Genomic DNA, 54,811 nt, shown 5'->3' on the forward strand with positions numbered 1-54,811 from the left:
CTGCCAGCAGTGCCACCTCGAGGGGCTCGCCGTGTTCAAGCCGGGCGAGGACCCGACGACGTTTCGCCCCGGCGAGCCGCTCGCCTCGCACCGCACCGTTTTCGCCCGGCTCGACAAAGTGGAGGACCCCGACGACTTCGGCATCGCCTCCCACGCGCTCCGCCTCGCTCTCAGCGCCTGCTTCGAGGAGAGCGCGATGACGTGCACGACGTGCCACGATCCGCACCAGCCGACGGCCGAACTCGGGGCCGATTGGTTCAACTCGGTCTGCCAGAGCTGCCACGGCGGCGACGGCGATCCGCCGGGTGGGGCCGTCGCGCACGAGGCGCTGTGCGAGCGGCCAGGCGTCGGCTCGCCCGCCGAGGCGATGACGGGCGACTGCGTGAGCTGCCACATGCAGACGGGCGGCACGTCGGACATCCCCCACGTCTCGTTCACCGACCACTGGATCCGCCGCGAGCTCCCGCCCGCCCGCGCCCCCGGCCTCATCGAGCGCGACATGAGCCGCGAGGAGCCGTTCGTCCTCGTCAATTTGCTGGACGGGGCGCAGCCGATGCCGCCCGGCGAGGCTGATCTCGAAGCTGCGCTCGCGTACTTCCACTTCTACGAGACGGTGCACCCGCAGGCGGCGTACCTGCCCGACGTGGCTGCCCGCATCCGGCGCGGGCTCGCCGCTGGCGCCGACCGCGTCGACGCGCGCGTGGCGCTCGGGCGAGCGCTCGCGGAGATGGACTCGCTCGCCGCCGCGGAGCGCGTGCTCGGCGAGGCCGTGGCGGCGTACCCCGGCGACGCATGGGCGCAGTACTGGCTCGGGACCGTGCGTGACCGGCGGGGGAAGGCCGAGGCGGCTGAGGCGCCGCTGCGCCGCGCCGTCGAGATCCAGCCGCTCCTCGTGGAAGCCCGCATCGCTCTCGCCGACGTGCTGAGCGAGATGGGGAGGACCGACGAGGCCGTGCAGCACCTCGAAGCGGCCGTCGCGGCGGACTCGCTCCACCACCCGGCGGCGTGGAACAACCTCGGCTTCCTCTACCTGCAAGCGGGCCGGATGGCGGCGGCCGAGCGGCCCCTCGCCACGGCCGTCCGGCTCGACCCCGACTTCGCCGAGGCCCGCGTCAACCTCGGCGCGATCTACCTCTCCGACGGGCGGCTCGACCCGGCCATCGAGCAGTTCGAGCAGGCCATCCGTGCCCGGCCCGATTACGCCCCCGCGTACGGAAACCTCGGCGTGGCCTACGTCCAACTCGGCCGCACCGCCGACGCGCGGCGGATGTTCGAGCGCCTGCTCACGCTCTCTCCCGGCGATCAGCGAGCCCGCGCCTACCTCGCCGAACTCGGCGCGGCCGGGTAATACCTCGCGTCCGTCCGGCGTTCGAGGCCCGGTTCCACATCCGATTCTCCCGTGACCCTCCACGTTTCCATCCCACGTTGCCTCCTCCTCGCCGTCGTGTGCGTCGTGCTCGGCGGCTGCGCCGAGCGTGGGGGAGCGGCCGAACGCGACGGGCTCCGGCTCGACCTCGAGAAGCGGGATCCCGAGCGACTGCTCCGCTATTACTTCGGCTCGTACCTCGGACCCGACGGCGGCGACGCCGTCGCTGCAGGCGTGCTCTCGGGCGAGGGCGACGCCTTCACGCTGCACCCCGATGCGCTCGCAGAGCCATGGCAGGAAGCGCTCGCCACGGCGAACGCGAACGGTGACGACTCGCTCGATTGGGACGAACTCGCCGCCTTCTTCGAGCAGACCTATGCCGAGGCCCGTGACCTTCCGCCGACGCTCGACGCCTTCCGTGCTGCCGCGCCCTACGCCCGGGCCGACTCGGCGTGGTTCACGGTCGAGATCGACGGGGTGATGACGAGCGCGCGGCGACACCTCTTCGTCCCCATGGCGGCGATCCGTTCGGCGCTGGCGAACTACCACGCGAACGGGGACCGGCTGCTCTACCCCGTCGGTACCGCGCTCGTCGGCGAGCACTGGCTCGATGGCGAGCGCGTGGAGACGACGGCGATGCTGAAGCGGCCTGACGGGTTCTGGGACTTCGTCGTCTACGGCCCGACCGGCGACCTCGCCGCCGCGACCGACACGCCGCCGCGCGCGCTCCGTAGTCCGACGCAGTGTGTGGGGTGCCACATCGGCAAGAAGGCGTTCGAGCCCGAGAAGAGCTTCCCCGCTGAAGCCCCGCCGGGACCGTTCGGGCCGCGCGCGATCCACGTTGGGCCAGCGATGCGCAACGCCGACGTCGTCGCGTTCTTCGACGAGCACGCGAAGCGCAGCGACACGGCGCTCGGTATCTACAACACGCTCTTCGTGTCCAAACTCCTCGCCGATCGCAACGCCGGCCGGATCGCGCCGGACGACGCGGCGCTCCTCGACGGACTCGACCTCCCGGAGGGGCTCTGATGCGCTGGCTCGACCGCATCCCGCTGTGGCTGCTCGCCGTCGGCGCCGTGTTCATGGCGCTCGCGCCGTTCGTGCCGGAGCCGCATCTCTGGCGCGATCTGAAGTGGCTCATCGCGGGCGAACTCACCCGGCCCGAGGACGTGTTCGACCTGTTCTGGCACGCCGCGCTGCCCGTGCTGCTCGTCGTCCGCCTCGTGCGAGCGGCGCGGCGGGAAGGCCCTGCGAATTGAGGGTGGAAGACGGGCCGGCCGGCCCCGCGCCGTGTCGTTCGCCGCTATCTTCTTCGTACGATTTATTTCCCCTCTGGTATGCCTCCTCCCACGCCCGACCGCACCGACGCGGCCACGACGGCCCGCTCGGCCGGGACGGTCCGCCTCATCAACGCCGTTTTCTACGCCCACCACGGCGTGATGCAGGAGGAGCACCGCATCGGCGGGCGCTACGAGGTGGACGTGGCGATGGACCTCGACTTCCGCGCCGCCGCAGAGCACGACGACCTCGACCGGACCGTGGACTACGAGCGGGTCTACAACCTCGTCCGCGACCTCGTCACCGGCAACAAGTTCTACCTCATCGAGAAGCTCGCGTACCGCATCGCCCACGCCGTCCTCGACGCGTTTGACATCGTGGCTCGGGCCGAGGTGACGGTGCGGAAGGCGAACCCGCCCGTCGGCGGCTCGGTGGACCGCGCCGAGGCCGTGTACCGCGCTGAGCGGGTGGCATGAACGAGCGACGTGAATCCGTACGGGCTTTCGTCGGGCTCGGCGCGAACCTCGGGGATCGCGCCGAGCAACTCGCTACGGCCCTGCAAGCCTTGAATCGCGAGGTGGGCATTCGCGTCGTGGCCGTCTCGCCCGTCTATGAAGGGCCCGCCCACACGCTCGACGACACGCCGCAGCCGCCGTACCTCAACGCCGTGGCCGAGGTGCGGACGACGCTGGAGCCCGACGCCCTCCTCGAGACGTTCAGCCAGCTCGAGCACGACGCCGGGCGCGAGCGCCGCGTCGCGTGGGCCCCGCGCCCGCTCGATCTCGACCTCCTGCTCTACGGCGAACACGTCGTGTGGGACGACGACCTCGCCGTGCCGCACCCTCGGATGGGCGAGCGCCGGTTCGTCCTCCAGCCCCTCGCCGACCTCGCACCGGACCTCGTGGTGCCCGGCGTCGGCCTCCCCGTCCGCGACCTCCTCGCGCAGTGCGCCGACCCGAGCGAGCTCCGCGTGCTGCCGCAACCGCTCGACTTCCAGAGCCCGGTGACGTCCGCCTCCGAGTTCGAGATCCCCGACGCGCTCCGCTACGTCGTGGTCGAGGGCGTGATCGGGGCGGGGAAGACGACGCTGGCGCGGCTCGTGGCCGAGCGGATGGGCGCGCGGCTCGTGCTCGAAGAGTTCGAAGAGAACCCGTTCCTGCCGGACTTCTACCGCGACCCCGTGCGGTGGGCGTTCCAGACGCAGCTCGCGTTCCTCGCCAGCCGGTTCCGGCAGCAGAAGGAGCTCGGCGCGCGCGACCTCTTCCACCACGCTACCGTCGCTGACTACACCTTCGACAAAGACCGCATCTTCGCCCACATCACCCTCGACGGCGACGAGCTCCAGCTTTACGAAAACCTCTACGGGCTGATGGAGCCCGCCACGCCGCAGCCCGACCTCGTCGTCTACCTCCAGAGTTCGGTGGACCGGCTGATGCAGAACATCGCGCACCGCGGCCGCCCGTACGAGCGGAACATGGAGCGGAGCTACATCACCGAGCTCGCCGAGGCGTACGACCGCTATTTCCGCACCTACACGAAGGGCCCGCTTCTCATCATCAACAGCACGACGATCGACTTCGTCAACGATCCGGCCGACTTCGAGCGCCTCGTCCGCCGCATCGCAGCGATGGCGGGGCAGACCGGGACTGTTCACTTCAACCCGGACTCGGACGGCCAACTCGGGTTGCTTTGAAAGGGTAAAGGGTGAGGGGTAAAGGGAGGTGGAAATGGAGAACCAGGCGCGAGATATTCTCAAGCGGTCGGAGGACTACGCGGTTCGAGCAGTGAAGCTGTTTCAGCATTTGCAAGCCGGCGCGGATCGGGCGGGGTGGGTCCTCGGCAAGCAGTACCTCCGCTCGGCGACCTCTATCGGAGCCAACATCGAGGAGGCACAGGATGCGGAGAGCCGGAAAGACTTCGTACACAAATACGGGATCGCACAGAAAGAGGCGCGGGAGAGCCGCTATTGGCTCCGCGTGATGGTTCGCTCGGGTCTCGTATCCGAAGAAAGAATCGCCCCCCTCTTGCAAGAAGCGAACGAGCTTTACGCCGTCATCACCGCCATCATCCGCAACGCGAAGAGGGTTTAGTAATTTACCCTTTACCCTTTACCCTTTACCCTTTAACCTTTCTCACACGCCGACGCCGAGCGTCATCGTGGTGTACGTCTCGACGGGGCGGCCCTCGTGGCGGCCGGGGCGGAAGCGCGTGCGGTTGACGGCGTCGAGGATGGCCTGCTCCACGCCGTATCCGATCTCGGCCACGCGCTCCTCGCGGTCGCGCTTGTCGAGGAGGAAGCGGTCGACGATCTCGACCTCTTTGAGCCGGCCGCGCTCGTCGATGCGGAGACGGAGGCGGACGCGGGCGCGGATGCCGCGCCGCTCGGCCTCGCGCGGGTAGTCCGGCAGCACGGGGCTGATCGTCTGCGGGCGCCGGTCGGCGCGCTCGACGAAGGTGGGGCGGGCGTCGGGTGAGCCTTCGGCTTCGACGGGGCCGGGCGGTGCGTCGGGCAGGGCGATGTCAGCGTTCGGGCTTGTGTCGAGCGGCTCGAAGTCGATCTCGAGGTCGGGGATCGGGACGTCGTCGGGGACTTCCACCGGGGGCAGGGTCGGCGGTGGGGGCGGGGCCGTGCGCGGCGACTGCGCCGTCGGCTCGATGAGTTCGAGCGGGATCTGCTCGTGAGGTGTGGCGACGTAGAGCGGGGGCGTAGCGCGCTCCTCGACAGGCCAGAGTCGGAACGCTAGAATTAAGAGCAGGAGGCTCGCCGCGAGCGTGGCGAGGATGCGCGGCCGGTAGAGCCGGTCGTGGCGCTCCGTGCGGAGGCGCGGCGGGGGGGAGGATGAGCGGGCGGAGGGCACGAAGAGAGAACGGGGAGGGTCGCGCCGCAAGTATAGCGAGCGTCCCGGTGTGAAAAGAGGCAGAAAGGAGGGGCGCGTCGGCCCGACACGTGGCGGTGCTCTTGATCCGGCTGGACCTGCACGGTAGTTTTGCCCCCGAGTCTTGCCATGAGCCTCCGTGAAACTCGCGCTCGACGGAACCGCCGTTTTCGCGGCCCCGTTCATCCGCGAACCGACCGATCTTCCCCCAACCCGTGCCCGGCGTCTTCCTCCTCCTGCCCGATCCTCACGGTGCCGAGCGCTCCGCTCCGCTGAGCCTTCCCGTTTCGGGAGGGCTTTTTTTGTATCAATCGGGCAACGACGCTCCCTGTTGACGCCGTCCATCACGCGGCGGAACGCCCTTTGATCTCGCACCCGACCTCTCCCTCTGCCTCCACTTCAGTCCCACTGCTCCATGAAGCCTGAGTCCACGCCTGCCCGCCGCCCCGCCAAACTCGCGCTCGAAGACGGCACCGTCGTCACCGGTCTCGCCGTCGGCTATGTCGGCGAGACGGCGGGGGAGCTGTGCTTCAACACGAGCATGGCTGGCTACCAGGAGATCATGACCGACCCGAGCTACGTCGGGCAGATCATGATGATGACGTACCCCCACATCGGCAACTACGGCGCGTCCGAGCAGGACCTCGAAGCCGACGGCCCGCGCGTCGCCGGCCTCGTCACGCGGGCGTTCGTCGATCACTACTCGAACGAGAACGCCGACGAGAGCTTTGAGGATTGGATGCATCGGCACGGGCTCGTCGGCATCACCGGCGTCGACACGCGGCGGCTCGTGCGGCACATTCGCGAAGGCGGCGTGCAGAACGCCGTCATCTCCGCGACCGACCTCGACGACGCCAGCCTCGTCGCGAAGGCGAAGGCGCACCCGAGCATGGCCGGGCTCGAACTCGCCAGCCGCGTCACCACACCCGAGCCCTACGACTTCCACCTCGACGGGAAGACCGACCCCGACGGCCCGCGCATCGCCGTCTACGACTACGGCGTCAAGCGCAACATCCTCCGCTCGTTCGCCCGCCGCGGCTGCGCCGTCCGCGTCTTCCCCGCCGATACCCCGCTTGATGCCGTGCTCGCGTGGAACCCCGACGGCCTCTTCTTCTCGAACGGCCCCGGCGATCCCCGCGCGATGCCCGAAGCCATCGAGACGGCGAAGGAGGCGGCGGAGGGCGACGTGCCCGTCTTCGGCATCTGCCTCGGCCACCAGCTCATGGCACTCGCCTCCGGGATGGAAGTCTACAAAATGAAAGTCGGCCACCGGGGCGCGAACCAGCCCGTCAAAAACCTCGACCGCGGTCACGTCGAGATCTCGACGCAGAACCACGGCTTCGCGGTGGAAGAGGACTCGATCACTGACGGCGTGGCGCGCGTCACGCACCAGAACCTCAACGACGGGACCGTCGAGGGCCTCCGCTTCGCCGCGTACCCCGGCCTCTCGGTGCAGTACCACCCCGAGTCCTCGCCCGGCCCCCACGATAGCGCGTACCTCTTCGACGAGTTCCTCGACCTCGTCCGCGAGACGCGAGGCATCCCCGCCCGCCCCGAAACCGCGTAACCCTATGGCCGAGCCCGACCCCCGCTCCCACATTCGCCGTGTCGTCGGGCGCACCACGCCGCGCTCCCCGGTCGCTGTCGTGTGGCGCCTGCGGTGCGAACTCGCCGCGCTCGGTCTCCTCCCACCCAACGCCGATGGACACGTTCGCAAGCTTGTTGGCCGCGCTCGGCCGCGCCGGGGTTGACTTCGTGGTCGTCGGCGGGCTCGCCGTGGCCTTCGTGGGCTACGCGCGCGTCACGGACGACGTGGATATCCTCGTCGACGCCGATCCTGCCAACCTCCGCTCCATGCTCGACGTGCTCACCGGCTTCGGCGAGGGCGCAGCAGCCGAGCTATCCCCGGACGATTTCCCCATGGAAGAGGGCTGCGTCCGCGTCGCCGAGACGTTCGACCTCGACATCTTTACCCAGATGAGCGGGCTTACCTACGCTGACTTGCTGCTCCAGACCGCTACCCAAGAAGTTGAAGGTGTGCCCATCCGTCACCTCACCGCCGAGGGGCTCCTCCGTCTCAAAACCGACTCCCTCCGCCCCAAAGATCAGCTCGACGTGGCCGCGCTCCGCGCAATCCTGCGTGGCGAGCAGCCGTAACCTCCCGACTCCATGGCGACCGAACGCAAAGCCCACATCGTCTACTTCGACCCGAGCTGGCCCGGTGAGGGCGAGAGCATCCGTGCCCTCAACGCCCTCATGAACGACGGCTGGCTCCCGATCCATACGACCGGGATGGGCGGGGCCGCGACCGGCGCGCCGGCCGGTGCCGACGTGCAATCCGGCTACGCCGCCCTCGTCATCCTCCAGCGCGAGCGCGAATACGCCGTCAGCGGCTTCGGTAGCTGAGCGCGCGCACCCGAATGTATCTGTAGGGGCACGATGCATCGTGCCCCTACCCATGAACCCACCCCCGACTGTGCCCAAACGTACCGACATCCACAAGATCCTCCTCATCGGCAGCGGCCCCATCGTCATCGGGCAGGCCTGCGAATTCGACTACTCCGGCAGCCAGGCCTCGAAAGCGCTCCGCGAGGAGGGGTACGAGGTCGTCCTCGTCAACTCGAACCCGGCCACGATCATGACCGACCCGGTCATGGCGGACAAGGTCTACCTCCAAGAGCTAACGCCGAAGTCCATCAAGCGCATCGTCGAGATCGAGAAGCCCGACGCGGTCCTCCCGACGATGGGCGGGCAGACGGCGCTGAACCTCGCCGAAGTCCTCCACGAAGAGGGGTACTGGAAGAAGATGGGCGTCGACGTGATCGGCGTGGACATCGACGCGATCCGCATCACCGAAGACCGGCAGCAGTTCCGCGACCTGATGGAGCGGATCGGCATCGACCAGGCGCGGAGCAAGGTGGCGAAGAGCCTGCTCGAAGCCAAAGAGATCGCCCAGGATCTCGGGGGCGAGCCGATTGTGATCCGGCCGAGCTTCACAATGGGCGGTGCCGGCGGCGGCATCGTCTGGCGCCACGACGAGTTCGACCGCAAGGTGACGCGCGGTCTGGAGCTCTCGCCCGTCCACGAAGTCCTCATCGAAGAGTGCCTGTACGGGTGGAAGGAGTACGAGCTCGAACTGCTCCGCGACAGCGCCGAGAACGTCATCATCGTCTGCTCGATCGAGAACCTCGACCCGATGGGCGTGCACACGGGCGATAGCGTGACCGTCGCCCCGCAGCAGACGCTCACCGACAAGCAGTTCCAGCAGATGCGCGACGCCGCCATCAAGGCGATGCGCTCGATCGGGACCTTCGCGGGCGGCTGCAACATCCAGTTCGCGTTCCACCCGCAGACGGGGCGGATGGTCGTCATCGAGATCAACCCGCGCGTCTCGCGCTCCTCGGCCCTCGCGTCGAAGGCGACGGGCTATCCGATCGCCAAAGTCGCCGCCCGCCTCGCCGTCGGGTACACGCTCGACGAGCTGCCGAATGAGGTGACGGGCACGTCGGCCTGCTTCGAGCCGGCCATCGACTACGTCGTGACGAAGGTGCCGCGCTTCAACTTCGAGAAGTTCGAGGGCGTGGACGAGGAACTGACGACGCAGATGAAGGCCGTCGGCGAGGTGATGGCGATCGGGCGGACGTTCACCGAGTCGCTCCAGAAAGCGTGGCAGAGCATGGAGCTGGGCTATGCCGGGCTCGGCGCCGACCGCGAGCCGGACAGCCGGGCAGCGGTCCGCGAGCGGCTCAGCAAGTCGTATTGGGACCGCACGCTCCAGATCCGCAGCGCGTTTACGCACGGCGCGAGCGTCGAAGAGATCGCCGACATCACGAAAGTCGATCCGTGGTTCCTCTACCAGATCCGCGCCCTCGTCGAAGTCGAACGCGCCCTCGCCGAGCATCCGCTGCACGACCTCGACCGGGACCTGATGCTGCGGGCGAAGCAGCACGGCTTCTCCGACCGGCAGATCGCCTTTCTCGTGCAGGACGACGTCACCGAGCCCGACGTGCGCGACCACCGGAAGTCGCTCGGGCTGAAGCCGACGTTCCGGCTCGTCGACACGTGCGCGGGCGAGTTCGAGGCGAAGACGCCTTATTTCTACTCGACCTACGACCTCGGCGAGAACGAGAGCCCGGTGTCGGACCGGGAGAAGATCCTCATCCTCGGCTCCGGCCCGAACCGGATCGGGCAGGGCATCGAGTTCGACTACTCGTGCGTCCACGGCGTCCTCGCGACGAAGGAGATGGGCTACGAGGCGATCATGATCAACTGCAACCCCGAGACCGTCTCGACCGACTTCGACGTGGCCGACAAGCTCTACTTCGAGCCGGTCTTCTGGGAGCGCGTCTTCGACGTGATCGAGCACGAGCAGCCGACCGGGTGCATCGTCCAGCTCGGCGGGCAGACCGCCATCAAGCTCGCCGACGACATCGAGAAGCGTGGTATTCGCATCTTCGGGACGCAGTATTCGAAGATGGACCTCGCCGAAGACCGGGGCAAGTTCTCCGAGATCCTGAAGGAGCTGGAGATCCCGTCGCCGCCCTACGGCATGGCGCACGACGTGGACGAGGCCGTCGCCGTGGCCGAGCATATCGGCTACCCGATCCTGATCCGGCCGAGCTACGTCCTCGGCGGGCAGGGGATGCGCATCGCCATCAACAAAGAGGAGGTGGCGGAGTACGTCGCCGACATCCTGCGGACGATGCCGGGCAACGAGATCCTGCTCGACCTCTACCTCGAGAACGCGGTCGAGGTGGACTGCGACTGCATCTACGACGGCGACGAGCTCGAAGTCTGCGGCATCCTCCAGCACATCGAGCCCGCCGGCGTCCACTCGGGCGACTCGACGGCCGTGCTCCCGCCGTACTCGCTTTCTGACACGGTGCAGGCAACGATCCGCCGCTACACCGAGGACATTGCGCGTCGGCTCGAAGTGCGCGGGCTCATCAACGTGCAGTACGCCATCAAAGACGAGACGGTGTACGTGATCGAGGCGAACCCGCGCGCGAGCCGGACCGTCCCGTTCATCGCCAAAGCCACCGGCATCGCCTACGCCAATATCGCCACGAAGGTCATGCTCGGCGAAAAGCTCGCGACGTTCCGCGCGGCCGGTCAGATGGAGAGCACGCTGACGGGCTACGCTGTGAAAGAGCCCGTCTTCTCGTGGGAGAAATTCCCCGAGGTGCGAAAGGAGCTCGGCCCCGAGATGAAGTCCACCGGCGAGTCGATTGTGTTCGTGGACGACCTCGACGACGAGCACTTTTCGAAGCCGTACGAGATGCGCAACCTCTACCTCTCGCGCTGATGCTCTACCTCATGGCGCGCTATCTCCTCCTCTTGTTCGTCGTACTACCGCTGGCGGGGTGCGTTTCTCTCACTGGCCGCCCGCCGGACTTTGCGCCTTACTCGGTCTACGTCGAGGCCCTCGTGGCCGAACAACCAGAAGCGTTCGCCCCGTTCGTCCGTGAGGCAATGGCAGGCACCGTCATCGTAGGCGATGCACCCGCACCGCCGGGGGCGCAGTACATCGCCCGACTCCGCTCGCATCCGGCGGGGACGCACCTCCGCATCGAGCGGCGGTTGAATGAGCCGGGGTTTTACGACGGGACCCAGCTCTCGGAACTCTACCTCAAAGCTGTTCGCGCGTGGGAGGGGGACGACCGCTTCCCCGAGCCCCACCGGGCACGCTACATCCCACAGGCGAGCGCGCCGACGTGCATCACTGATACGACGGCGACCGGCCTCGCTCCACCACCCGATCCTCCAGAGCTCGAAGACGAGGAGGAGACGTTCATCGTCGTGGAGCAGCCCCCGGCGCTTGTGGGCGGCCTACGCGCACTGCAGAAACGTATTCGTTATCCCGAGCTTGCGCGGCGGAAAGGCATCGAAGGGATCGTGATGACCACATTCGTCGTCGACGAGCAGGGGAATGTGCCCTGCATCGACATCGTGAACGGCTTGCCTTACGGGATCAACGAAGAGGTACTTGCGGCCGTGCAGGACTTGGAGTTCCGGCCTGGTACGCAGCGGGGGGAACCGGTGAAGGTGCGGTTTTCCCTCCCGGTGAAGTTCCGCCTCCGCTAGGGCGCACCCACCTAGTCTTACCCTACGTGATCCGCAACTCCCTCAGCCGAAAAGAAAAAAGGCGTGGAGCGAGACGATGTGTCCGCTCCACGCCTTCGAAATGTGGGGGAGGAGCGGGGCTTAGCCCGCTGCGGCGAGTTCGCCGTCGAAGAGGTGGTCGTAGACGTCGTCCTCAGTGAAGGTGAGGGCGCCGTCGAAGGAGAGGATGGGATTCCGCACGAGGCGGTAGAAGGTGTACGGCGTGGCGGCGGCGACGAGCGCCACCCAGAAAGCACGCTGGTAGATCGAGGGGATAGGCATGGTCATAGTCAGGATGATTGACACGATGCGGCATATATTCCGCAATGCGGCATTGGTTCTGCGCGCCATGTTAAGTATGTGTGCTGTTTTCCCTCCGGTCCACCGTTGCGCACTGGACTCGCGGACCGGTATTCTTGGACTCCCTCTCACCCTTGCTCCTCGTCCCCTATGGCTGCCCCTCAATATTGGACCCCCGAGTTCGTCGAGGCGTTCGTCGAAGCGATGAACGACGATGCCGACTTCCAAAAGACGGCGGGCTCGTTCTCGAACACGATCATCTTCCGCTGCCTCGATCACCCGACCGGGCAGGACATCGAAGCCGCCTACACCTTCGAGGACGGTGAGGTGACGGATGTCCAACTCTGGATGGAAGACGCCGGCTCGGACGATTTTCGCGACGACCCGTTCGACAAATCCGCAGCCCTCGCCCGCGCGACGGCGCCGTACCGTATCTGGGTCAAGCTCGACAAAGGGGAGATGACGCCGCTCGGTGCGCTGACCTCGCCTGACTACGTGATCGAAGGCCCGAAGCTCAAAATCATGTCGAACATGGGCGTGCTCAACGGCATGGGCGACGTCGCCTCCCACGTCGAGAAGACGTATTAGCCGCCGCACATTCTCTCAGCAGCCTCCTATCCAGCCCCCTCCCGTCATGGCCGAGAAGAAGAAAGTCACGATTGTCACGAAAAAGAAGAAGAGCAGCGGCGCCGCCGATGCGTCGAGCCCAAAGCCGGGGGCGAAGGCCGCGCCCGGCACGAAGAAGAAGGCCTCGAAGAAGTCCGGCCTCCTCGGGCTGCCGAGCCTGCCCGACCTGCTGGACTTCCCCGCCGGCCTCGCCGACAGCGCGCGCGAGGTGTGGATGGCGGGCATCGGCGCGCTCTCGACCGTCGAGGAGATGGGGGCTGAACTGTTCGACCAACTCGTCAAGAAAGGGGAGAATTGGGAACAGGAGAGCCGCAAAATGCTGACGTCGGCGACGAAGCAGGCGGGGGCCGCCGTCGAAGGCGCGCGCGCTACGGCCGAGAATCTGAGCCAGAAGCCCCTCGCGTGGAGCAGCGCCGTCGAAGCCCAAGTCGAACGCCTCGTCGAAGAGTCGATCGAGGGCGTGCTGCACCGGATGAACGTGCCGACGCACGACGAGGTGCAGGACCTGATCGGCCGCGTGAGTGCGCTCTCAGGAAAGGTGGACGCGCTCTCGGCCCGGCTCAAGCTCGAGAAAGCCGACCGGGCGACGGCGAAGCCTGCCGCTGCGACGAAGCCCGCCGATTCCGTGAGTGCGACGACGTTCCACGTCGTCCCGCATGACGAGGGCTGGGCGGTGGAGAAGGAAGGCGCGAGCCGTGCGACGAGCGTCCACAGCGTCAAAGCCGAAGCCGTGACGGCAGGCCGCGAGCGGGCGAAGGCCGGGGCATCGGGACGCCTCATCATTCACCGTCAGGACGGCACGATCCAGGATTCGTTCAGCTACGGCGAGTAGCGGGACGTGTGGACGTGTGGACGTGTGGACGTGTGGACGTGTGGACGTGTGGACGTGTGGACGTGTGGACGTGTGGACGTGTGGACGTGTGGACGTGTGGACGTGTGGACGTAAGCTTGGAAAGCTACTGAGGCCGTTGCATTCTCTGTCCTCTGTCCTCAGCCGCCGAACTCGTCCCCGAGCGCTTCAAGCTCCGCGTGGACGCCCGCCACGATCGCGTTCGGGTCGGGCGCCATGCGGGCGTCCGTCGCGATGCCGAGGAGCACCTCGTCGGCGTAGCTGATGATGCTGACGCCGAGGCCGATGTCACCGGCGCGCGGGACCCAGAACATGAGGCGGCTGATCGGGTTGCCGAGGAAGTGGAGCCGCTCGCGCGGACCTGGCACGTTCGTCATCACCGCCGACACCTTCGAACTGAGGATGTCGACGACCTGCTCGTGGAGGAACTCCGGTCCCGCACCGATGGCCTGCAGGATGCCGAACGCCACGCCGGGCTCGGCCGAGCTCTTGAGCATGTCCATTCGGCGCTTTACTTCGAGCAGCCGCGCGCGGGCATCGACGATGCCGACGGGGAGGGAGAGGAAGGCGAGGCCGAACACGTTCCCGAGGTCGAAGGCCCGCTCGAAGGGGCGGAGGTTTACCGGGATGGCGGCACGTACCTCCACGCCCGCCGTCGGCTCGTTGTGGTCGTCGAGGTAGCGCCGGAGGCCGCCGGCGACGGCGGCGAGGAGCACGTCGTTCACCTTCGCCCCACTGCCGTGGCCGATGGCTTTGACGTGGTCGAGCGGGATCGGCTGGGACCACGCGGCGCGCTTCACGACCCCGGCGGGGGCCTTGAAGCGCGTCGGGGAGTCGCTCGACATGAGCGCGATCTTGCTGGCGGCGGCCCCGGCGCTCATCCCCTGCTTCGCCCATTCGAGGGCTTTGCCGGGGTGCTGCACGAGGTCGAGGCTCCCGGTCACGATGGAGCCCGCGGCCCGGCCCACCTGGCTGACGGCCTTCCCGACGGGCCGGACGAGGCGACTCATAAGGCTGCGATTGGAGGGGTCGCGGCCGTAGCTCGGCGTCGCGCGCGTCGGGTCGAACACCTCATCGGCGAGGGAGATGAGGACGTGGATCAGCGCGATGCCGTCGCCGATGCAGTGGTGCAAGCGGCCCACGAGGGCACTGCCGCCATCGTAGTCCTCGACGAGGTGGAACTGCCACGGCGGCTTCGAGAAGTCGAGCGGGCTCCCCATCAGGTCGCTGACGAGCTCTTCGAGAGAGGTCTTCTTATGCGGCTCGGCGAGGCCGACGCGGTGGACGTGCGCGTCGATGTCGAAGTGGGGGTCCTCCTCCCACGTGGCCGTCCCGTCCCGGTGCACGACGCGCTGCCGGAACCGGTCGAAGATCAGCAGGCGCTCTTCGAGGAGCAGCTTGAGTTCCTCCAGCGTCATCGGCTGGCTGAATCCGAGTAGGCCCGTGATCGTCATCGGGTTGACGGGGGTCTCCATGCGGAGCCAGGCTACGTCGGCCGCGCCGAGCTGTTGCTTCTTCGCCATGCGGATCGGGGAGTGGGGGCGGGTCAGTGGGAAAGGAGAAGGTAGGGCAGCGGCGGCGAGGAAGGGAGAGCGGGGACGGCCGGCATGCGGGGGCACATGTCCGGAATAGGGACGGATTGGGTGGAAATCTCTCGTGAACGGTTACAAAAGGTAATTGTAATGACGCTGCCTCTTCGGACGATCAAAGGAGCAACGATAACTATCCGGTTTTTTCTGAACGGAATCGGGTCAGGCCATTGAAAAACAAGGCTTGGCTTACCCGTTGCTCAGGAGGATGCCAGCAGGGGCGCTCGGACATGTGACCCCATCGCTACTGAGGGTCGCCTCGCGATCCCGATTTCCCCACCCATCGACGTGTCCTTCTCCTTACCCTACCTGAGGTTCACCATGCGCGTTACCGCTTTCTTTGCCCTCCTCGTTCTGTGCACCGGGCTCGCCACGACGGCGCAGGCCCAATCCGATGCCCAAGACGTCACGATCGTCGTGCCCTCCGTCAACGCGTTCGAAATCCCGACCAACGCCGTGACGATCACGGTGGTAGCCCCCGCCGCCGGTCAGCAGACGGGGACCGGCAGCAATGCCAGCACGGGGTACAACCTCACGACGAACAACTCGAGCATGAAGATCACCGGGCAACTCGACGCCCTGTACCCCACCGGGATCTCGCTCCAAGTCCTCCTCGGGACGCCGACCGCTTCGAGCGGCGGCTCGGCAGGCACGACGACGCAGACGACCCTCTCGACGTCCGCCCAGGACCTCATCACCGGCATCAGCCGGGCGTATGGCTCGAACGTCACGATCGGCTACACCGCCAGCGCTACGGCCGGGGCCGTCCCGAACGCCGGGGTGACGCAGACGGTGACCTATACCCTCACCAACTGAGTGTGATGGCGGGGCTCGCGGGATGGTCCGCGAGCGCCGCTCCCTTTTTGTCGTCGCCGCCAACGACGCAGTCATGGTTGACCTTAAAGGCCCGCCGCGGCCTTCGTTCTTCACCGCCGCGGCCCTTCTCCTCCTCGTCCTCGCTCCCGCTCCGCACGCGCAGTCTATGCTGCTGATCGGCGGGCCGATCGAGCTCTACGTCGACGGGTCGACGATGGAGGCGGGCCAGTCCGTCGACTCCGATGCGACGACGCTGATCTTCTGGGAAGGACGCCAGCGGCCGAAAAAAATCACGGTCGAGACGAGTGCGCCGGGACAGGTGTACGGGCTGACCACGGAACTCGTCTTCGTCCTCGGGGAGGGGGTGCCGCAGGGCACGGTGGACCTCGTGGACGGGATGTTCCCCCAGGACTACGTGCGCAACATCAGGAATAAGAAGGAAGGGTTCGGCCTCATCCGGTACACGGCGCGGGTCGCGCCAGGCCAGGGGGCCGGCGAAGACGTCCACACCGTCATCTACACGCTGATCGACCAATGACCGCGACGCTCCGCCCCATCGCGCTGACCGCTTTCGCCCTCGCGCTCGCGTGGTCCGCCCTCCCCGCCGCTGCCCAAGTGGTGGTGAGGAGCCCGCTCTCCGACGACCGGACCGTGCCGCCGGGCGAGGTCTACGAGGGGACGATCGTCGTGGCGAATACCACGGACGAGGTCCAACAGGCCAAGGTCTACCAGACCGACTACTCCTTCCATGCCGACGGGAGCAACCGCTACGACGCGCCGGGCTCCAGCCCGCGTTCGAACGCAGGGTGGATCGAGTTCGGCCCGCGCGCCGTGACGCTCGCGCCCGGCGAGACGATCCAGGTCCAGTACCGCGTGACGGTCCCGGCGGAGGCGGACGGTCAGGCCCCGGCCGGGACGTACTGGAGCATGCTGATGGTGGAGGGCATCCCGCGCAACTCCGCCGAGTCCACGCTCGGCGACGACACGACACCGCAGTACGGCGTGCGGCAGGTGACGCGCTACGGCGTGCAGATCGCCACGCACCTCCTCGGGAGCGAGCGGCCCACGATCGGGTTCCAGCAGGTCCGGCTCCAGACGAGCGAGAGCGGCGGGCGCGTGCTGGAGGTCGACCTCGAAAACCAGGGCGACCTCTTCACCCGGTCCACGCTGTGGGTCGAGCTGTACGCGCAGGACGGGACGGCGCAGGGCCGCCGCGACGGCACCTCGACGCGGATCTACCCCGGCACGTCCGTCCGCCAGCAGATCGACCTCTCCGACCTCACGCCGGGGCAGTACGAAGCGCTCATCGTCGTGGACTCGGGCGAGGAGAACGTCGTCGGCGCTCAGTACACCCTCGAGCTGTAGCGGCCGATGCAGGGAGTCCCCCGCCATAGCGCCCTGCTCCTCCCGCTAGCTTGCCGAATCGGTCTCGTCGCCCTGCTCGTGGGAGTCAGCCCGCCCGCCCGAGCGGACGGCGACACCGAGCGTCCGGTCCGCATCGAGCCGGTGGGCGCGGGCGCGGCCGAGGCGTCGCCGGGGGAGATCATATCGGCGGCGTTCCTGCTGACGAACCCCTCGCCCGAGCGACGCGCGGTGCGGATGAACGTGGAGTTGCCGGCGGGCTGGTCGCTGCTGTTCCAGGCCCCGGTGACGGCGCTGAAGCCGAACGAGCGGGTGACCCGGTTGCTGAGCTTCCGCGTGCCGAGCCAAACGGCACCGGGGCGCTACGAGGTCCGCCTGCGGGTGACGTCGGATGAGGAGGCCTTTCAACCGGGCGAGGGGGCGATGACGGTCCACGTGCGAGCGACGCGCGCCGTCGAGATCACGGCGCTCGGCGCTCCATCGGTCATGCCGGCCGGCGGAGCCTACGACACGCGATTCTTCGTGACGAACGGGGGCAACACGCGGGTGCACCTCCGGCTGGAAGCGCGGGCGCAGGGGGACGCCCTCGAGATGGACGAGCCCTCGATCGTACTCGACGCAGGCGCCTCGCAGATCGTGACCGTGCGCGCCGAGATCCCGAGCGAGGGACGCAGCCGACGGCACCGTGTCCACCTCGTCGCCTTCGTCGGGGACGAAGAGGTGGCCGAGGTCGGGGTGAGCACCGAGGTCATGCCGTCGGGACGGAGGCCGGAAAGCGGCGGCGGGTATCCCGTCGAAGCGACCCTGCTGCTGGGGGGGGAGCGCGGCGGGATCGGCCCGCAGCTCCAGATCGTGTCGGGGCTGCCGAAGGACCCAGAACTGGCCCGCGTCGACTTCCTGCTCCGCACGCCGAGCGCGCAGCCGTCGTCGTCCTACGTCATGCGCGACGAGTACCGGGTTCGGTACGCGAGCGAACGCCTCGGCCTCCGCTTCGGCGACAACGTCTACGCCCTCTCGGCACTGACGGAGTCGGGGCGCTACGGCTTCGGCGGCGGGGCTGAGTACCGGACGCCGAGCCGAACAGTCGGCGCGTACTACCAGCAGAGCCGGTTACCGGGTGTCGACGAAGCACAGGCGGGGCTGCACGTCGAGCAGGCCGTGGCCGAGGGGAGCCACGTCGGGCTCAACCTGCTGAGCGCTGGGGGCTTTCGCGGTGGCGACGTGGCCTCAGTGGAGGGCCGGTACGTGCCGTACGTCAATGCGGAGGTGGAGGCGGAGGTCGGCGTGAGCACGGGTCGGGGGCGGGCCGTCGCGCTTCGGTTCGGCGGCGGCGATCCGCGCTTCCGCTACGAGACGCGCTTCGTCCGCTCCACGCCGGAATACGTCGGCACGCTTCGCGGGACGGCGCTGCACTCCGTCGCCGCGTCGGGGCAGCCGCTCGGCTGGCTCCAGGTCGAGGGGGCGTGGCGCGACCAGCGCCGGCAGTATCGCGCGTTCGACGGCGCGGCGTCGTCTGAGCGCGGCGAGGCCTACGGCCAACTCGGCGCTCGGCTCCTCGGTCGGCTCTTCGACCGGCATACGTCCCTGTTCGTCTCGGCGCACCGACGGAAGCTCGATGTCCGCTCGCCCAGCCAGCGCACCGAGCAGATGGAGCGCGGCCTCCAGGTCCGCGCGGGCTTCGACCCGCACCGCCTCCTCACCCTGCGCGGCGGGTTCGAAGCGGGGCAGACCCGGCTCAGCGAGCAGCATGAGGCGAGGCCGTACTACCGGCTCAGCGCACAGACGCGCGTGAACGTCGAGGCATACGTCGCCAGCCTCGGCGTGGAGCACGTGCGCGGGGTGGAGATTTACACGGCGCGCGAGCAGCGGCGGTGGCAGCTGTCGACCCACATCGGCGCGCGCGTCGGCCGGACCCGCATCGGATCGGAGGTGTATTTCAACCTCGACCAGAGCCGGGGGGACTCCCGGTTCGTCGTGGCGCAGTTCCGGGCCGATCACGAGTTCGAGATCGGGCACAGGCTATCGATCTACAGCCGGTTTAGCGAAGCGGGGTCGAGGAGCGGAATCGTGCCGCAGTACGCGTTCAGCTACACCGTCCCTCTCGGCCTGCCCATAGGACGGGCCTCTCGACGGGCGCCCATCGTCGGGGAAGTGTTTGATGCGGCGACGAGAGCGCCGGTGGAGGGGGCGCTCCTCTACCTCGGCGACGCCGTGGCCGTGACCGACGCGCGCGGCGCCTTCGAACTCCCCGCGCCGGAGCCCGGCACCCACTACCTCCGCGTCGATCCTGCCAGCATCCGGTTCGACCGCACGACGGTACATGAGATGCCGATGGCGATCGACGTAGGGGAGGAGGGAGGCGGGATTCCGCTGCTGATCCCCGTCGTCGAGAGCGGCTCGATCGAGGGGCAGGTCGTGGCGCGGACGCCGGAGCGCGCGGCCTCCGACAGCGTGTCCGAGGTGCAGCTCGCGAACATGGTGCTCGAAGCATCCGACGGGAACGGCCGCTACCGGACGATCACGGACCGCGAGGGACGGTTCCTCTTCACGGATCTCCGGCCTGGCCCGTGGCGCGTCCGCGTCGTCCACGCCCAACTCCCCGAGCGGCATTATGTAGAGCGGGAGGAGGTGGAAGTCCTCGTGGTTTCGGGACGACGGTCGACGGCCGTGTTCGAGGTACGGGAGCGGCAGCGCACGATCGATGTGATCCGCTCCGGCGTGCTCCGCGCGAACTGACGGGGATGCGGGCGGCGGGGAGCAGGAGACCGCTGCTGTTATTGCGTGGCGGAGGAAGGGCCTCGCGTGAGTCTGTACGCACCGGCCTGCACCCGAATCTGTTATTGGGACACGGGCGGGCTTGACCCGCGGCGAGCGACGCCCTATCTTCGGATCACCTCATGCCGCCGGAGACGGAGCCGCGTTCGCGAGCGAGCCTCCGCAGTCGCGACAACGAAAAGCCTGGCCCTCCCGGTCGGGCTTTTCGGTCCCACGGGTCTGGGCTGTGAGGCAGGGGAAGGCGTTGCGGATAAGGGGTTGTGGATAACGCTCTCGATATGTTGTGCATAACTCGGTAGCACAACGACTTGACTTCCCGCTCCGGGCGCGCTTAATTGGACGTAGTGCTTTCGGGCACAGCGCCTCCGGGCGCGAAACGTTCCTTGACGCGACTGAAGTTCTCCAGGCTGCATGAGGTCGCCGGCGCGGTCTGGCGAGGACACGGCGCCGCTCCGATTCCCGACTCTTCGTTTCTCCCGCGAGAAACGGGGCAGCTCGGACGCACGGAGTGGGCTGCCAGGTAAGTCCGCCGTCTCAACCTCACCCAACCGGGTGCCCGGTCCTACCGGGCGGAAGAGATGCGTGGCAGACGCCTCGCCGGGGTGAATTCGTTCACACCCACGTCGGAGAAAATGTGTCTGGGCAGCCGTTGATCGATCGTTGTGCACTAGCGCAGCGGACGGTTAACGACACCACAGTTCGACTCCGTCGTTCTGTGCGTGTGCTGCAGCACGCGGAACCACGCCGGGCAGGCAGCGATGCCTCCCGACCGTGCGGTTCGGTGCAAGAACCAGCCTGCTACTCTGTCCCGTAGCGATCGGGTGCGGCCTGACGGCCCATACCCCCTGATCGATGCGGTCGCGGCCTTCGGGCCGCCATTGAGGCTTTCGAGCCGATGGGGGAAGGGCTGTCGCGTCAGGAACCCTTTTGGCGGGCCGGCACCTCGGGTGCCGGCCCGCTACTTGTTTGTGCGACCTCCATCGAACGGGCGCGGGTGGCATGGGACCGGCGGAGGAACGTCGGCGCACCCGCGCAGGTGTCAACGGAACGCGGTACCGCCCGTATCTTCGATGCCGCTCACCTCTCCTCTCTCGCCCCGCTATGGCGCTCGCTCGCGAAGGCTTCCTCATCATCGCCGCCGTCCTGGCGCTCGCGGCGCTCTGCGTGGCGGCGGGCCTGTGGGTCGGCGGCATCGTCGGCGGTGTGCTCATCGCCATCGGAGGCGTCTCGCTCGGCTTTACGCTGTGGTTCTTCCGCGATCCGAAGCGGTTTCCGCCTGAGGGGGCGAGCACGCTGATCCTCTCGCCCGCCGACGGGAAGGTGATCGAGATCGTCGAGGAAGAGGAGCCGCTCTACCTCCGCGAGAAAGCGCGCCGGCTCTCCATCTTCCTCTCACCCCTCAACGTCCACGTCAACCGGGTCCCGATCGACGGCGTCGTCGAGTACGAGAACTACTATGCGGGCGAGTACCTCGTGGCGTGGCACCCGAAGGCGAGCACGCTCAACGAGCGCTCCGAGGTCGGCATGCGGCACCCGAGCGGCGTGCCCGTTCTCTTCAAGCAGATCGCGGGCGCGGTCGCGCGGCGGATCGTCTGCTACGCCAAAGTCGGCGAGGAGTACGAGGCCGGTGACCGCTACGGGATCGTGAAGTTCGGCTCGCGGATGGACGTGATCGCGCCGCTCGACGTCGCGTTCTCTGCCCAGATCGGCGACCGGGTGGCGGGGGGCGAGACCGTGATCGGCACGATCCCGGCGCACCGTCTCGTACCCGCATCGCCGTCCACCCCTGACTCCCAACGCTGATGGCTACGCCGCCCCCTGCCGGTTCGAGTAAGCGACTGCGTCGCCGCCGCGACCGCGTGCGCCGCCCGCGCATCTCGCGCGTGGCCGTCCCGTCGTTCTTCACGCTGATGAACCTGCTCAGCGGGTTCTTCGCCATCATCAGCACGGCCGAAGGCGAGTTCGAGAAGGCGGCGTGGCTCATCGTCGCTGCCGGGCTCTTCGACGCGCTCGACGGGATGATGGCGCGGATCGCGAACGCCGTCAGCATGTTCGGCGTCGAACTCGACTCGCTCGCCGACGTGGTCTCGTTCGGCGTGGCGCCGGCGTTCCTGCTCTACGAGTTCGGGCTCGACCGGCTCGGCCTCTTCGGCGTCGTCATCGCCTCGCTCCCCGCGCTGTGCGGGGCCGTGCGGCTCGCCCGGTTCAACGTCGAGTTCGAGGGCGAGAAGAAGGATTACTTCTCCGGCCTCCCGATCCCGGTGCAGGCCACGTTCGTCGTCGCGTTCATCCTCGTTTTCAACGACGGCCGGTGGTTCGAGGGCTTCGAGTGGGGCCGCGCCTCCATCCTCATCCCGATGGTCGTCGTGCTCTCCGTGTTGATGGTCTCGACGGTCCCCTTCGACGCGCTCCCGACGCCGACGCCGCGCTACCTCCGGTCGCATCCGAAGAAGGCCCTCGCGCTCCTCATCGCGATCGTGCTCGTGGTGGCGCTCCAGGAAGTGGGCATCTTCATCACCCTCGCGGCGTACCTCGCCTACGGCATCGGCCGCGCGCTACGCTGGGCCTTCCGAACTGCTTACGAGGAAGACGACGACGAAGACGCATCGCACCCCGCCTCCATCGAAGCCTGACGCAAACCATGTTTAAAGCCACCGTCCGCATCACACTCCGCCCTTCCATCCTCGACCCGCAAGGGAAGGCCATTCACCACGCCCTCCACAGCCTCGGCTACGCCGCCGTCGGTGACGTCCGCGCGGGCAAGCTCATCGAGCTTCAAATCGACACGGAGGATCGGGCCGAGGCCGAGCGCATCGCGGTCGAGGCGAGCCAGAAGCTGCTCGCGAACGAGGTGATGGAGGACTTCGTCGTCGAGGTCGAGCCCGTCGCGAAGGCCGTGGCGTGAGTCCGCCCCCCGCCCGAACCCCCGTGATGCGTTCCGCAGCCCCTATGCCTATCGCCGGCCCCGCCGCGCCGCCTCGCTCCGTGCCGACCCCGGCGGCGCCGGACGTGGCGGTGGAGGAACTCGAAGAGACGGAGGAGCGCATCACGACGCCGTGGCGCGTGATCCTCTACAACGACGAGATCCACTCGTTCGACGAGGTCATCTTCCAACTCATCAAGGCCACAGGCTGCTCTGTCGCACAGGCGGAGGGGCACGCGTGGACGGTCCACACGAAGGGGAAGGACCGCGTCTACGAGGGCGAGTTCGAGGACTGCTTCCGCGTGCAGGGCATCCTCCGCGAGATCCAGCTCGTCACCGAGATCGAGGGGTAGAGGTTGGGGGCGGTGGGTTCGAGGTCGTACGGATTTGGACTCTCAACGTCAGGGTGTCCGCCTTCGTCGAGGCGTGCCTCATCGTCGTAGAGACGCAACATGTTGCGTCTCTACGACGGTCGAGCCCGAGGCTATCCTGACACCGATAGAACGAATCCGTTTGATCAGTTGAGGAAGGGCATCGCCGCCCCTCCACGCCCTTCTACCACCGGCACGAGAGGGTACGAAACCCAACCCCGAATCCCTACCGCATCAGCAGGTAGCTCAGCTTGACGAGGAACACGTTCTCCGGGTAGAGCCGGAACGCGTCGCCGAGCTGCGTGAATGTTGGCGTGGCGAAGGGAGAGGCAGTGCCGTCGTCGAAGAAGCGGACGGCGTTGTCCTCGCCAAGGCGGGTGTGGCTCCACACGACGAAGAGGGTCGATCCCGGCCGGTACTCCCACCGGAGGACGGCGTTCGAGAGGAGCGACTCGACGGCGAAGTCGCGGCGCTTGGGGTAGGCGGCGAGCGGGCGGAGGTCGTCGGGGGCGGCGAGGAGCTGGAAGTCGCGGTAGCGGCCGCGCGCGGCGAAGAGCTGCGAGTAGAGCTGGAGCGAGAGGTTCGGCCGGAACGTGACGCTCGTGCGGAGGGCGAGGTCGAGCGTGCGCGTGTCGCGGGCGCCGAAGACGGGCAGATAGTATTGGCCGAGCACCCCGCCGTGCGTCGGGATGCCGTCGAAAAGCGGGTTGAGCGTCGCGTCGCCGAACGGAAGGAAGCCACGGACCTCGCCCGGCGGGCCGGTGACGTCCCCGACGCCGAGGCCGCTTTCGGTGCGGAGGAACGATTCGTTCGCCGCCCACGCGACGAATCCGTCGTTCGAGGCGTACTCCGCGTTGAGCGAGAGGTCGAGCCGGTCGCTCGCGTTCCAGTCCACCTCAATCTCGGCCCGCCACCCGAGCCCGCCCTGCTCCTGCCACGAGAGGCCTGCCTCCTGCTCGAGCTGGAAGCGGCGGCGCGAGTCGGTCGCGTACCCCGCGTAGACGCCGCCCGAACGCCGGTTGCGGAGGAGCCCGAGCCCGCGCGTCTCCCGCACGTCGAACCCGCCGAGCCCGCCGATCTGCCCGCCCACCTCGACTTCGCTGAACGACTTTAGCTCGGCATTCGCGGAGCCGGACGCATTGAAGCCGCGGTTGGTGAGGTCGGTGTAGCGCCACGTCTGATCGCCGAAGAGGCTGAGCCGGACGCGGCGGAACGGCCCGAGCGGCTCGCCGCCGTTGAGGTAGGTCCCGCCGCCGACGCCGAGACGGACGAGGTCGTTCTCGCGGAGGCGGCCGAGGTCGTTCGCCCGGAAGTCGTCGGAGTAGACGCGGAGCCCGGAGCCCCACGTCGTGTTGCCGCGGATCTTGTCGAGGCCGGTGTAGACGGCGAAGCCGGTCTCGCTCGGGACCGTGCTTGCCGAGGTGGCCGCGTCGCGGTAGCTGAGGGTGGCTGCGCCGTCCCACCGATACGTCCCGTTGCCGACGCGGACGTCCCAATCGCCCCCGCCGAGGAGCGCCCGCGCCCCACGGAGGGCTTGGTCGGAGCCGAGCTCGTCCGTGTACGTCAGCCCGAGGCCGACGGCGGAGCGCGCGCCGAATTCCTGCTTCGCGCGGGCGACGCCGAAGAACCGGGCGGGGGAGAAGGCGTCGCCGGTGAGCGCGGCGAGGCCGCCGCCGGAGAGGCCGCCCGACGTTCGGCCGGTCAGCTTGGCCGCGCCGATGATCGGGTCCGCCGCGCCGATCCGCCGGGTGTAGAGCAAGCGTCCGTCGCGCCCGCTGTCGATCGTGTAATCGAAGATCGCGGTGCCTTCGAGGAAGAACGGGCGGCGCTCAGAGAAGAACGTCTCGAACGTCGAGAGGTTGAGCTCGGCCGGGTCGGCGTCGACCTGGCCGAAGTCCGGGTTGATGGTGGCGTCGAGGATGAGGTTTGAGGCGAGGCCGACTTTGAGGTCAGCCCCGAGGTCGGCGCCGAGCGTGGCGTCGCCGGTGCCGGGCCGGTCGGCGCGCTCGAACGTGCGGGCGCGCGAGAGGGTGTAGGGGCGGAGCTGGAGCGTGCGGCGCGGGGCGATCCCGCGGAGCCCTTCGAGCCGGCCGGCGATAAAGCCCGTGCCCTCCTCACCGCGCGTGACGGGCTGCCAGAACACCTCTTCGCTCCGGCGCGGGATCGTCCGTTGGAACTGGATGCCCCACGTTTGCTCCGACGCCTGCGAGAACCGGAGCATCGAGTACGGGATCGCGAGCTCGGCGACCCACCCCTCAGGCGTGACGCGGACGGCCGAGTCCCACACGGCGTCCCACGAGTCGTCCGAACTCGTCTCGGTCTGGACGGCGTCGATCTGCACGCCGGCCGCCGTGACGGCAAAGCGATACGCCGACTTCTGGTCGAGGTAGCCGTCGATCCCGACGACGAAGAGGGCCGCGCCGCCGTCGGTGTCGCGGCGGCTGAGCGGGCGGCGAATCCGCTCCGGCTCCGGGTCCGCCATCACCGCGCCGACGTAGAGCGCGTTCGGGCCGTAGAGCACGCGGACCGTGGTGCCGAACGAGGCGGGCGCGCCCTCGTTCGGCTCGAACTGGACGAAGTCCGTCGCCGTGTCCGCGCCGTCCCACGCCGGCTCGTCGAGCCGTCCGTCGATGGTGAGCGCGCCCGTCGTGGGCGCGGCGGTGAGGGTGCGCGGCTCCGTATCGGTGGAGGGAGCAGGTGTGGGCAGCGAGGCCGCGACGAGGGCGGCGAGAAGCAGGGAAAACGGCATCGCGAAAGATACCGGCGGGGGCACCCGACGGCCGGGCGGCGGTACCTTCGGCGTCGTGAAATCGCCGTAGAATGATCCCGCCCGATCCCGATACCTTCCGCACGATCGGCCGCCCCGCGCTCGCCGAGCCGCCAAAAACGAAGGGCTCGCGCTTCATCGGCGAGGCCTTCCCGGCCGCGACCGAAGCCGAGGCCGAAGCCCACCTCGACGCCGTCCGCAAGCGCGAGCACGCGGCGACGCACTGGTGCTGGGCGTGGCGGCTCGGGCGCGAGGGCGACACCTTCCGCTCGGGTGACGACGGCGAGCCGAGCGGGAGCGCCGGCGCCCCGATCCTCCGGCAGATCGACGCGCGCGAGCTGACGAATACGGTCGTCGTGGTGACGCGGTACTACGGCGGGACGAAGCTCGGCGTCGGCGGGCTCGTCCGCGCCTACGGCGAGGCGGCCTCCGCCGTGCTCGACGCGGCGCGCATCGTCGAGCGCGTGATCCGCGTGGCCGTCCGCCTTCGCTTCGCCTACGACGACACCTCGCCCGCGATGCACACCGTCAGCCGGTTCGACGCCGAGATCGCCGAGCAGCATTACACCGACGACACGGAACTCGTCGTCCGTGTCCGCCGCTCCGAGGCCGAGGCGCTGCAGACCGCGTTCGTCGACGCGCTCGGCGGGCGCGGGACGGTGACGCTCGACGGCTCATGACAGGCAAGCTGTCAGCAGCGCCGCCGAACCTGCGGCATCGTTCCCCTTCCACTCGACCGGTCGAACCCATGACTCCCATCCGCGGCATCGGCGGCATCTTCCTCTACGCCCGCGATCCCCAGGCCCTCGCCGCCTGGTACCAGCGCCACCTCGGCATCGAGATCGTCACGTATGCCGAGGGCGCCAACTACGCCCACGAGTTCGCGTGGGACGAGACGCCGGAGGGCGGCACGCGCGACTTCCGGCGCAACACGACGTGGGCGATCCTGCAGGCATCGGACGAGCAGGCGAACGCCGTCCCGCGCACGGTCGTGAACTACCACGTCAACGACCTACCGGGCCTGCTCGACCGGCTGCGCGCGCAGGGCGTCGAAATCACGAAGACCGAAGACTATGACTACGGCCGGTTCGCGTATGTCACCGACCCTGAGGGGCATCGGATCGAGCTGTACGAGGCCGCGGCGGGGCCGGGCTGAACCCGCCGCGCGTGACCGGCGGTGAGGATCAGGCCCCGGCCTGCGGGGTATGCTGAAGCGAACCCAACGCCGCTGCCATGTCGCTCCGCCTGTCTGCCCTCGCGCTCGTCCTCTCCTTCGCCGCCTGCCACTCGCCGGATCAAACCGAGCCCGCCGTGCCCGTCCGCGCCGCCGCCTTCGACGACGCGGCCGACGACCTCGGTGTGCCCGCCGACTCGTTCGCCGCGTACTGGTACCAGGGCCTCGCCGAGATCACGAGCTACGACCTGGAACAGGCGCGCTACGGTGAGGTCCACCCCGGCGAGGCCGTGCTGATCTTCGTCACCGAGCCGTTCCTCGAAGCCGAGCAGGTGAAGGCCGACGACCCGAACGCCGACGGCGCGGTGACGGTGCTGAAGATGAACGCGACGCGGACCTTCCTCACCGGCGTCTACCCGTATTCGATGATGACGTCGGTCTTCACGCCCGTCCAGCGCAACCAGCACGGCCCGACGATGAAGGTGACGACGAGCTCGCAGGAGTGGTGCGGGCACACGTTCACCCAGCTCAACCGCATCGCCGAGGGCTACCGGCTCCAACTCTTCTCCTACTTCGAGGGCGAGGGCGATCAGGACCGCACGCTCGGCGCGCCCCTCGAAGACGGCCTCTGGACGCTCCTCCGCCTCAACCCCGACGCCCTCCCAACCGGCGCCATGACTCTCGTCCCCGGCACGATCTATCAGCGCCTGAGCCACCTCGACCTGGAGCCCCACGCCGCGACAGCGACGCTCACCGATGCGGGCGCGGGGCTGCGGACGTACACGCTTACCTACCCTGACCTCGACCGGACGCTCGCGATTACGTTCTCCGCAGCCTTCCCGCACACGGTCGAGGGGTGGACGGAGACATATCGCTCCGGCTTCGGTGCGAACGCGCAGACGCTCACCACGACGGCGACGCGACGCGCGCGCGAGATGCTGGCGTACTGGTCGCTCAACAGCCGCGCCGACGTGCCGCGCCGCGAAGCGCTCGGGCTCGACAGCTAGCGGGGCGTCAGATGCTGGCGAAGCCTACCGAAAGCGCGATGAGCCACTGCGCGGCGAAGTACGTGCTGAGCACGGCGGGCTGTGCCATGCGAAACGGCCGGACGAACCGGTTAAACGCGAGGAGGGAGTCGGAGACGACGAAGAGGGCAGCACCGGTGAGGGCGGCGAGCGTCTCCGCCGTGTGCAGCGCGAGGTGCTGCTCGGCGGCCTGCCAGCCCATGACGAGGAGCGCGGCGGCGTAGAGGAGGACCGGCCCGCCGAGCCGTCCGAGGTGCGGCCACAGCACGCGGAGCAGCACGGCGCCGTAGAGGAGGAAAGGGAGGAGCGCCCACGCCGACATCGCGGAGCCCGCCGCGGGGTGGAAAGCCGCGATGTACAACAGGTGGGCGACGAGGAAGCTGGCGAGCCCGGCGATGAACCGGTCCGACGGCAGCATGAGGAAAACGTCGCCCGCCAGCGAAAAGAGCAGCCCGAGCACCACGAAGGTTTGATAGACCGAGGAGACGGGCGACGGCGTGGCGAGCGCCAGCACCAGAATCAGCGTCGTGGCGAGTGGCTTGAAGACGTACACCTTTTGGCGGTGGCCGCGCGCCTCCGCGCGGAGCAGCAGCACGGTGGAGGCGAGCACGAGGAGGCTGAGCACGAGCGGCATGCGAGGCGGGCGGCGAAGCGGGAGGGCGGGAGCGATGCCGAGTGTACGCCCCCGCCGCGGCCAAATGAAAAGCGGGCGGCGACGCATCGCGCCACCGCCCGCCGAACCAACACGGCCGGAGCCGTCAGGGTTTGAGGACGACCTTGATGCAGTTGTCCTCTTTGTCGCGGAACGTCTCGTACATCTTCGGCGCGTCGTCGAGCGGGGCCGTGTGGGTGATGACGAACGAGGGGTCGATCTCGCCGCTCTGGATCTTCTGCATGAGTGGATCGAGGTAGCGCTGGACGTGGGTCTGCCCCATCTTGAACGTGAGTCCCTTGTTCATCGCCGCGCCGAACGGGATCGTGACGGTCTGCGCGTAGACGCCGGGGACGGAGAGCGTGCCGCCCTTGCGGCAGGCCATGATCGCCTGCTGGAGCACGTAGGGGTGATCGCTCTGAAGGTGCGTCGCCTGCTTGACGTTGTCCACGAGCGCTTTGGCGTCGTTCGCCGCGTGCGCCTCGGCGCCGACGGCGTCGATGCAGCGGTCCGGGCCGCGCCCGTCGGTCATGTCGATGAGGTGCTGCACGATGTCGTCGACCTCCTCGAAATTGACGGTCTCGGCGTTGCCGTGCTCCCGCGCCATGCGGAGCCGCTCGGGCTCGCGGTCGATCGCGATGACGCGGCCGGCGCCGAACATCCACGCGCTCTGGATGGCGAACTGCGCCACGGGGCCGCAGCCCCAGATCGCGACGGTGTCGCCGTCCTCGATCTGCGCGTTCTCGGCGGCCATGTAGCCCGTCGGGAAGATGTCGGAGAGGAAGAGGACCTGCTCGTCGGTCATCCCCTCGGGGACCTTGATCGGGCCGACGTCGGCGTAGGGCACGCGGAGGTACTCGGCCTGCCCGCCGGGGATGCCGCCGAGGAGGTGGGAGTAGCCGTAGACGCCGGCGGGGGAGTGGCCCATCGCCTTGCGCGCGTTCTCGGGCTTCGGGTTCGAGTTGTCGCAGAGCGAGTACATCGTCTGGTCGCAGAACCAGCAGTGCCCGCACGAGATCGTGAACGGGACGACGACGCGGTCGCCTTTCTTCAGCTTCGTCACGCCCTTGCCGACCTCCTCGACGATGCCCATCGGCTCGTGGCCGATGATGTCGCCCTCTTTCATCATCGGGACGAACCCGTCGAAGAGGTGGAGGTCGGAGCCGCAGATCGCGGTGGAAGTGACTTTGATGACGACGTCGCCGGGGTCTTCGATCTTCGGGTCGGGGACGTTGTCGATGCGCACGTCGCCTTGGCCGTGCCAGGTGAGGGCTTTCATAAGAGGTGCGGTAAAGAGAGGAGAAGTGAGCCTGGCAAACGGCCCCGGCTCCCCCCACGTTCCGAGCCGGGTCCACGATTCCGCCTCTTTCCCATCCGCCCCGTCAGTCCTCGGCGAGCCAGCCGTGGAGCGCAGCGTAGACGTCGCGGCTGCTGAGGAGGTCGAAGTGGCCGAGCCCGTGGAACACGCGCTGCCGCGCGTTGGGGATCGCGAGCGCGAGCGCCGGGTCGGGATGCTCACCGAGCGCGCTGCGGACGGGCACGAGCCCGTCGCCCACGGCCGTCCACGCCTTGCCGTCGGGCTCGCGCTGCTTCGTCGCCGCGACCGCGAAGCACGGCACGTCGGGAAGGGGGACGTGCGCGCCCGGCGCGCGCGCCGCGCCCTCGCGGTCGTCGAGAATCGTCCCGTAGCGGAGGTCTTTCACGCCGGCGCTGCGGATCAGCCCGAGCCGGGCGAACGGCGCCGTGAACGGGCTAGCCCCGAGGAAGAGGTCGACGCCGTTGCCCGCGCGCTCCAGCGGCGCCCCGTGGTGCGGCGTGCCGAGAAACGCGAGCGCCCGCAGCGAGCGCAGCCACGTGTGCTCCGCCTGTCCGGCGACGTGGCTCGCGCTGCGGGCGACGAGCCCGCCCATGCTGTGCCCGACGACGACGAGGTCGGTGACGGGAACGGGCCACGCTCCGACCAATCGCTCGAGCACGTCGGCGAACGCGCGGCCGTTGGCTGCGATGGATCGGCCGCTGTTGTACTTGAGGTAGAGCGGGACGTAGTCCAAGTCGCGGGCGAGCGCAACCCCGTGGTCGTGCCCTTGACGCATCCACCCCCGATCGTCCATGCAGAGACCGTGGGCGAGGACGAGCAGCCGGCCATGTGGGGCAGCAGCGGCGTGCATCGGCCGGTCGAGTGCGAGCGGGTGCCCGTCGCGGCGGAGGTGCATCGGGATCGCCAGCGGGTTGTCCGTCGCCGCGAGGTGGTCGCCGACGACGCCGTTCAGGATCGCGAGGGCATCGTCGCGGCGTGGCACGTCGTAGCGGTCCAACAGCGGGGCGAAGGGGACGAGCGCCGTATCGAACCCGAAGCCGGTCGCGCGCGTGACGCGGCGGACGTTGCGGTAGACGAACCCCGAAATCCCCCGCGCCCGATTCGAACGTGGGGCGCCGAAGGGCGACGCGAGGCGGGCGATGGTGTGGTGCACCTCCTCCACGATGTCCGTCACGCCCGTCACCGCATCGACCGTCAACTGACTGACGCCGCGCGCGTCAGCCGCCGTCGGGCTGCGGCGCGGCGGGATCGGCGACCCCGGTGTCGTGTCCTCTGGCTTCTCATCCATCGTGTTCCTCGGCGGCTGTCGCCCCGGCCCGGATGGCGGGGGCGGCACGCAAACGCGGGAGTGGGGCTTCCGATCCGTCCGCGCCGAGGGAGCCCGAGGGGCCTACGCGCCGAAGTGCTCGATGAACTCCCGGCGCTGCTGCGCGTCGCCGAGCATGACGAGCTCGACCCCCGCTTCGAGCGGCATCGAGGCAGGAGGGCTCGTCACGAGGTCGCCGTTGCGCTGGACGGCGATCACGTTGAGCCCGGTGCGCGCGCCGATCCCGGTCTCGGCGAGGGTCCGGCCCCAGAGCGAGCGCGGGAGCGGGGCCGAGAACAGGTCGATGCCCTCGCCGAGGACGACGAGTTCGCGGCCGTGGAGGACGGAGTGCACGGCCGAGGCGCCGAGCGCGTCGTAGCTCAGCACGAAGTCGGCCCCGGCGCGGTGGATCGACTCGGAGTTGCGGGCGTGCGTGATCCGGCTGACGATGCGGAGGTCGGGGTTGAGGTGGCGGCAGTACGAGGCGAGGTAGATGTTGACGGCGTCGTCGTTCGTGGTGAGGAGGACGGAGGGGGCGTCCATGATCCCCGCGCGCTTGAGGAGGTCGTAGTCGGCGGCGTCGCCGGCGAAGACGCCTTCGCAGAGCCCGCCGAGCCGCTCGCACAGCGCCTCGCTCTGCTCGACGAGGTGGACGGGGACCTCGCGGCGCTGGAGCGCACGTGTCGCCGCGCGGCCCACGGTCCCCCCGCCGATCACGAGGACGGGGTTCGGGTTCGTGCCGTAGATCAGCAAGAGGTCGTCGAGGGTCTCGAACTGCTCCTCCGTCCCGATCAGCACGGGGACGCTCGCCTTGGTGAGCACGATGTCGGGCCGGGCGGGCCGGAGCCGGCCGCGTTCCCACACCCCGATGATGCTGACCCCGGCGATCGCGCGCAGCCGCGTCTCGCGGATCGTCTTCCCCACGAGCGGGGTGTGGTGGACGGGGAGCTCAGCGATGAGGAGGTTTTGGTAGCGCCCGATCGCGTGCGACTGCGCGTAGAGGGCGTCGACGCGGCTCGCGAGCTGCTCGCCGAGCCACGTCTTGAGCGGGAGCACGTGCGTCGCCCCGCTGAGCTCCAGCACGTCGACGGAGTCCTCCTTCCCGGCGACGGCGACGATCGGCACGTCGGGCGCGATCTCGCGCACGGTCAGCGCGATGTTCGTGTTGACGACGTCGGAGCGGTTGGCGAAGACGAGCCGCGCGCGGTCGACGCCGAGGGCCTCCCACGTCGCCGTGCTGTCGGCGTCGCCGGCGACGACGGAGACGCCTTCGAGGTGGAGCTCCGCCGCTGCGGCGGCATCGGAGAGGAGGACGAAGTACGGGATCGCCTCCTGCTCTAGCCGCGCGATGAGGTCCGGCGCGATCGTGTCGTAAGCACAGAGAATGACGTGGCCCGTCGTTCCGGCCGGCACCCGGCGCGGCGCGCGCGTGCGGATCTGCGCTTCGAGCCACGGCGCGTAAAAGAAGCGGATGAACGCGAACGGCAGCACGATCAGGAGGAGCACGATCCCCGAGATCAGCACGACGATGCTGAAGACGCGGCCGAGGTCGCTCTGGAACGTGATGTCCCCGAAGCCGAGCGTGCTCATCACCGTCAGCGTCCAGTAGAGCCCCGTGACCCACGAGTGATCCTCGCCCTCGACGTGGACCATGATGAGGTGGAACACCTCGGCGAATACGACGACGACGACGACGACGAAGGCGACGTACTTCAGCAGGGCCCGGACGTTGCGGCGGGCCTGCCGGTCCTGGAAGAAGTACGCGAGTTGCGTGCCGACGAGCTTCATGGGCGGGCGAGGAGCGTTGCGGGTGGGTAGGTGTTGAAGTCTACGCCCGATTGGCTATCGTCATCGACCGTTCGTCGGCTCGCGGCGTGTCGGGTTCAGCTCAGCGACGATCCAACACGGGGAGGTATGCCCGCCACGGCCCGATCTCGTCGCGGTAGACCTTCGCGAGGGCGCGGCTGATCTGGGCGAGGTGCCCGAGGTCGTGGACGACCCACGTGGACAGGAGCTGCCGGAGTGTCACGGTGCCGAAGTCGGGGTGCAGTCCCTCGCGGTCGAGCGCGTCGTCGGGGAGGGCGAGGGCGTCGAGGGCGAGGAGGTTCTCGGCGCGGAGTGTGGCGAACGTGTCCAGCAACTCGTCGAGCGTGCGGCCTCGGCTCGCTTCTTCCTGCGCGAACCGGTCGAAGGGGGCGAAGCGGTGCGGGCCGCCGGGCCGGAGGATGAGGTCGGCGCGCGCCATCCAGTCCGTCTGCTCCCCGTGGATCAGGTGGCCGACGACGTCGAACGGGCTCCACGTGCCGGTGCCTTCGTTGGCGTGCACAAACGGCTCGGGGAGGTCGCGGAGGAGCGCGTCGAGCGTGGCGGGCGTGCGCGCGAGGAGGGCGCGGGCGTGGACGAGGTCGAAGGTCATGGGCAGTCGGCCGGGCGTTCTCGCTGTCGGTGGGCGTCGCGGAGGCGCTGGTAGGTCGCGTCGGCTTTCGCCGCTTTCAGCCGTTCGTCGAAGATCAGCGCCGAAGCGCGCTTCTCGGCATCGGCCCACTGCTCGGGCTCCTTCACGGTGCCGTCGTCGGCGTACTTCCGGCCGCCGGGGTACTTCGCGTAGCGCATCGCCCGCGTGTAGCCCATCTGCAGGTACTTCCGCGCCATGTCCATCCCCACGAAATCCTCGGCGTCGCGGTAGGCCTCGAACTTCGCCCAGATCGCGGCGGAGGATTCCTTGGCCGCCGCCTCGTCCTTGAACGACCACAGCGGCAGCAGCTCCGACTTGTACGGCTGCACTTTGAACACGCCGCGCTCGCCGCGCCCGATCTCGTAGCACTCGGGGCGTTCGCGGAAGTCGGTAGCGTATTCGACGGCCATAGGAGAGGCGCGGGGTGGGATAAATCGAACTACTTCAAGCCCAACTCGATCCGGAGGTCGTCGATGGCGCTCACGGCGACGCCGTCGACGTAGTTGTTGCGGGCGTCGTCGGCGTGGCCTTCGACTTTGACGAACGTGACCTCGTGCGTGTCGACGAGGCGGAGCAGCTCTTCCCAGAGGTCGCGGTTCTTGACCGGCTTCTTGTCGGCCGTCTTCCACCCGCGCCGCTGCCAGTTCGCGATCCAGTTCTGCTGAAAGGCATTCACGACGTACGCGCTGTCGGTGTGAACGGCGACGCGGCACGGCTCCTTCAGCGCGCGGAGCCCTTCGATCACCGCGATCATCTCCATGCGGTTGTTCGTCGTGTCGGGCTCGGCGCCCTTCAGCGTCCGCTCCTGCCCGCCGAATTGGAGGAGGGCGGCCCAGCCGCCGGGGCCGGGGTTGCCGCTGCACGCGCCGTCGGTGTAGAGAATGACGTCTTTCAAGGATATCGGGAGGAGGGGGAGAAAACGGGAGGCGTAGAACGTAAGGGTGTCCCCAGCGCGAGGTCGGAGCCGCGCGCCCCTCCGCATCACGTTTCACGCATTACGCATCCTATGAAATTCGTCGATTACGTCACAATCAGCGTTCGCAGCGGCAAAGGCGGAGCGGGGGCGGTGACCTTCCGCCGCGCGAAGTACGAGCCGATGGGCGGCCCGAGCGGCGGCGACGGCGGCGCGGGCGGCTCCGTCCTCCTCGAAGCCGACGACAACCTCTACACCCTCCTCGACCTCCGCTACAACCGCCATCACTTCGCGAAGGCGGGCGAGCCCGGCCTGCGCGACCAGAAGACGGGCAAGAGCGCCGACGACATCGTAATCCGCGTCCCCCTCGGCACCGTCGTCCGCGACTCGACGACGAACGAAATCCTCGGCGACCTGATGCACGACGGCGACCGGCTCGTGCTCGCGCAGGGCGGGCGCGGCGGGCTCGGCAACGTCCACTTCAAAAGCTCGACGAACCAGGCTCCGCAGTACGCGCAGCCCGGCGAGCCCGGCGAGGAGCGTGAGGTCACGCTCGAACTCAAGCTGCTCGCCGACGTCGGCCTCGTCGGCTTCCCGAACGCGGGGAAGAGCACGCTCGTCTCGACGATCTCGGCGGCGAAGCCGAAGGTGGCGGACTACCCGTTCACCACGCTCGAACCGAACCTCGGGATGGTCTACCTCGGTGACCACCGCTCGTTCGTCGTCGCTGACATCCCCGGTATCATCGAGGGCGCGAGCGAGGGGCGCGGCCTCGGCACGCGCTTCCTCAAGCACATCGAGCGCAACGCCGTGCTCCTCTTCGTCATCCCGTCGAACGCCGACGACGCGGGCGCGCAGTACCGTACCCTCCTCGGCGAGCTCGAGGCGTTCAACGCCGAACTGATGGACAAGCCGCGTATCGTGGCGCTCTCGAAGACCGACCTCCTCCCGCCGGACATGCTCGACGCCTTCGTGGAGGACGCGCGCAACGGCTTCCCCGAGGGCGTCGAGGTGCTGCCGATCTCGGCCGTCGCGCAGAAGGGGTTGGACGAGCTGAAGGAGACGTTGTGGCGTTACATCGAGCGCAACAAAGACGCGGAACGGGCCGAGGTAGGGGGCGATTTCCGCTAGCGCAGCGGCGCACGGCTTGCCATTGTGCGAGGGCGGTGCCATCTTCCGCTTCCTCCCTCGCCGCCGCTGCCCGTGGACCTCTTCGCCCAGCACGCTCCGACCGACGCCGACGAACTGCGGGCGCTCGTCGCGCTCTCGCTCGTGCCGGGCGTCGGGCCGGGGCGGATTCGCTCGCTCCTCGCCCATTTCGGCTCGGCGTCGGCGGTGATGGCGGCGTCGCCTCGGGCGCTCGCGCAGGTAGACCGCGTCGGCCCGCACACGGCGAAGGCGATCCGCGATTTCGACGGGGACGCCACGGTGGACGAGCAGTTCGAGCGCGCCGCCCGCGTCGGCGCCGAGCTCGTGCCGCTGTGGGACGAGCGCTACCCCCGTCTGCTCCGGCAGATCTACGACCCGCCCGCCGTGCTCTGGCTGCGCGGCGATCTGCTGCCGCAGGACGGCCGCGCGATCGCGATCGTCGGGACGCGGCGGGCGACGGATTACGGCAAGCGCGTCGCGCACGACTTCGCGTTCGAGCTCGCGCAGCGCGGGTTCACGATCGTCAGCGGGCTGGCGTACGGGATCGACACAGCGGCGCACCGGGGCGCACTCGAAGCGGGCGGACGGACGCTCGCCGTGCTCGGCTCGGGCGTGGACCGGATTTACCCGAGCCGGAACAAGCCGCTCGCCGAGCAGATCGCCGGCGACCACGGCGCCGTGCTGAGCGAGTTCGCCCTCGGCACCGCGCCCGACGCGTCGAACTTCCCGCGCCGCAACCGGATCATCGCGGGGTGCTCGCTCGGCACGCTCGTCGCCGAGGCGCGGAAGACGGGCGGCGCGCTCATCACGGCGTGGATGGCGCTGGAGCAGAACCGCGAGGTGTGGGCCGCGCCGGCCGCCGTGTTCGGGCCGGCAGGGGAGGGGACGAACCAGCTCATCCGCAAGGGCTACGCCACGCTCGTCACGACGGTCGACGAGCTGCTCGAAGAGATCGAGGGGCAGCTCGAGGCCGTGCCGGGGGCGGTGCCCGTCGCGCCAGAGCCCGCGCCACCGCCCGTGCTCAACGGGGCCGAGGCCAAACTCTACGACGCGCTCTCGGCCGAGCCCGTCCACCTCGATACGCTCTGCGAGCGGAGCGGGCTCGACACCTCGAACGCGCTCGTCTACCTCCTCTCGCTGGAGTTCAAGGGGCTCGTGCGCCAGCTTGCGGGCAAGCAGTTCTTCCGCGCCTGAGCGCGTGTTCGAGCCGGGGTCGGTATCTTGCTGCGGCCCCTCCCTTCGCCCCTCCGATGCTCGCTGCCCTCCAAATCGTCCTGCTCGTCCTCGCGCTCCTCGCGATCGCGGCGTCGGTGCTGTCGAGCCTGCCGTGGCCGTACTGGTGGACGCGGATGTTCGACTTCCCGCGCCTCCAGATCGTCGCGCTCGCGAGCGTCGTGCTCGCGCTCTATGTCGTGGTCAATCTCGCGACGGGCGATATGGACACGTTCGAGTGGATCGTGGCGGGGCTGCTTGCGCTCGTGCTCGTCTATCAGCTCGTGTGGATCGCGCAGTACTCGCCGCTGATGCCGGTCGAGAGCGAATCCGTCTCGGGCGTCCCGCGCGAGCGGCGGCTCCGCCTCCTCATCACGAACGTTTGGATGGAGAACCGCGACTTCGACAAGTGGCACGCTGTCGTCACCGCTGAGGATGCCGACGTGATCATGGGCGTCGAGACCGATCAGTGGTGGGCCGAGCAGATGCGCGTGCTCGAAGCGGACTACCCGCATAAGAAAGAAGTCCCGCAGGAGGACACGTACGGGATGGTTGTGTACTCGCGCTTCCCGCTCGAAGACCTCGAGGTCAAGCGGCTCGTCGAGGACGAGGTGCCGAGCGTGTGGGCGCGCGTGAAGCTGCCGGACGGGCCGCGCGTCCAACTCGTCTTCGTCCACCCGCGACCGCCTCGGCCGGACATCGGGCAGGACTCCCACCTCCGCGACGCCGAGCTCGTCCTCGTCGCCCGCGCCGTCGAACCGCTGGAGCGGCCCGTCGTCGTCGCCGGCGACTTCAACGACGTGGCGTGGAGCTACACGACGAGCCTCTTCCAGAAGCTCGCCGGCCTGCTCGACCCCCGCCGGGGCCGCGGCCTCTACATGACGTTCCACGCCGACCACCCGCTCCTCCGCTACCCGCTCGACCACATCTTCCACTCCGACGACCTCGCGCTCGTCGACCTCCGCGTCCTCGGCCACACCGGCAGCGACCACTTCCCCGTCTTCGTAGACCTCGCCTACGTCGGCGACGCCCTCGATCAGGAAGCGCCGGAGGCCGACGAGGACGACCAGGAGCAGGGCGACGACCTCGTGGAGTTCGCCGAGGAGATGAAGGCGGAGGAGAGCCCGGAGGAGGAGCGGGAGCGGAAGGAGAAAGATGTTTGACCCGAGCCTCGTCCGGGGCTTCCCGGGGCGCGTCGAGTAAACGTGGAGAATGGGAAAGGAATGCAGGGATCGGTGTGGCTTGCGCTCTCTCTACTCCCTCCGTCCTCTCCGCGCTATCCTTTCCCACCTACCCGCACGGGACTCGATCCACCTTGTCTAAACACCCGATCCTCCGCATCGCCCTCCTCGTGCTGGCGCTCCTGTTCGTCGTTGCCACGGCGCTTCCGCTCATCCACGAGCCGTACTGGTGGATCCGCATCTTCGATTTTCCGCGCGTCCAGCTCGCCACGCTCGGGATCGTCGTGCTCGTTGCGTTCTGGTTCTTCCGTGAGCGTACGACGCGGTGGGATTGGGCGGTACTCGCCGTGCTCGTCGTCAGCGTGGCCTATCAGCTCGTGCAGATCTGGCCGTACACGCCGCTCCACAGCGTCCAATCCGTCGAGGCCGAGGCGCCGGCCGACGGGCAGGCCTTCCGGCTCGTCGCCTCGAACGTGCTTCAGACGAACCGCGAGAGCGAGCGCTGGCTGCGTGTGGTCCGCGAGGCCCGGCCCGATCTCGTGCTCGTGACGGAGGCGGATACGTGGTGGCAGCAGCAAATCCAACCGCTGCGCGACGAGCTGCCGCACGCCGTCGAGCGCCCGCTCGACAACACGTACGGAATGCTCCTCTACTCGCGCTGGCCGCTCCGCGACGTCGAAGTGCGTGAGGTCGTCGAGGACAGCATCCCCTCCATCTGGGGCTCGTTCGAGCTACCCTCCGGCGAAAGCGTGGCGTTCGCCTTCATCCACCCGCGTCCGCCGCAGCCCGCCGACGACACCGACAACCGCGACGCCGAGCTCGTCCTCGTCGCCCGCGAGGTCGAGGACCACGACGGCCCCCTCATCGTCGCCGGCGACTTCAACGACGTGGCGTGGAGCTACACGACGGAGCTGTTTCAGGAGATCTCGGGCCTGCTCGACCCCCGCATCGGCCGCGGCCTCTACGCGACCTTCCACGCGGACTATCCCCCCATGCGCTGGCCGCTCGACCACGTTTTTCATTCCGAAGCCCTCGAAGTCGTCGAACTCCGGCGGCTCGATCACGTCGGCAGTGATCACTTCCCGATCCTCGTCGAGTTGGCCGCCGTGCCGGAGGCCGAAGCCGAGCAGGACAAGCCGGAAGAGGACGCCGAGGACCGCGAGGAGGCGGAGGAAATCCTCGACGAAGCCCAGGACGGGGAGTGAATGTGGGGGCCGAAGGAGGGAATGCTACCGAGGCCGTCGTGCTTCGTGACTGCGGGGGCGATCCCTCGTGGTCGCCCTGGCTGGGACCGATTCAGGCGCTCCCCTGCTGCGGGTGGATCGACCGGAATTGGCGGACGATCCCATAGGAGAAGATCAGGAGCATCGCCGCGGCATAGCCGTACGCACCGTCCGCGACCGGGTAATAGAGGACCCACAGCATCAGCGGGATCCCGACGGCGAGGCGCCAACGCGCTGGGACTCGGCGGCTCAGCGTGAATGCGACCGCAGCGACAGTGAGGATCAGAAGCAGAGCCAACCAGTCCATGAGTTGTGGGGGCATCGGATGGTTCGTTACCCTTCGAACGTATAAAAATAGCCGAACGGAAGTCAAGAAACGATGAGCAAAAGCCTATGACCCTCGACGACCTCCGCCGCCACTTCCCGCACACCGAGACGTGGGCCTACCTCGACCACGCCTCGACCGGCCCGCTGAGTCAGCCGGTGATGGACGCCGTCGGCGCGTTCCTCGACCAGCGGCACCGGACGAAGCCGAACAACTACTTCGACGTCGAGCCGACCGTCGCCCGCGCGCGGGAGCGGCTCGGGCGACTGCTCGGCGCACCGACCGAGCGCGTCGAGTTCGCGCCGAACACGTCGGCGGCGATCAACGTGCTCGCGCAGGGGCTCGACTGGCGGCCGGGCGACCGCATCGCCGTGCCTGCCTGCGAGTTTCCGGCGAACGTCTATCCCTACCTCGGGCTCGAACACCACGGCGTCGTGCTCGACCGGATTCCGCACGAGCGGGGGACGTTCACCGTCGAAGACGTGGAGCGGACGCTGACGCCGCGGACGCGGCTCGTCTCCGTCAGTTGGGTGCAGTTCCTCTCCGGCTTTCGCGCTGACATCGAGGCGATTGGCCGGCTGTGCCGCTCGCGCGGAATCCTCTTCTGCGTCGACGCGATCCAGGGCGTCGGCGCGCTCCGGCTCGACGTGGCCGACCTGCCTGTCGACTTCCTCGCGTGTGGCGGGCAGAAGTGGGTGATGGGGATGCAGGGCACGGCGTTTTTCTACATCACCGAAGCGCTGCAAGACCGGCTCCGCCCCGTGCGCGGCTGGCTCAACGGGCCGCTCGACTGGGACGACTTCCTCGCGTACCCGACCGACTTTCACGACGACGCGCGGCGCTTCCGCATCGGCACGCTGAACCACGCGGGCGTCGTCGCGCTCGACGCCGCCGTCGGGCTCCATCTCGACGCGGGGCGCGACTGGTGCGAGGCGAATGTGCTCGCCCGCCGCAACGAACTTGCCGCCGGGCTCGACCGCCTCGACCTCCGCCGCTACGGCTCCACCGACGACGCGCACGCCTCCGGCATCGTCGCCGTAGAGCACCCCGACCCCGAGAGCGTCTTCGAGGCGATGCAGGCGCGCGGCATCGCCATGTCCGTCCGCGACCGCAAGCTCCGCTTCTCGCCGACGTACTACAACACGCCGGAAGAAATCGAGCAGGCGCTCAACACCGTCGCCACGTTCGGGAAGAAGCGCGTCGCGGTAGGGTAGGGGGCTCTGGCTATCTACGCACGACGGTAAGCGATCGCGTGCGCTGCACGTTTCCCGCTCGGAGCCGCACGAGGTAGACTCCCGCCGCCCACTCACTCGCGTCGAACGCCATGACGTGATCGCCTGCCGAGCGCAGCCCTTCGGCGAGCACCGCCACCTCCCGTCCCAGCACATCGTAGACGGTGAGGTAGACCTCTTGTGCTGTCGGGATCGAGACCATCACGGTTGCCTCCGACGAGAGCGGATTGGGGTAAACAGGCTGTAGGACGAATGTTCCTGCCGAAGGCCCCGTCTCGGCCGCGACGGGCGGCGGCGTGATTCGGATGGGGAGGATCGTAGCGTCGACGGGGCCGGATTGCATTTCATTGCGGATATCGATCGAACTCTCATGCGTAATAAAAGCAGCAGGGATCATGCACGTAGAACATTCTCCAGGCATGACAAACGGAGGCTGTCCCCCGTCGCCCCTGGAGTCGTTGTGGACAACGACAGCTGTAGCCCCAACTGCTTGCGCGTTCATCACCTTCTGGACGAACGGACATGTGCCCCGCGAAATGAACGCGATGTTCCCGGCGACTTCATCGCCGTTAACGAAGGGGTTGCATCCGTGTTCGGGTCTGGCTCCAGGCCACGGACCCGCATTGCTTCCCTCAACTTGGATGAGAGGAAGCGGGCCTATGGTCATCTCCGCTGGGAATTGGGGGCCGAACGCCGCCCCATAGGCGGGGTGTTCGATGCCAGCCACCTCGACGTGGACGCTGTCGGGCTCCTGCGCGAGGGCGAGCGCTGGGAGGAAGACGGCGAGCAGGACAGCCGTCGTAGCGATTCGTTGCACCATGAGGCCCTCCGCGTTTGTTCGTTCGCAGCGGAATTGTAACGGAACCAAGGTAGGCGTGCGCGAGGCATCGGACAATCCCGACCCCAACGGCGTCGCGTCGTCGGGCTGTACGCCCGTAGCTTGTGGGCATGGCTGATTCCGAAGAAAAGCAGGAGACCCTCGTCGTCTTCGACGTGCCGCCCGGCTACACGGCCGAGCAGCGGCTCGACGTGTACATCACCGACAAGCTCGCGAACGCCTCGCGCTCGAAAGTGCAGCGGGGCATTAAAGACGGACACGTGACCGTCAACGGCGCGGTGCAGACGAAGGTGTCCACGCCCGTCGTCGCCGGGGACCACATCGAGTGCGTGCTCCAGCGCCCGCCGCCCATCGAGGCCCGGCCCGAGGCGATCCCGCTCGACATCGTGTACGAAGATGACGTCCTCCTCGTCGTCAACAAGCAGGCCGACCTCGTCGTGCACCCGGCCTACGGCAACCGGACCGGCACGCTCGTCAACGCGCTGCTGCACCACGTCGGCGGCGGGCTGCTCTCGTTCGAAGAGGAGGACGAAGAGCCCGAGGACGAAGACGTCGGCCTCTCGACCTCGACGGCCGCGCCGCGCTACGACGGTGACGTGACCGTGCGGCCGGGCATCGTCCACCGCCTCGACAAAGACACGACGGGGCTGATGGTCGTGGCGAAGAACGACGTCGCGCACGCGCACCTCGCGCGGCAGTTCATGGATCGGACGATCCGCCGCCGCTACCTCGCGCTCGTGTGGGGCGTGCCCGACCCGCCGGAGGGCACCGTCGAGACGTTCCTCGGCCGCGACCCGCGCAACCGGCGGAAGATGGCCGTCGTGCCCGAGGAGCGCGGCAAGCACGCCGTCACGCACTTCGAAACCGTCGAGACGCAGCAGTACACGTCGCTCCTGCGGTTCCGGCTGGAGACGGGGCGGACGCACCAGATCCGCGTCCACGCCCGCCACCTCGGCCACCCCATCCTCGGCGATCCGACGTACGACGGGCAAACCATCCGCTACGGGCACGACACGGGCAAGCGGCGCGCGTTCTTCCGCAACCTGTACGAGGTGATGCCGCGGCAGGCGCTCCACGCCGCCACCCTCGGCTTCGTTCACCCGGCGACCGGCGAAGCTCTCGATTTCGAAGCCCCGCTTCCCGACGACATGCAGCACGTGCTCGACCGGCTGCGGCGGGTGGAGGGGGCGGAGCGCCCGTGAAGCGTGCGCGAGGGGCGAACGCGCGGAGGGGCGGCACGTATATTTGCGCTCTCCCCGCCGCCCCTCGCCCATGTCCTCGAACGGCTCCCTTTCCATCGCCCACCTGCTCACGCCGGAGACGGTCCGCGTGAAGATGCCGGGCGGCACGAAGGACGACGTGCTCAACGCGGTGATCGACCTGTTGGAGGGGGCGGACGGGGTGATCGACCTCGCGCAGGTCCGGCACGACGTGTTCGCCCGCGAGCGGCAGATGTCGACCGGCGTCGGGATGGGGCTTGCGCTCCCGCACGCCCGCACCGCCGCCGTGGCCGATACGGTTGCCGCGTTCGCGACGACGGCCGATGGCGTCGCCTTCGCCGCCCACGACGGGCAGCCGGTGTCGATGATCTTCCTGCTCGTCGGGCCCGAGGGCGAGCGCGGCCGGCACATCCGGCTGCTCGGGCGGATCTCCCGGCTGATGAACCGCGACGAGTTCCGGCAGCGCTTGCTCGCCGCCGCCACCTCCGCCGAGGCCCTCACCCTCTTCCGCGACGCCGACGCCGAACTCGCGGCCTGAAGGCCCGCGTCGCCGTCTGCGCAGCTCCCCTCCACGGCAGCCGCACGCCCCGCATGACGTTCCAGAATATCAAAGGCACCTTCGACATCCTGCCCGACGCATACGACGTGGGCGGCAGCGCGGTCGCCGGCAGCGCGGCGTGGCGGTGGGCCGAGGGCGTCGTGCGCGACGTGATGCGGCGGTTCAACTTCGCCGAGATCCGCACGCCCATCTTCGAGCCGACGGAACTCGTCGCGCGCGGTGTGGGCGGGACGACGGACATCGTGCAGAAGGAGATGTTCGCCTTCACGAAGGGGAGCACCGACTACGTCCTCCGCCCGGAGATCACGGCGCCCGTGATGCGGGCCTACCTCCAGCACAACCTCCAGCAGCGCGGCGGCGTGCAGAAGCTCTCGTACAGCGGCCCTTGCTTCCGCGCCGAACGGCCGCAAAAAGGCCGCTTCCGCCAGTTCCATCAGTTCGGCACGGAACTCCTCGGCAGCGACGATCCCCGCGCCGACGCCGAAACCATCGCCTGCATGGCGGCGGTCTACCGCGCCTTCGGCGTCACCGGCACGCGGCTCCGCCTCAACACGCTCGGCGACGCCGCGAGCCGCCCTCGCTACCGGCAGGCCCTCCGCGACTACCTCGAACCCCACCGCGACACGCTCGGCGAAACGAGCCGGCAGCGGCTGGAGACGAACCCACTTCGCATCCTCGATACGAAGAACCCTGCCGAGCGTGTCCTCCTCGACGACGCCCCGCTCCTCCTCGACTATATCGACGACGAGAGCCGGACGCACTACGAAACGGTAAAGCTCCTGCTCGGCGATCTGGGCATCGCCTTCGTCGAGGACCCCCTCCTCGTGCGCGGGCTCGACTACTACACGCGGACGGTCTTCGAACTCGAAAGCACGGACCTCGGGGCGCAGAGCGCGCTCGCGGCGGGCGGACGCTACGACGGGCTCGCCGAGGCCGTCGGGAGCAAGCAGCCTGTACCGGCCGTCGGCTTCGCGGCGGGCTACGAGCGGCTGTTCCTCGCCCTCGCCGCGCAGGGGATCGCGGCCCCCGAACCGAACGATCCGGCCGCGTTTCTCGTCGCTCTCGGCGATGACGCCGAGCGCTGGGTCTTCACCACGGCCGACCGGCTCCGCGCCGCCGGCCTCCGCGTCGGGCTCGACGTGAAGGGCCGTTCGCTAAAGGCGCAGATGAAGGAGGCCGACCGGCAGGGCGCCCGCTACGCCGTGATCGTCGGCAAAGACGAGCTGGCCGCCGAGGCGGCGCAGCTCAAGGACATGGAGACGGGCGAGCAGCGGAGCGTCCCCTTCGCCGACCTCGCCGACGCTCTCCGCCCATGACCTCGTGGCAATGATCTTCCGACACCGACGTTCGTAGGCGCAGCACGCTGCGCCCCTACCTCTCGACTTCCGTACAGACGCGACATGTCGCGTCTCTACCCTTCCGCCATGTATCCCCGCCTCTCCGACATTTTCAGCGACCTCTTCGGGTTCGACCTCCCGCTGCCGCTCTACTCGTTCGGGCTGATGGTGGCCGTCGCGATCCTGACGGCGACGTGGCTGGCGCGGAAGGAGCTGGATCGGATGTACGCCGCGGGCATCGTCGGGCCGGTGGAGATGAAGGAGCCGGGGAAGAATGGGCGGACGAAGATCGTCAAGACGAGCCCGTCGGCGATCATGTGGAACGTGATGCTGCTGGCGGCCTTCTTCGGCATCGTCGGCTCGAAGCTGTTCCACATCCTCGAAAACCTCGGCGACTTCGCGCGCGACCCGGCCGGGATGCTGTTCTCCTCGGGCGGGCTGACGTTCTACGGCGGGCTCATCACGGCGGGCATCGCGATCTGGTACTACGCCCGCAGCAAAGGCGTCCGCTTCGGCGCGCTCGCCGACGCCACCGCGCCGGGGCTCATGCTGGCCTACGGCATCGGCCGGATCGGCTGCTACCTCGCCGGCGACGGCGACTGGGGCGTCTGCTCCGACCTCGCCGACAAGCCCGCGTTCGTCCCCGGCTTCCTCTGGTCCGAGACGTTCCCCCGCAACATCTTGAACCGCGACCTCCTCGCCGAGTGCGGGCCGGGCTTCGACGGCGTCTACCCGACGATGCTCTACGAGGTGGCGATGGCGACGGCGCTCTTCGGCGTGCTGTGGATGCTGCGGAAGCACGCGCACCAGCTCGGCTGGCTCTTCGCGGTCTACCTCGTGCTCAACGGGCTCGAACGGTTCCTCATCGAGCAGATCCGCGTCAACGTCGTGATGTTCGAGATCGGCGACTGGCCGGTGACGCAGGCGATGGTGATCGCCGTCGTGCTGATGCTCGTCGGGGCCGTCGCAGTCGCGATGACGTGGAAGCGGCGCTCGCCCGAGCCCGTCCCCGTCGAAGGCTAGCCCGCCTCTCTTTTCCTTTCCCTCGCTTCATGCTCCGCTTCGCTCTCCTCGCGGTCGTCCCGCTGCTCTTCGCTCCGGTGACCACAGCGCAGACCGTCACCGGTACGCTCACGAGCGCCGCCGACGCGCCGCTGCCCGCCGCCCACGCCCACGCCTTCGTGCCGGGTGGCGAAGCGCCCGTCGCCACGGTATCGGTCGGGCCGGACGGGCGGTTCGCGCTCGCGACGGGTCGCGACGGCTTCGTCGTCCTCCGCTTCACGGGGGCGAACCACCGCCCCGTCGATCTCCCGCTCTACGTCGGCGACGGGGAAGAGGTGGACCTTACGGTGCGCCTCGCCGTGAACCCGCTCCTCGACAACCTCTCCGACCTCCGCGTGCGCGGCGACTTCGCCGGCGCGGGCCGGACGCTCAAGCCGCAGCCCGACGGCACGTTCGCCGAGACGTTCCCCGCGAGGGCCGACACGTTCGCGTATCAACTCACGGGCGGGTTCGTCCACGGCCCCCGCGTCAACGGCACTGATTGGGACCGGCTCGTCTTCGACGGCGGCAGCGACTACATCGCCGTGCTCGACGCGCCCGGCGACAGCGTGACGGTGACGTTCGACCCGCGCCTCGTCCCGGCGGCCGAGTCGCTTCCGTCCGTCGACTTCGCCGAGCGGGGGACGCGGGCGGCGCGCTCGGCAGCCGTGCTGCGCGACCTCGACAACCGGAGCGAACTCGTCTTCGAGGCCCGACGCCGTGCGATCATGGCTACGCGGGGCGTGCCGCCGGAGGACCGACAGGCCGCGCTCGATGCCGCGATGCAGCCGTTCGATCTGAGCGCCGAAGACGCCCGCCTCGCCGCGGCCGCCGACGCGGAAACCGACCCCGCCGTGCGGCAGGCGATCCTGCTGAACTACGTCAGCGTCGAGACCGAACCGGCGCAGAAGGACCCGGCGCTCGCGTTGCGGGCGCTCCGCGACCTCGGGCCCGATGCGCCGCTGTGGGGGCTCTACCCCGCGCTCGTGCAGCGCACACTCGACCTCGCCCGGCTCGGCGATCCCGCGGCGGCGGAGCGGTCGGCGCAGGAGTTCTACGACGTGCACCCCGATCCCGATGTGCAAGCCTACGCCCTGCTGCACGGCCTCGACGTGGCCGACCGCGCGGGGCAGGAGGGGCGTGCGCAGGGCTATTTCGCCCTGCTGCAAGAGGAGCGTTTCGCCGAGACCGACCCCGGCCTCATCGCCGAAGCCCTCTTCGGCCGCTACGACCTCACCGGCGGCATCCACGTCGGTGCACCCGTCCCCGATTTCTCGCTCCAACTCCTCGACGCGGAGGGCACCGTCTCCCGCGCATCGCTCCTCGGCCGTCCGTACCTCATCGACTTCTGGGCCGTGTGGTGCTCGCCGTGCGTCGCCGAGATGCCGAACCTGCACGCGACGTACGACCGCTACCGCGAGCGCGGCTTCGATATCCTCTCGATCTCGATGGACGACACCCCGGCCGAGGTCCGCGCTTTCCGCGCCGAGCGGTTCCCGATGCCGTGGCTGAACGTCTTCTCTGAGGAAGGCTTCGGCGGTGATCTCGCCGAGCGGTTCGAGGTCGGCAGCCTGCCGAAGCCGATTCTCGTTGGGGCCGACGGGCGGATCGTGGCCGAAGGCTCGGACCTGCGCGGGGCGAATCTCGGCGCGGCGCTCGAACAGCTGTTCACGGAGGCCGGCCAATGACGACGCGCGACAACGGAGAGCTCGGCCGCCTGCTTGCCCGGGTGATGGCAGGCGTGGACGATTGGGAAGCGTCGTGGGGCGCGTTCGAGCGGCACCCGGCCTTGGCCGTGGATGCGGAGCGGCTCGACGCCGCGCTCGGCGAGTACCTCGACCGGCTGCGGGGGAACTACCCGTTCTTCCACCCGCGCTACGCCGGGCAGATGCTCAAGCCGCCGCACCCCGTCGCCGTCGCCGCCTACGCCGCCGCGATGCGGATCAACCCGAACAACCACGCCCTCGACGGTGGCCCGCCCACCGGCGAGATGGAAAAGGAGGTCGTCGCCGATCTCGCCGCCCTCTTCGGCTTTCCCGGCGACACGCTCGGCCACCTCACCGGCGGCGGGACCGTCGCAAACCTCGAAGCGCTGTGGGTGGCCCGGCACCTGCACCCCGACAAAGCCGTCGCCTTCAGCGCCGACGCGCACTACACGCACGGGCGGATGAGCGAAGTGCTCGGGCTCGACACCGCCGTGATCCCCACCGACGGGCGCGGCCACCTCGATCTCGCCGCGCTCGAAACCGAACTGCAGACCGGCCGCATCGGCACCGTCGTCGTCACGCCGGGCACGACCGGGCTCGGCACGGTCGATCCGATCCACGACGTGCTCGCGCTGCGCGACCGCTACGGCGTTCGCATCCACGCCGACGCAGCGTATGGCGGCTTCTTCGCGCTCCTCGCGCAGCCCGTCAGCGCCGCGCCCGCCGACTTCCCGGCCGAGGCGTTCCGCTCGCTCGCGGCCTGCGATTCGCTCGCCGTGGACCCGCACAAGCACGGGCTGCAGCCGTACGGCTGCGGCTGCATCCTCTTCCGCGACCCCGCCGTCGGCCGGTTTTACAGCCACGATTCGCCGTACACGTACTTCACTTCCGACGAGCTGCATCTCGGCGAGATCTCGCTCGAATGCTCGCGGCCCGGCGCCGCCGCCGGCGCGCTCTGGCTCACGCTCCGCGCCCTCCCGCTCCGCCCCGACGACGGCCTCGGCCCGATCCTCGCCGCGTGCCTCCGCGCCGCCCGTGATTGGGCAACGCGGATCGAAGCGTCTGACGTGCTCGACCTCTACCTCCCGCCCGAGCTCGACATCGTCACCTTCTTCCCACGTACGGCCGAGCCGACGCTCTCGGCCGTCGACGCCGCGAGTCAGCGGCTGTTTGACGCGGCGATGGCGGACAACGACCCCGTTTTCCTCAGCCTCTACCGTGTCCCGGCCGAGGCGTTCTGCGCGCTGCACCCGCACATCGAAGCCGATCAGCCGCACGTCCGCATCCTCCGCTCCGTCCTCATGAAGCCCGAGCACGAACGCGCCGTCGGCTGGCTGCACGGGCGCGTTGAGTCGATGGCGCAGCACTTGAGCACTTCCCCTTCAACGTGAATATGATGGCCGATCAGACAGGAATCATCGCAGGGCGCAACCCCGTGCGCGAGGCGCTGGAGCGTGGCGAGCGGAGCATCGAGAAGGTGTACCTCGCGAAGGGCGGCGGCGGGCGACCGCTGGACGTCATCCGCTCGCTCGCATCGGCGGCGGGCGTGCCGGTGCAGTTCGTGCCGCCGCAGAAGCTGAACAGCCTCGCGCCGGGCGTGACGCACCAGGGCTGCGTCGCGATTGCTGCGGCGCTGGAGTACGCCGTGCTCGAGGAGATGCTGCACGCGATCGCCGCGACGCCGGACGACGTGCGGGACACGAAACCGGTACTCGTCGTGCTCGACGAGATCACGGACCCGCATAACTTCGGAGCGATCCTCCGGAGCGCGGTGGCGGTGGGCGCGGCGGGCGTGATCGTGCCCGAGAGCAACCAAGCCCCGCTCAACACGACGACGCTGAAGGCGAGTGCGGGCATGGCCCCGCGCATCCCCGTCGCCCGCGTGACGAACCTCTCGAACGCGCTCCTCCAACTCAAAGAGCGGGGCTACTGGGTGGCCGGCCTCGACGGTGAGGCGGAGGAGACGGTGTGGACCCTCGACTGGGACCGGCCGCTCGCGCTCGTCGTCGGGAGCGAGGGGAAGGGGCTGCGGCCGCGCGTGCGCGAGACGTGCGACTTCCTCGTGTCGATCCCGATGCGCGGCCCGGCCGAGTCGCTCAACGCGTCTGTGGCGACGGGGATCGCGCTCTTCGCGGCCGTCCGCGACCGCGTCTGACCGCAGGGTCGGAGGACTGCGGATGGGCCGGACGGCACCCACTCCGTCCGGCCTCTTCCCGCAGGCAAATCAGCGGCGCAGAGGCTCAGCGCTTGTTGCGCAGGCCGTAGACGATCTTGCGGATCGTGTCGAACTGGAGGTAGGGATGCTCCTCGCGCAGCGCCTCGATGGCCTCATAGGCTGGGGTATCGCGGTGGCGCATCTGGCGAAACGCCTCGCGGATCCGGAAGTCGCGGACGCCCTTCTCGTTGAGCAGGTTGTGCTCGACGAGACGCTGGTACACGTCTTCACTGATGAGCCCTTCGAGCGGGTTTTCGGAGTCTGGTGCCGACGTATACTCCATGAGATCGGGCGGTTGGTACCGGAGCGAGCCGTGGTGGGGCTCGGCCCCGCGGCCACAGGATGCAGCCGCAAGGAAACGGTACGGATCGCGCCCAGCGACCTCAAGCCGAACGCTCCGAACGGTCGCCGCCTCAGTCCGAACGGACAGAGACCGCCGTCGAGTCGTAGAGCCATTCGGCGGCGGCGAGCACGGGCCGCCCGTCCTCCTGCCGCAGCGTGCCCTGCACGAAGAGCCGCTGCCCGACGAGCATCGGCAGCGCCTCCGGCAGCTCGACGCGCACGAGCCCCGTCCCGTCGTCGAGCGTGAGCACGCGCTCGCCCGCGCGCTGGTCGCTCACACGGCCGTTGATGGACACCTGCGCGCCCGACGCGGCGAGCGAATCGAGGGCGGAAACGGTCGTGGAGGAGAGGTCGAATGCGCCGGGCTCGCCGGGCGCCGCAGGCTCGTCGCCACGGCAACCGGCGAGGAGGAAGAGGAGAAGGAGGGGAGCGAAGCGCATCGGAGAGTCGGAGGTAGAGACGCAGCATGCTGCGTCTGCGCAGGCGCGCGCGTCTGTACGGCAGTCGGTAGGAAAGGCGAAGCTACGCCGACGGATCAGTGTCAGTCGAGGAGCGTGCCGTCTCGGCGCGGAGGGCGCGGAAGCTCGTGCCTTGTAGGAGCAGGCACAGCGCGCCGACGGCGGCGTAGAGCACGAGCTGCGCCGCATGCGAGAACACGGCGTAGGCCGTCGCTGGGGCCGCCGCCACGCCGAAAAGGACATCGAGCGTGCGGATCGTGACGAAGTGGTACGAGCCCACGCCGCCGGGCGACGGCACGGCCATCCCCACCGTCCCCACCATCAGCAGCACCCACGTATCGACCAGCCCGAGCGCGTCGATGCCGAACATCCGCAGTGGGAGGAACGTCACGAGGAGGTACGCGGCCCAGATGCCGAGCGTCGTCGCGACGATGCCGAGCCGGCGCGGCGCGCGGATGACGGAGGCGAGCCCGTCGCGGAACGACGCGAGCGTGGCGACGACGCGGGAGGCGAGTCCTTCGGCCCGCACGCTCCGCCGCAGCAGCGCCCGGAAGAGGAGGGCGAGCCCGACGAGCACGCCGATGCCGACTGCGACCACGATCCACCACGCGACGGGCGGGTCGGCGAGCAGGTCAGCCACGGGTGCGAAGAGCGGCGCGACGACCGCCGTCCGGTCGGCCAGAATGACGAACGCGGCGACGAGCCCGACGGCCAGCACGAGCACGTCCAGCAACCGCTCCACGACGACGGTCCCGAACACGCCGGAGAACGAGAGCCTCGACTGCGAGGCGAGGTTCGCCGTGCGCGCCACTTCGCCGAGACGGGGCGCGGCGTAGTTCACCATGTACCCGATCATCAGCGAGTAGAACGCCGTCTTGAATGGGACGCGGCCGACGTGCCCCTCGGTATCGGGGAGTGCTTCGAGCAGCATCTGCCACCGCCACGCGCGGAGGCCGTGCGAGCCGAGGAGGAGCACGACGAGCGGGAGGAGGTACCAGTAATTCGCCGTCCGCAGCGCGTCGCCGAGCGCGCCGAAGTCCACGTTCCGCAGCGCGAGCCACAGCAGCCCGCCGCCCAGCACGAACGAGCCGACTTGCACGAGGAGGGATTTGAGGCGCTGCGGCACGGGCGTCGGCGGATGGGGAGGCTACAAAAGAAACGGGGCGACCGAAGCCGCCCCGTCCCAAGTCTCTGCGAATACGGCTGCGAGCCGTTTACGAACGGAGGTCGACGACCTCGGCCCCCTGCGGCGTGACAAACCGGAACACGTCGTTGCCCAGGCGCGGGTTGACCTCCACGTCGCGGAGGTCGAAGGCGACGCGGGTGCCGTTGCCGTCGACGATCTGCACGCGCGTCGGGAGCGCGTCGCTCGCGCGGACGAAGAGCGTGACCTCGCGGAGAAACGAGCCCGACTCCTTCGGCGTCAGCTTCAGCCGGTCGTGACGGACGCCGCTGATGGACTCGCTGCCCTGCACGGTCACGTTGAAGCGGTCGGGGTAGTTGGTGAAGAAGTCGGCGGGGGAGAACGCCGTCTCGTCGGCGACGGCGTCGTTCACGAGGACCTGCTTCTCGGACTTCGAGTAGACCCACGCCGTCGTCCCGTCGGTGACGAGGGTCTGGTCGCCGGTCTCGATGCGGTAGGCGTCGCCGCGCAGCGTGAGCGTGCCTTCCATCGAGGCGTCGCCGATCGTCTGGACGAAGTGGGCGCGGAGGGCGTCGGTGGACTCGTAGCGCGCGCGGAGGCGGTCGAGGATGGTATCGCCCTTCTGGGCGTAGGCTTGTCCAGTCGAGAGGACAGTGGCGAAGAGGATCGCGGCGAGGAGAGCCGTAAAGCGTGATTTCTGGGTCATCATGAGCGTGCTCGGAAGAGGAAGCGTAGGGGTGGGAATCGGGCGTATCGAAGGCAAAGGGTGTGCCCGGGCGGGGGTCGAGCAAACGACGAGCGCCCCGCCGGACCGGCCGGCGGGGCGCTTCCGAAGCGGGAGTGCAACGGCACCCCGCTTACGAAGTTGCCTCTAGCTCCTGACGGCTCCCGACTTCGATCCGGCGCGGCTTCCGCTCCTCGGCCTTGCCGACGCGGAGCGTCAGCACGCCGTCATCGAACGTCGCGTCGATGTTGTCGGGGTCGACGTTGGGGCCGAAGTTGAAGGAGCGGAAGAACCGGCCGTACGACCGCTCGACGCGGTGGAACTGGCCGCTCTCGTGCTCCTCCCGCATCGACCGCTCGCCGGAGATCTTGAGCGTGCCGTCCTCGACCGTGATGTCGAGGTCGTCCCGGCCGATGCCGGGCAGGTCGAGGGCGAGGACGAACGCGTCGTCGGTCTCGGAGATGTCGGCGCGGGGTGCCCACACGGCCGATTCCTGCTGCTCGCCGCCCGTCGAGCGGGTGGGGAGGAAGTCGTCGAAGAGACGGGACATTTCGCGGCGCAGCACGTCGAAGTCGCTGCCGCGATGATAGCGCATGACAGCCATGGTAGGAATCGATGGTTGGTTTGAATAGAGGGTGGAACGATGGGATAGATCGCAATCTGTCCCATACACTTGATCGAATATCACACGCTGTGCCACGCGTAATTCCTTGTCATGGTGGCAGAGTGTCTCCGGTCAGTATCCCGTTCGTCTGTCAGATTTCACGAGCCATCGCATGACACGGAAGCCCCTCGTCATTCATTCTGGCGGACAGACCGGCGTGGACCGTGCCGCGCTCGACGCAGCACTCGCGGCGGGCGTCCCCGTCGGCGGGTGGTGCCCGCTCGGCCGGTGGGCGGAAGACGGACCGATCCCCTCGCGCTACCCGCTCCGCGAGACGCCGACGCCGGAGGTCGCCGAGCGCACGCGGTGGAACGTCCGCGACGCCGACGCCACGCTCATCCTCACGCGCGGCACCCCGACGGGCGGCACCGCGACGACGCTCGAAGCCGTCGACGCGCTCGGCAAACCGCGCTTCGTCGTCGATCTCGCGCAGATGGCGGACGTGGCGCCGGTGGCAGCGTGGGTACGGGCGAATGGGGCGACGGTGCTCAACGTCGCGGGGCCGCGCGAGAGCACCGCGCCGGGCATCTACGCGGAAGCTCACCGATTCATGACGCGGCTACTCCGCGCGCTCGGCGGGCGTTAGCCGTCGCTGCGGTCGGGGCCGAGCTTGAACTTGATCGGGAGCGAGAACCGGACCTTGACGGGCTCACCGCGCTGCGTGCCGGGCTCGAACCGCGCCTGCCGGACGACGCGGAGCGCTTCGGCGTCGATCTCGGGGCCGAGGCTGCGGAGGATCTTCTCGTCGATCACATTCCCCGTTTCATCGACGACGAACTGGACGAACACCGTCCCTTCGATCCCGTCCGCTTTGGCGGCTTCGGGGTAATGGATTTCCTGCTGGAGCCCTTCGAGCCCGCCGACGAGCTGGGGCGGATTCTCGACGTAGTTGAGGAGATCGTCGTCCTGCGCGCGGGCGGGGAGGGCGATGCAAAGGAGCAGCAGAATGGGCGTGAGGCGGGCAAGCATGGCAACGGAGCGTGAGTGAATGCAGCGAACGGGCGGCACAGGCCGCTACGTAATAGAGTCCGCTCGGCCGCTAACGTTGCTCGCCGTCCGTGTCGCCGCGCCGGATGCGGTCGCGGTAGCTGTTGCCGTAGAGGTCCTCGCCGTCGCGCAGCCGCCGGGCGGCGCGGGCATAGACGTAGACCACAGCCGCCGCCCCGCCGACGATCGTGAGGATGAGCGGGAGCCAGAACGGCACGTCGAACACGCCGTCGGCGAACCACCCCGGCCGCTTCGCCTTCACGTCCGGGTTCAGCACGGCCTTGTCAACGAGCCACACCGTCATCCCGATGCCGAACACGACGACGAGCGCCCCGGCGATGCGGAGCAGCTTCAGCGGGCCTTTCGGGATCGGCTCACTCATGGCGCGGCGAGGGCTACGTCTTCGCGC

58 protein-coding genes (2 of these 58 only partly in view) are annotated in these 54,811 nt (G+C 68.8%); 37 read left to right on the forward strand and 21 right to left on the reverse strand.

From position 1 onward, the window contains the following. The 6 genes from ABJF88_07590 to ABJF88_07615 form a co-directional block, all read left to right on the forward strand. Positions 1 to 1,348, forward strand: partial view of a tetratricopeptide repeat protein gene (locus tag ABJF88_07590; protein MEP0546777.1) — the 3' portion only. The gene continues 743 nt to the left of window position 1, outside the view; only the last 1,348 of its 2,091 coding nucleotides appear in the window; the start codon falls outside the window, past its left edge; its stop codon occupies positions 1,346 to 1,348. 51 nt (positions 1,349 to 1,399) lie between these two features. Then, positions 1,400 to 2,395 (forward strand): hypothetical protein, encoded by a 996-nt coding sequence (locus tag ABJF88_07595; GenBank protein MEP0546778.1) that lies wholly within the window; start codon positions 1,400 to 1,402, stop codon positions 2,393 to 2,395. Further along, on the forward strand, positions 2,395 to 2,625 hold the full coding sequence (locus ABJF88_07600; GenBank protein MEP0546779.1) for an RND transporter: 231 nt from the start codon (positions 2,395 to 2,397) through the stop codon (positions 2,623 to 2,625). The genes ABJF88_07595 and ABJF88_07600 overlap by 1 nt, the downstream gene beginning before the upstream one ends. Positions 2,626 to 2,703: 78 nt before the next feature. Next, the gene (gene folB / locus ABJF88_07605; GenBank protein ID MEP0546780.1) at positions 2,704 to 3,120 is read left to right on the forward strand and encodes a dihydroneopterin aldolase; all 417 of its coding nucleotides are present in this window, start codon (positions 2,704 to 2,706) and stop codon (positions 3,118 to 3,120) included. Beyond that, on the forward strand, positions 3,117 to 4,337 hold the full coding sequence (gene folK / locus ABJF88_07610; protein ID MEP0546781.1) for a 2-amino-4-hydroxy-6-hydroxymethyldihydropteridine diphosphokinase: 1,221 nt from the start codon (positions 3,117 to 3,119) through the stop codon (positions 4,335 to 4,337). The genes folB and folK overlap by 4 nt, the downstream gene beginning before the upstream one ends. A gap of 34 nt (positions 4,338 to 4,371) precedes the next feature. Continuing rightward, positions 4,372 to 4,734 carry a four helix bundle protein gene (locus tag ABJF88_07615; GenBank protein MEP0546782.1) on the forward strand — a complete coding sequence of 121 codons (363 nt, stop codon included), beginning with the start codon at positions 4,372 to 4,374 and terminating at the stop codon, positions 4,732 to 4,734. A gap of 42 nt (positions 4,735 to 4,776) precedes the next feature. On the opposite strand, the gene ABJF88_07620 is transcribed toward ABJF88_07615, so the two are convergent. Beyond that, a complete protein-coding gene (locus ABJF88_07620) occupies positions 4,777 to 5,502 on the reverse strand; it encodes an energy transducer TonB (protein ID MEP0546783.1) in 726 nt (241 codons plus the stop codon). Between the two features lie 433 nt (positions 5,503 to 5,935). Here ABJF88_07620 and carA point away from each other — a divergent pair, with 433 nt between their 5' ends. The 5 genes from carA to ABJF88_07645 all read left to right on the forward strand — a co-directional run bounded on the left by carA (position 5,936) and on the right by ABJF88_07645 (position 11,604). Continuing rightward, positions 5,936 to 7,087, forward strand: a complete 1,152-nt coding sequence (gene carA, locus ABJF88_07625) for a glutamine-hydrolyzing carbamoyl-phosphate synthase small subunit (protein MEP0546784.1) — start codon at positions 5,936 to 5,938, stop codon at positions 7,085 to 7,087. Positions 7,088 to 7,221: 134 nt separating this feature from the next. Further along, on the forward strand, positions 7,222 to 7,677 hold the full coding sequence (locus ABJF88_07630) for a nucleotidyltransferase (GenBank protein ID MEP0546785.1): 456 nt from the start codon (positions 7,222 to 7,224) through the stop codon (positions 7,675 to 7,677). A gap of 12 nt (positions 7,678 to 7,689) precedes the next feature. Next, a complete protein-coding gene (locus ABJF88_07635) occupies positions 7,690 to 7,926 on the forward strand; it encodes a hypothetical protein (protein ID MEP0546786.1) in 237 nt (78 codons plus the stop codon). A 70-nt stretch (positions 7,927 to 7,996) separates the two neighbouring features. Then, positions 7,997 to 10,825 carry a carbamoyl-phosphate synthase large subunit gene (gene carB, locus ABJF88_07640; protein MEP0546787.1) on the forward strand — a complete coding sequence of 943 codons (2,829 nt, stop codon included), beginning with the start codon at positions 7,997 to 7,999 and terminating at the stop codon, positions 10,823 to 10,825. Further along, complete coding sequence (locus ABJF88_07645) at positions 10,825 to 11,604, forward strand: energy transducer TonB (GenBank protein ID MEP0546788.1); 780 nt, start codon at positions 10,825 to 10,827, stop codon at positions 11,602 to 11,604. Before carB ends, ABJF88_07645 begins: the two co-directional genes overlap by 1 nt. 120 nt (positions 11,605 to 11,724) lie before the next feature. Here the strand turns inward: ABJF88_07645 and ABJF88_07650 are convergent, their stop codons facing one another. After that, positions 11,725 to 11,904, reverse strand: a complete 180-nt coding sequence (locus ABJF88_07650; GenBank protein ID MEP0546789.1) for a hypothetical protein — start codon at positions 11,902 to 11,904, stop codon at positions 11,725 to 11,727. A 168-nt stretch (positions 11,905 to 12,072) separates the two neighbouring features. On the opposite strand from ABJF88_07650, the gene ABJF88_07655 reads away from it, so the two are divergent. Next, complete coding sequence (locus tag ABJF88_07655) at positions 12,073 to 12,510, forward strand: hypothetical protein (GenBank protein ID MEP0546790.1); 438 nt, start codon at positions 12,073 to 12,075, stop codon at positions 12,508 to 12,510. Between the two features lie 46 nt (positions 12,511 to 12,556). Further along, positions 12,557 to 13,381 carry a phasin family protein gene (locus ABJF88_07660; protein MEP0546791.1) on the forward strand — a complete coding sequence of 275 codons (825 nt, stop codon included), beginning with the start codon at positions 12,557 to 12,559 and terminating at the stop codon, positions 13,379 to 13,381. A gap of 158 nt (positions 13,382 to 13,539) precedes the next feature. Here the strand turns inward: ABJF88_07660 and ABJF88_07665 are convergent, their stop codons facing one another. After that, positions 13,540 to 14,922, reverse strand: a complete 1,383-nt coding sequence (locus ABJF88_07665; GenBank protein MEP0546792.1) for a wax ester/triacylglycerol synthase family O-acyltransferase — start codon at positions 14,920 to 14,922, stop codon at positions 13,540 to 13,542. Positions 14,923 to 15,309: 387 nt separating this feature from the next. On the opposite strand from ABJF88_07665, the gene ABJF88_07670 reads away from it, so the two are divergent. The 8 genes from ABJF88_07670 to ABJF88_07705 all read left to right on the forward strand — a co-directional run bounded on the left by ABJF88_07670 (position 15,310) and on the right by ABJF88_07705 (position 23,217). Beyond that, positions 15,310 to 15,804 (forward strand): hypothetical protein, encoded by a 495-nt coding sequence (locus ABJF88_07670; protein ID MEP0546793.1) that lies wholly within the window; start codon positions 15,310 to 15,312, stop codon positions 15,802 to 15,804. Positions 15,805 to 15,877: 73 nt separating this feature from the next. Further along, complete coding sequence (locus ABJF88_07675) at positions 15,878 to 16,342, forward strand: hypothetical protein (GenBank protein ID MEP0546794.1); 465 nt, start codon at positions 15,878 to 15,880, stop codon at positions 16,340 to 16,342. Further along, positions 16,339 to 17,169 (forward strand): hypothetical protein, encoded by an 831-nt coding sequence (locus ABJF88_07680; GenBank protein MEP0546795.1) that lies wholly within the window; start codon positions 16,339 to 16,341, stop codon positions 17,167 to 17,169. The genes ABJF88_07675 and ABJF88_07680 overlap by 4 nt, the downstream gene beginning before the upstream one ends. A gap of 6 nt (positions 17,170 to 17,175) precedes the next feature. Further along, positions 17,176 to 19,902 carry an NEW3 domain-containing protein gene (locus tag ABJF88_07685; GenBank protein ID MEP0546796.1) on the forward strand — a complete coding sequence of 909 codons (2,727 nt, stop codon included), beginning with the start codon at positions 17,176 to 17,178 and terminating at the stop codon, positions 19,900 to 19,902. Between the two features lie 1,140 nt (positions 19,903 to 21,042). Beyond that, entirely contained in the window at positions 21,043 to 21,744 is a 702-nt protein-coding gene (locus ABJF88_07690) for a phosphatidylserine decarboxylase family protein (GenBank protein MEP0546797.1), read from the forward strand. Then, complete coding sequence (gene pssA, locus ABJF88_07695) at positions 21,744 to 22,574, forward strand: CDP-diacylglycerol--serine O-phosphatidyltransferase (GenBank protein MEP0546798.1); 831 nt, start codon at positions 21,744 to 21,746, stop codon at positions 22,572 to 22,574. The genes ABJF88_07690 and pssA overlap by 1 nt, the downstream gene beginning before the upstream one ends. A gap of 8 nt (positions 22,575 to 22,582) precedes the next feature. Beyond that, entirely contained in the window at positions 22,583 to 22,846 is a 264-nt protein-coding gene (gene purS / locus ABJF88_07700) for a phosphoribosylformylglycinamidine synthase subunit PurS (protein ID MEP0546799.1), read from the forward strand. Positions 22,847 to 22,890: 44 nt separating this feature from the next. After that, a complete protein-coding gene (locus tag ABJF88_07705; protein ID MEP0546800.1) occupies positions 22,891 to 23,217 on the forward strand; it encodes an ATP-dependent Clp protease adaptor ClpS in 327 nt (108 codons plus the stop codon). Between the two features lie 244 nt (positions 23,218 to 23,461). On the opposite strand, the gene ABJF88_07710 is transcribed toward ABJF88_07705, so the two are convergent. Beyond that, on the reverse strand, positions 23,462 to 25,984 hold the full coding sequence (locus ABJF88_07710; GenBank protein MEP0546801.1) for a DUF5916 domain-containing protein: 2,523 nt from the start codon (positions 25,982 to 25,984) through the stop codon (positions 23,462 to 23,464). 71 nt (positions 25,985 to 26,055) lie between these two features. Between ABJF88_07710 and ABJF88_07715 the strand changes: the two genes are divergently transcribed. The 3 genes from ABJF88_07715 (at position 26,056) to ABJF88_07725 (ending at position 28,183) form a co-directional block, all read left to right on the forward strand. Further along, the gene (locus tag ABJF88_07715) at positions 26,056 to 26,682 is read left to right on the forward strand and encodes a YigZ family protein (GenBank protein ID MEP0546802.1); all 627 of its coding nucleotides are present in this window, start codon (positions 26,056 to 26,058) and stop codon (positions 26,680 to 26,682) included. A 68-nt stretch (positions 26,683 to 26,750) separates the two neighbouring features. Beyond that, complete coding sequence (locus ABJF88_07720; protein MEP0546803.1) at positions 26,751 to 27,158, forward strand: VOC family protein; 408 nt, start codon at positions 26,751 to 26,753, stop codon at positions 27,156 to 27,158. Positions 27,159 to 27,235: 77 nt separating this feature from the next. Further along, positions 27,236 to 28,183 (forward strand): hypothetical protein, encoded by a 948-nt coding sequence (locus ABJF88_07725; protein MEP0546804.1) that lies wholly within the window; start codon positions 27,236 to 27,238, stop codon positions 28,181 to 28,183. 7 nt (positions 28,184 to 28,190) lie between these two features. Here the strand turns inward: ABJF88_07725 and ABJF88_07730 are convergent, their stop codons facing one another. The 7 genes from ABJF88_07730 to rnhA form a co-directional block, all read right to left on the reverse strand. Continuing rightward, complete coding sequence (locus ABJF88_07730) at positions 28,191 to 28,835, reverse strand: lysoplasmalogenase (GenBank protein ID MEP0546805.1); 645 nt, start codon at positions 28,833 to 28,835, stop codon at positions 28,191 to 28,193. Positions 28,836 to 28,959: 124 nt separating this feature from the next. Further along, on the reverse strand, positions 28,960 to 30,132 hold the full coding sequence (locus ABJF88_07735; protein ID MEP0546806.1) for a zinc-dependent alcohol dehydrogenase: 1,173 nt from the start codon (positions 30,130 to 30,132) through the stop codon (positions 28,960 to 28,962). A 103-nt stretch (positions 30,133 to 30,235) separates the two neighbouring features. After that, positions 30,236 to 31,459 (reverse strand): alpha/beta hydrolase, encoded by a 1,224-nt coding sequence (locus ABJF88_07740; GenBank protein ID MEP0546807.1) that lies wholly within the window; start codon positions 31,457 to 31,459, stop codon positions 30,236 to 30,238. Positions 31,460 to 31,561: 102 nt separating this feature from the next. Then, a complete protein-coding gene (locus ABJF88_07745) occupies positions 31,562 to 33,265 on the reverse strand; it encodes an NAD-binding protein (protein MEP0546808.1) in 1,704 nt (567 codons plus the stop codon). A gap of 100 nt (positions 33,266 to 33,365) precedes the next feature. Further along, positions 33,366 to 33,893: a DinB family protein gene (locus tag ABJF88_07750; GenBank protein MEP0546809.1), complete on the reverse strand. Its 528-nt coding sequence runs from the start codon at positions 33,891 to 33,893 to the stop codon at positions 33,366 to 33,368. Next, positions 33,890 to 34,342 carry a DUF4385 domain-containing protein gene (locus tag ABJF88_07755; GenBank protein ID MEP0546810.1) on the reverse strand — a complete coding sequence of 151 codons (453 nt, stop codon included), beginning with the start codon at positions 34,340 to 34,342 and terminating at the stop codon, positions 33,890 to 33,892. Before ABJF88_07755 ends, ABJF88_07750 begins: the two co-directional genes overlap by 4 nt. Positions 34,343 to 34,371: 29 nt before the next feature. Continuing rightward, positions 34,372 to 34,827, reverse strand: coding sequence for a ribonuclease HI (rnhA, locus tag ABJF88_07760; GenBank protein ID MEP0546811.1), 456 nt, complete (start codon positions 34,825 to 34,827; stop codon positions 34,372 to 34,374). 111 nt (positions 34,828 to 34,938) lie between these two features. Here rnhA and obgE point away from each other — a divergent pair, with 111 nt between their 5' ends. The 4 genes from obgE (at position 34,939) to ABJF88_07780 (ending at position 39,592) form a co-directional block, all read left to right on the forward strand. Beyond that, complete coding sequence (obgE, locus tag ABJF88_07765) at positions 34,939 to 35,976, forward strand: GTPase ObgE (protein MEP0546812.1); 1,038 nt, start codon at positions 34,939 to 34,941, stop codon at positions 35,974 to 35,976. A gap of 72 nt (positions 35,977 to 36,048) precedes the next feature. Then, a complete protein-coding gene (gene dprA / locus ABJF88_07770) occupies positions 36,049 to 37,188 on the forward strand; it encodes a DNA-processing protein DprA (protein ID MEP0546813.1) in 1,140 nt (379 codons plus the stop codon). Between the two features lie 56 nt (positions 37,189 to 37,244). Further along, a complete protein-coding gene (locus ABJF88_07775; protein MEP0546814.1) occupies positions 37,245 to 38,369 on the forward strand; it encodes an endonuclease/exonuclease/phosphatase family protein in 1,125 nt (374 codons plus the stop codon). A 152-nt stretch (positions 38,370 to 38,521) separates the two neighbouring features. Next, a complete protein-coding gene (locus ABJF88_07780) occupies positions 38,522 to 39,592 on the forward strand; it encodes an endonuclease/exonuclease/phosphatase family protein (GenBank protein MEP0546815.1) in 1,071 nt (356 codons plus the stop codon). A gap of 91 nt (positions 39,593 to 39,683) precedes the next feature. Here ABJF88_07780 and ABJF88_07785 read toward each other — a convergent pair whose 3' ends face one another. After that, positions 39,684 to 39,932 carry a hypothetical protein gene (locus ABJF88_07785; protein MEP0546816.1) on the reverse strand — a complete coding sequence of 83 codons (249 nt, stop codon included), beginning with the start codon at positions 39,930 to 39,932 and terminating at the stop codon, positions 39,684 to 39,686. A gap of 71 nt (positions 39,933 to 40,003) precedes the next feature. On the opposite strand from ABJF88_07785, the gene ABJF88_07790 reads away from it, so the two are divergent. Then, a complete protein-coding gene (locus ABJF88_07790; GenBank protein ID MEP0546817.1) occupies positions 40,004 to 41,149 on the forward strand; it encodes an aminotransferase class V-fold PLP-dependent enzyme in 1,146 nt (381 codons plus the stop codon). Between the two features lie 10 nt (positions 41,150 to 41,159). Here the strand turns inward: ABJF88_07790 and ABJF88_07795 are convergent, their stop codons facing one another. Beyond that, complete coding sequence (locus ABJF88_07795; protein ID MEP0546818.1) at positions 41,160 to 41,987, reverse strand: PA domain-containing protein; 828 nt, start codon at positions 41,985 to 41,987, stop codon at positions 41,160 to 41,162. A gap of 128 nt (positions 41,988 to 42,115) precedes the next feature. Between ABJF88_07795 and ABJF88_07800 the strand changes: the two genes are divergently transcribed. The 7 genes from ABJF88_07800 to rlmB all read left to right on the forward strand — a co-directional run bounded on the left by ABJF88_07800 (position 42,116) and on the right by rlmB (position 50,023). After that, the gene (locus ABJF88_07800) at positions 42,116 to 43,207 is read left to right on the forward strand and encodes an RluA family pseudouridine synthase (GenBank protein ID MEP0546819.1); all 1,092 of its coding nucleotides are present in this window, start codon (positions 42,116 to 42,118) and stop codon (positions 43,205 to 43,207) included. 70 nt (positions 43,208 to 43,277) lie between these two features. Continuing rightward, positions 43,278 to 43,763: a PTS sugar transporter subunit IIA gene (locus tag ABJF88_07805; protein MEP0546820.1), complete on the forward strand. Its 486-nt coding sequence runs from the start codon at positions 43,278 to 43,280 to the stop codon at positions 43,761 to 43,763. A gap of 53 nt (positions 43,764 to 43,816) precedes the next feature. After that, entirely contained in the window at positions 43,817 to 45,100 is a 1,284-nt protein-coding gene (hisS, locus tag ABJF88_07810) for a histidine--tRNA ligase (protein ID MEP0546821.1), read from the forward strand. A gap of 108 nt (positions 45,101 to 45,208) precedes the next feature. Beyond that, positions 45,209 to 46,144 (forward strand): prolipoprotein diacylglyceryl transferase family protein, encoded by a 936-nt coding sequence (locus tag ABJF88_07815; protein ID MEP0546822.1) that lies wholly within the window; start codon positions 45,209 to 45,211, stop codon positions 46,142 to 46,144. A 29-nt stretch (positions 46,145 to 46,173) separates the two neighbouring features. Next, the gene (locus ABJF88_07820; GenBank protein ID MEP0546823.1) at positions 46,174 to 47,850 is read left to right on the forward strand and encodes a TlpA disulfide reductase family protein; all 1,677 of its coding nucleotides are present in this window, start codon (positions 46,174 to 46,176) and stop codon (positions 47,848 to 47,850) included. Beyond that, complete coding sequence (locus tag ABJF88_07825) at positions 47,847 to 49,259, forward strand: aminotransferase class V-fold PLP-dependent enzyme (protein MEP0546824.1); 1,413 nt, start codon at positions 47,847 to 47,849, stop codon at positions 49,257 to 49,259. Before ABJF88_07820 ends, ABJF88_07825 begins: the two co-directional genes overlap by 4 nt. Positions 49,260 to 49,264: 5 nt before the next feature. Further along, on the forward strand, positions 49,265 to 50,023 hold the full coding sequence (rlmB, locus tag ABJF88_07830) for a 23S rRNA (guanosine(2251)-2'-O)-methyltransferase RlmB (protein ID MEP0546825.1): 759 nt from the start codon (positions 49,265 to 49,267) through the stop codon (positions 50,021 to 50,023). An 85-nt stretch (positions 50,024 to 50,108) separates the two neighbouring features. On the opposite strand, the gene ABJF88_07835 is transcribed toward rlmB, so the two are convergent. From ABJF88_07835 to ABJF88_07855, 5 genes are all read right to left on the reverse strand, one after another. Continuing rightward, on the reverse strand, positions 50,109 to 50,366 hold the full coding sequence (locus ABJF88_07835) for a hypothetical protein (protein MEP0546826.1): 258 nt from the start codon (positions 50,364 to 50,366) through the stop codon (positions 50,109 to 50,111). Positions 50,367 to 50,496: 130 nt separating this feature from the next. After that, a complete protein-coding gene (locus tag ABJF88_07840; protein ID MEP0546827.1) occupies positions 50,497 to 50,865 on the reverse strand; it encodes an OB-fold nucleic acid binding domain-containing protein in 369 nt (122 codons plus the stop codon). Between the two features lie 82 nt (positions 50,866 to 50,947). Next, complete coding sequence (locus ABJF88_07845; protein ID MEP0546828.1) at positions 50,948 to 52,009, reverse strand: lysylphosphatidylglycerol synthase transmembrane domain-containing protein; 1,062 nt, start codon at positions 52,007 to 52,009, stop codon at positions 50,948 to 50,950. An 88-nt stretch (positions 52,010 to 52,097) separates the two neighbouring features. After that, positions 52,098 to 52,736, reverse strand: a complete 639-nt coding sequence (locus ABJF88_07850; protein ID MEP0546829.1) for an outer membrane lipoprotein carrier protein LolA — start codon at positions 52,734 to 52,736, stop codon at positions 52,098 to 52,100. Positions 52,737 to 52,884: 148 nt separating this feature from the next. Further along, the gene (locus ABJF88_07855) at positions 52,885 to 53,346 is read right to left on the reverse strand and encodes an Hsp20/alpha crystallin family protein (protein ID MEP0546830.1); all 462 of its coding nucleotides are present in this window, start codon (positions 53,344 to 53,346) and stop codon (positions 52,885 to 52,887) included. A gap of 181 nt (positions 53,347 to 53,527) precedes the next feature. On the opposite strand from ABJF88_07855, the gene ABJF88_07860 reads away from it, so the two are divergent. Then, entirely contained in the window at positions 53,528 to 54,001 is a 474-nt protein-coding gene (locus tag ABJF88_07860; protein MEP0546831.1) for a putative molybdenum carrier protein, read from the forward strand. Here ABJF88_07860 and ABJF88_07865 read toward each other — a convergent pair. From ABJF88_07865 to hisF, 3 genes are all read right to left on the reverse strand, one after another. Continuing rightward, on the reverse strand, positions 53,998 to 54,384 hold the full coding sequence (locus tag ABJF88_07865) for an energy transducer TonB (protein MEP0546832.1): 387 nt from the start codon (positions 54,382 to 54,384) through the stop codon (positions 53,998 to 54,000). The two genes, ABJF88_07860 and ABJF88_07865, sit on opposite strands and share 4 nt — an antisense overlap. A gap of 70 nt (positions 54,385 to 54,454) precedes the next feature. Further along, complete coding sequence (locus ABJF88_07870; GenBank protein ID MEP0546833.1) at positions 54,455 to 54,784, reverse strand: hypothetical protein; 330 nt, start codon at positions 54,782 to 54,784, stop codon at positions 54,455 to 54,457. Continuing rightward, on the reverse strand, positions 54,781 to 54,811 hold the final stretch of the coding sequence (gene hisF, locus ABJF88_07875; GenBank protein ID MEP0546834.1) for an imidazole glycerol phosphate synthase subunit HisF. The gene runs 752 nt beyond the window's last position; 31 of the gene's 783 nt are visible here — the last part of the coding sequence; its start codon lies beyond the right edge, outside the window; the stop codon is at positions 54,781 to 54,783. Before hisF ends, ABJF88_07870 begins: the two co-directional genes overlap by 4 nt.

The sequence above is a fragment of the Rhodothermales bacterium genome (assembly GCA_039944855.1).
Taxonomy (GTDB): Bacteria; Bacteroidota; Rhodothermia; order Rhodothermales; family JANQRZ01; genus JBBSMX01.

Excerpts from the sequence above, each read along its gene's own strand:
- ABJF88_07635 (MEP0546786.1), top strand. The coding sequence starts at position 7,690 with ATGGCGACCGAACGCAAAGCCCACATCGTCTACTTCGACCCGAGCTGG.
- ABJF88_07655 (MEP0546790.1), top strand. The coding sequence starts at position 12,073 with ATGGCTGCCCCTCAATATTGGACCCCCGAGTTCGTCGAGGCGTTCGTC.
- ABJF88_07785 (MEP0546816.1), bottom strand. The coding sequence starts at position 39,932 with ATGCCCCCACAACTCATGGACTGGTTGGCTCTGCTTCTGATCCTCACT.
- ABJF88_07730 (MEP0546805.1), bottom strand. The coding sequence starts at position 28,835 with ATGCCGCTCGTGCTCAGCCTCCTCGTGCTCGCCTCCACCGTGCTGCTG.
- ABJF88_07660 (MEP0546791.1), top strand. The coding sequence starts at position 12,557 with ATGGCCGAGAAGAAGAAAGTCACGATTGTCACGAAAAAGAAGAAGAGC.
- ABJF88_07825 (MEP0546824.1), top strand. The coding sequence starts at position 47,847 with ATGACGACGCGCGACAACGGAGAGCTCGGCCGCCTGCTTGCCCGGGTG.
- ABJF88_07860 (MEP0546831.1), top strand. The coding sequence starts at position 53,528 with ATGACACGGAAGCCCCTCGTCATTCATTCTGGCGGACAGACCGGCGTG.
- ABJF88_07680 (MEP0546795.1), top strand. The coding sequence starts at position 16,339 with ATGACCGCGACGCTCCGCCCCATCGCGCTGACCGCTTTCGCCCTCGCG.
- ABJF88_07820 (MEP0546823.1), top strand. The coding sequence starts at position 46,174 with ATGCTCCGCTTCGCTCTCCTCGCGGTCGTCCCGCTGCTCTTCGCTCCG.
- ABJF88_07615 (MEP0546782.1), top strand. The coding sequence starts at position 4,372 with ATGGAGAACCAGGCGCGAGATATTCTCAAGCGGTCGGAGGACTACGCG.
- ABJF88_07690 (MEP0546797.1), top strand. The coding sequence starts at position 21,043 with ATGGCGCTCGCTCGCGAAGGCTTCCTCATCATCGCCGCCGTCCTGGCG.
- ABJF88_07665 (MEP0546792.1), bottom strand. The coding sequence starts at position 14,922 with ATGGCGAAGAAGCAACAGCTCGGCGCGGCCGACGTAGCCTGGCTCCGC.
- ABJF88_07715 (MEP0546802.1), top strand. The coding sequence starts at position 26,056 with ATGATCCCGCCCGATCCCGATACCTTCCGCACGATCGGCCGCCCCGCG.
- ABJF88_07850 (MEP0546829.1), bottom strand. The coding sequence starts at position 52,736 with ATGATGACCCAGAAATCACGCTTTACGGCTCTCCTCGCCGCGATCCTC.
- folB (MEP0546780.1), top strand. The coding sequence starts at position 2,704 with ATGCCTCCTCCCACGCCCGACCGCACCGACGCGGCCACGACGGCCCGC.
- ABJF88_07805 (MEP0546820.1), top strand. The coding sequence starts at position 43,278 with ATGTCCTCGAACGGCTCCCTTTCCATCGCCCACCTGCTCACGCCGGAG.
- ABJF88_07755 (MEP0546810.1), bottom strand. The coding sequence starts at position 34,342 with ATGGCCGTCGAATACGCTACCGACTTCCGCGAACGCCCCGAGTGCTAC.
- folK (MEP0546781.1), top strand. The coding sequence starts at position 3,117 with ATGAACGAGCGACGTGAATCCGTACGGGCTTTCGTCGGGCTCGGCGCG.
- ABJF88_07870 (MEP0546833.1), bottom strand. The coding sequence starts at position 54,784 with ATGAGTGAGCCGATCCCGAAAGGCCCGCTGAAGCTGCTCCGCATCGCC.
- ABJF88_07650 (MEP0546789.1), bottom strand. The coding sequence starts at position 11,904 with ATGCCTATCCCCTCGATCTACCAGCGTGCTTTCTGGGTGGCGCTCGTC.
- ABJF88_07735 (MEP0546806.1), bottom strand. The coding sequence starts at position 30,132 with ATGAAAGCCCTCACCTGGCACGGCCAAGGCGACGTGCGCATCGACAAC.
- ABJF88_07790 (MEP0546817.1), top strand. The coding sequence starts at position 40,004 with ATGACCCTCGACGACCTCCGCCGCCACTTCCCGCACACCGAGACGTGG.
- ABJF88_07705 (MEP0546800.1), top strand. The coding sequence starts at position 22,891 with ATGCCTATCGCCGGCCCCGCCGCGCCGCCTCGCTCCGTGCCGACCCCG.
- ABJF88_07685 (MEP0546796.1), top strand. The coding sequence starts at position 17,176 with ATGCAGGGAGTCCCCCGCCATAGCGCCCTGCTCCTCCCGCTAGCTTGC.
- ABJF88_07645 (MEP0546788.1), top strand. The coding sequence starts at position 10,825 with ATGCTCTACCTCATGGCGCGCTATCTCCTCCTCTTGTTCGTCGTACTA.
- carA (MEP0546784.1), top strand. The coding sequence starts at position 5,936 with ATGAAGCCTGAGTCCACGCCTGCCCGCCGCCCCGCCAAACTCGCGCTC.
- obgE (MEP0546812.1), top strand. The coding sequence starts at position 34,939 with ATGAAATTCGTCGATTACGTCACAATCAGCGTTCGCAGCGGCAAAGGC.
- ABJF88_07750 (MEP0546809.1), bottom strand. The coding sequence starts at position 33,893 with ATGACCTTCGACCTCGTCCACGCCCGCGCCCTCCTCGCGCGCACGCCC.
- ABJF88_07710 (MEP0546801.1), bottom strand. The coding sequence starts at position 25,984 with ATGCCGTTTTCCCTGCTTCTCGCCGCCCTCGTCGCGGCCTCGCTGCCC.
- ABJF88_07815 (MEP0546822.1), top strand. The coding sequence starts at position 45,209 with ATGTATCCCCGCCTCTCCGACATTTTCAGCGACCTCTTCGGGTTCGAC.
- ABJF88_07630 (MEP0546785.1), top strand. The coding sequence starts at position 7,222 with ATGGACACGTTCGCAAGCTTGTTGGCCGCGCTCGGCCGCGCCGGGGTT.
- ABJF88_07865 (MEP0546832.1), bottom strand. The coding sequence starts at position 54,384 with ATGCTTGCCCGCCTCACGCCCATTCTGCTGCTCCTTTGCATCGCCCTC.
- ABJF88_07745 (MEP0546808.1), bottom strand. The coding sequence starts at position 33,265 with ATGAAGCTCGTCGGCACGCAACTCGCGTACTTCTTCCAGGACCGGCAG.
- purS (MEP0546799.1), top strand. The coding sequence starts at position 22,583 with ATGTTTAAAGCCACCGTCCGCATCACACTCCGCCCTTCCATCCTCGAC.
- ABJF88_07725 (MEP0546804.1), top strand. The coding sequence starts at position 27,236 with ATGTCGCTCCGCCTGTCTGCCCTCGCGCTCGTCCTCTCCTTCGCCGCC.
- ABJF88_07835 (MEP0546826.1), bottom strand. The coding sequence starts at position 50,366 with ATGGAGTATACGTCGGCACCAGACTCCGAAAACCCGCTCGAAGGGCTC.
- ABJF88_07795 (MEP0546818.1), bottom strand. The coding sequence starts at position 41,987 with ATGGTGCAACGAATCGCTACGACGGCTGTCCTGCTCGCCGTCTTCCTC.
- ABJF88_07740 (MEP0546807.1), bottom strand. The coding sequence starts at position 31,459 with ATGGATGAGAAGCCAGAGGACACGACACCGGGGTCGCCGATCCCGCCG.
- hisS (MEP0546821.1), top strand. The coding sequence starts at position 43,817 with ATGACGTTCCAGAATATCAAAGGCACCTTCGACATCCTGCCCGACGCA.
- ABJF88_07775 (MEP0546814.1), top strand. The coding sequence starts at position 37,245 with ATGCTCGCTGCCCTCCAAATCGTCCTGCTCGTCCTCGCGCTCCTCGCG.
- ABJF88_07720 (MEP0546803.1), top strand. The coding sequence starts at position 26,751 with ATGACTCCCATCCGCGGCATCGGCGGCATCTTCCTCTACGCCCGCGAT.
- ABJF88_07675 (MEP0546794.1), top strand. The coding sequence starts at position 15,878 with ATGGTTGACCTTAAAGGCCCGCCGCGGCCTTCGTTCTTCACCGCCGCG.
- rlmB (MEP0546825.1), top strand. The coding sequence starts at position 49,265 with ATGGCCGATCAGACAGGAATCATCGCAGGGCGCAACCCCGTGCGCGAG.
- ABJF88_07600 (MEP0546779.1), top strand. The coding sequence starts at position 2,395 with ATGCGCTGGCTCGACCGCATCCCGCTGTGGCTGCTCGCCGTCGGCGCC.
- ABJF88_07800 (MEP0546819.1), top strand. The coding sequence starts at position 42,116 with ATGGCTGATTCCGAAGAAAAGCAGGAGACCCTCGTCGTCTTCGACGTG.
- pssA (MEP0546798.1), top strand. The coding sequence starts at position 21,744 with ATGGCTACGCCGCCCCCTGCCGGTTCGAGTAAGCGACTGCGTCGCCGC.
- ABJF88_07855 (MEP0546830.1), bottom strand. The coding sequence starts at position 53,346 with ATGCGCTATCATCGCGGCAGCGACTTCGACGTGCTGCGCCGCGAAATG.
- ABJF88_07670 (MEP0546793.1), top strand. The coding sequence starts at position 15,310 with ATGCGCGTTACCGCTTTCTTTGCCCTCCTCGTTCTGTGCACCGGGCTC.
- ABJF88_07840 (MEP0546827.1), bottom strand. The coding sequence starts at position 50,865 with ATGCGCTTCGCTCCCCTCCTTCTCCTCTTCCTCCTCGCCGGTTGCCGT.